Origin of the sequence: Ruminococcus sp. OM04-4AA (assembly GCF_003462585.1) — a bacterium.
GTDB lineage: Bacteria > Bacillota > Clostridia > Lachnospirales > Lachnospiraceae > Mediterraneibacter > Mediterraneibacter faecis.
In genome coordinates, this window is sequence record NZ_QTZH01000026.1 from 1 (window position 1) to 45060 (window position 45060).

A 45060-nucleotide genomic window follows, 5' to 3' on the forward strand; every position below is an offset into this window, starting at 1 on the left:
CTTCAATCTTCTCATAAGAAGTCCGGTTTCCGATCTTGTCATACGTATAATTATGGACTGTCTTTTTACCGCCCTCTGCTTTTTCTGTACAGCGTGTCAGTTCCCAGTTATCATCGTATTCATAAGTACGTGTCGTCTGGATCTCTTTCTCCTGATGCTCACAGTCTGCTTTGTCTGTCTCTTTCTGTGTATCGCCCCAGTTGTACCAGTCTTCCCAGCTTGGCGTCTTTCTTGTTCCAGCTTCCAGTTCGGTCGCTGTCTCGCTGACTACATATCCCTGATCATTGTACTTGTACTCATAAGTACTGATTACTTTGCCGCAGGAACCACAGGTATTCACAATCTTTGTGATATGATCTTCTGCATCGTAAGACACTTCCGTCTTTGTTCCGTTGCTTCTAACGACTTCTGTCACACGGTTTAGTGCATCATGCTTGTATGTCGTCACCTTTCCGTTACGGTCTGTCAGTTTTACCAAATTATCATTTAAGTCATATTCATAGCTGACCTTTGTACCATCCGGGTATACGATTGCCTGCAGATTATCTGCGTCATCATAAACGTAGCTGACATCCTTTTTCGAACCGCTTGTCACTTTGGTGATTCTTCCGAGTGCGTCGTATTCGTAGCTGCTCTTGCCTGTCTGATCCTTCATGGATACCCGTTCCCCGGCACTGTTATATGCGTAGGTTACGTCCTTTTCGGATGTCTCTCCCTTTGCGTCCTGGTATGATTTCTCCAACAGGTCATTCAGTTTGTCGTAATCATACGTGGTTTTCTTGCCGCTTGCCTGTGTATGTCCGGTCAGTCTGCCTTTTTCATCATAGTCGAATTTCTCCGTTCTTCCTGCCGGATCTTTGATGGATGTCAGGTTACCTTCCAGATCGTAAGTATAATTCGTTATCTTATTTGCTGCATTGGTAAAGGTCACCAGATTATCCATGTTGTCGTAACCATAAGTTGTTACACCGCCAAGGGCATCGGTTACTTTGGTCAGATTGTCATTCTTGTCATATTCCAGATGGCTCTTTAATCCAGTCTTATCTGTAACAACCTGAATATTACCATGTGCATCGTAATCAAATCCCGTTGTGAATCCACGCTTATCTGTGATAGAAGTTACCCTGCTGTCCTTATCATACGTGTAGGATTCCTTCTGTCCCAATGCATCCGTCTCTTCTGTTACACGATTATCTTTATCATAGACGGTCTTTGCAACATACCCCATCGGATCTGTTACTGATGTAACATTATAATTCTTGTCATAACCGTAGCTGGTCTTTCTTCCACCCGGCTTTGTGATGTCTGTGATATTTCCAGCCGGATCGTAAGTATAGGCTGTAATCTTGCCAAGCGGATCGGCTGCGGAAGTCATCTGTCCTGCCAGGTCATAACTGTAGGTATTGCTCCGTCCAAGTGGATCTGTCTCCTTCACCAGATTGCCATACTTATCATAAGAAAAGCTGGTTGTTCCATCCAGTGCATTGGTAGAAGACTTCATGTTATGGAGCTTATCGTAAGTATAAGTGGTGGTACTCTTTAAGCTGTCGCTTTCTTTTACCACATTGTCCACTTTATCATATGAGAAATTCTTAGTATAACCCAGCGGACTGGTCATACTCTCCAGACGTCCGGCTTTGTCATAATTGTAAGTATATTCGCCACCATTCGCCTGTGTCATCTTTGTGACATTATCATTCAGATCCACACTGTACTGGGTCGTATTTCCTTTTGGATCTGTTACGGAGATAACATTACCATGCTTGTCATAATCATATTTGGTGACTGCTCCCTTTGGAGAGATCTGTTCTGTCAGATTACTTAAGCTGTCATATTTGTATTCCGTAATAAGTCCCATCGGGTCTTTGGATTTGGTAAGATTACCGATGGCATCATAGCGGTATTCATTGGTCTCTTTTAATGGAGAGGTTTCCCCGATCTTGCGGTCCAGTTCATCATACTGGTACGTTGTCGTATTTCCATTTCCATCTGTCTGGGATACAAGATTATTGTTTTTATCGTAAGCGTATTTGGTGACTGTACCATTTTCATCCGCCGCTTCCGTCACATTATCATTTCCGTCATACTTAAAGGTGCTGGATGCTCCGAGAGGATTTGTCTGGGAGATCACCCGGTCTTTCTTATCGTATGCGTACTGGTAAGTGGCTTCGTCTTCTTCTGTCATGGATAACTGGTTGCCGACTTTATCGTAAGTAAAGCTTGTTCGATGGCCTTCTGCATCCGTTACCGCTATAATGCGGTCCATAACATCATATTCGTAAGAGGTCGTACTTCCGTCTGCCTCTGTCAGTTTCAGGAGCCTGCCATACTGATCGTACTTGTATGTTGCTGTCCGGCCGAGTTCATCGGTCTGTGTCAGTACATTTCCGGCACCATCATATGTATAATCCATACTGTTTCCGCCATTGTCGGAGGAATGGATCAGGTTGCCTGCTCCGTCATATTGATAGGTAATTACGAGTCCCTGTGCATCCGTACATTTTACAAGCTGTCCGATAGCATCGTACTCCATCAGCACCTTGTCCCCTGTCGGCAGTATTATGGATGTGTTATTTCCCTCTTTATCATACACATAGCTGTACGCATTGCCGAGGGCATCCGTCATCTTTGTGCTGTTGCCCTGTGAATCGTATTCGTAAGTGGTCTTTCCTTTCAGGGCGTCCACCGTCTGTTCCAGATTGTCGGTGGAATCATATTTCATTGCTGTAATGTTGCCCTTTGCATCGGTTACCGATGTCATGTTTCCATTACCATCGTAAGTCATGATACTGGTATTTCCATTTTCATCGGTAGAGGATACCAGATTTCCATTTAAGTCATACTTCATGGATACGGTATATCCAAGGGCATCTTTGGATGTAGTCAGATTTCCTGCCTTGTCGTAAGCATAAGTATCTGTTCTTCCCTCTTCATCGGTAGAAGATACCAGATTACCTGCTTTATCATAAGTATATGTGGTAGTTCCACCTTCCGGGTTGGTTTCACTTAAGCGGTTTCCTGTATTATCGTAGGTATAAGTCCAGGTTCTTCCACTGTCATCTGATTTTGATACCAGATTGTCTGCCGCATCATAAGCGTAAGTGGTAACTGCACCTAATTCATCTGTCTCTTTAGCGAGTCTTCCGCAGTTATCATATTCCTTGGAATGGCTGCTTCCATCTCCATAGGTAATCTTGGTTTCGTTTCCTAATGCGTCATATTCATATTTGGTTATATTACCAACTGCATCTTTTGACTGAAGCACCTGTCCAAGAGAATCAAACTTGGATACGGTTGCATTTCCATTTCCATCGGTATATTTTTTCAGATTTCCTGCTTTGTCATATTCATAGAGCTTTGTTCCAAAATCTTTATTACTCTCTTCTATGACACGTCCCATGCTGTCATACTTATAAGTAATTGTATTTCCTTTTGCATCGGTTGCTTTGACCTGCTGATAATTCTTATCATAAGCGTAGCTGATCTGATTTCCTTTCGGATCTGTACCACTGGTCATGTTGTACATCTTATCGTAAGTATAAGTGGTGGTGTTCCCCAGTGCGTCAGTACTTGCTGTAATATTTCCCACACCATCCAGCGTATAAGCAGTCACACCGCCATCGGCTGCTGTCTTGGAAGTCAGATTGCCATTCGCATCGTAACTGTTCGAGGTTACATTTCCAAGTGGATCTGTCATGGTAACTGCACGATTCATCGCGTCATACGTGAATCCCCATGCTGCTCCATTTCCATCCACATATCCGGTCATGTTCGGTCCGTCATACGAATACGTTGTTGTGACACCTCTGCCGTCTGTCTGGGATACCATACGATGTTTGTCATCGTAAGTATAGGTAATGGCTGTTCCATCCGGTTTTGTAGATGTGACCATATTTCCATTACCGTCATAACTGTAAGTAACCGTTGCTCCGTTATATCCGGTTACGCTGGTCAGCTTATTCTGGTCGTTATATGTGTAGGATGCTGTCTTTCCATCCTCTCTTGTCTCCGTTGCTACATTGCCAAATGCATCATACGTATAAGATTTTGTTCCTGCTGCTGTGGTTTCGGAAGCAAGCTGATTTTCTGCATTATAAGTCTTTTCACAGGTTGTTCCATCCGGATATTCAATGGATGTTGTACGGTACTGATCATCATAATGATAAACGGTCTTATTTCCTTCGTTATCCGTTGTTGTAGTAGAATTCTTTCCGTACTTAAAAGTTGCTGTTCCTTTTTCTGCATCGGTCTGCTCTACGACTCTTCCTTCTTTATCGTAAGTATTCTTTACAACCGTATTGCCATTCTCATCTTTCCAGCTTGTCATACGGCTGTCATCATCATATTGGTACTCTTTTGTTGTTCCGTTCGGGTCTGTTACAGATATCAGATTTCCCTGCTCATCATATTTGTAAGTAACTTTTCCACCATCTGGAAGAGACAGTTCTTTGATATGCCCGAATTTATCCTGCTTTACCCCGAATGTTTTTCCGGATGGTGTGGTAATCTTGCTCAGATTATAATCATCGTCATAATCTAATACTGTCTTAAATCCATTCACATCCGTTACATATCGTAAGATTCCGTATTTATCAAATGACCAGATACTCTGATCCGCATCTGTCAGTTCCCATCCGATGTAGTCATGGTCTGTATCTTTATAGCTGACTGCTTTTAAATCGTATACATAACCATCCGGAGCGGTGTAGCTTCCATCTTCATTCTTATCAAAGATCAGATAACTTCCGTCCCCTCTCATATACAGAAGGCTTCCGTCCTCCATCTGAGAAAGTGACTGGTCATAGTTAAAGCTCCATCCACGTCCGAACATGGAATGCTGGTCTGTTCCTTTGGAATTGTAGCTTCTTGTAATGGAGAATTCCCCATTCAGCTCATTCATCGTCACATCGGACTGATCCATGTAGAAGTTACCGGTATTTAAGTTGACCGGCTCAAATCCAAATTCACAGTGCAGCCCTCTTCCCATCAATGCTCCGTCAATCCGCATCTTATCCTGATCCGTAAGAGGTGCCGGACTATATGGGACATTGGTCTGTGGGTTACGGATAAAGATCGTATTATTTGCAACAACCAGTGCATCCATCACCTGATTGTCTTTCATAATGTTCTTAAGCGGAACACCATAATATTTTGCGATCTTTGGAAATGTATCAAACTGTTTGACTTCATAGATCACAAAGCTGTCACTGGTCACTTCTTTTCCTGTTTCCAGCTTTCCATCAATCTCTTTCGATGCTTTTGCTTTGATCTTATAAAGCTTGTCTTTCGTCAGCCCCGAATACAGTGCACTCTGCCAGTTGGAATCTTTGCTGTAATACTTATTCGCCTCCGGGAACTGCTTATTGTATTCTGTACTGTCTGGATAGGAATACAATGGTTTCGCATCTGTTTCGTGATGCTCTTCTTTTTCCTCATCCGGGAGCAGATAATACTCTACGGTAGATTTGCTCTTTGCGATTCCGTCTGCAAATACGGCATCAAATTTCAGTTTTCCATTGGTATTCTTTTCTGTCATCGGGCGAAGCAGGATCGTTGTTTCATCCAGTGACATATCTCGCAGATATGGATCTTCAGCCGGTGACCACTGGATGCTGAGTTTCGGTCCATAAACGGATGCCCTGTTATTCAGTACCTCACACTGCATAGAAGCTCCAAGGTTATTTGCCTCTGCGATTGCTACCAGTGCAAATCCGTTATTCGCATGCGTTCCCTGCACCCAGTCATTTACCAGATCTTTGACGTCATAATTGATATAACTGTTCCTTGTGGTACTTGCATTCTGTACATCCTGGAATGTAGCTGCACTGGTTTTGTTTTCCATGTAATCGATGTGTTCCAGGTTTGATCCACACGGTAAAGACCAAACTGCGATGTGCCACCACTATATGCTGTCCGCTGGCTCACTGCAAAGGTTGCGCTGTCGATTTTTGAATCTTTCGGAATCTGACTAAAATCAGAATTGACTTTGATATAAGTCCGGCAGTTCTGATGTGCAGTACCAAATCCTGCAAGGTTTCCAGACTTAATACCATCATCAAATCCGACATATGGATAATTGTTGTCACCAATCTGACTGGTAGGACTTCCCTCTTCCACACCGATCATGTTAAAGGAACTCTTCTGGATCTCCACTGGTGTCGGATCAATCCTGACCGGATACTGACGTTCTTCTGCTGAAAGCCAATCCCTGTCTGGTTTTACGGTCAGGATTGTTTTTCCCTCTTCTTCCCGAAGTTCCAGAGTGATCAGGAAACTAATCTCCCCGGCAGCGTCTTCCATTGATGGCGTCTCCAGAAGATACTTCGCATCTTTGATTGTCTTCCCTTCCGGATAGATATAGACCTGATTGTCTTTTACTTCTGCCTGATACCCCGGAATCTGCAGCTCGTATTCATAGACTTCCCTGTCTGTTGGCTGCTGAAGCACGATATCTTCTTTAATACTGGAATCCAGTACTGTATACTGAACATCTGCACCTTCGTAAACTTCATTATAAAGGATTGCATTGTCTTTAATAACGGAATGTGTATAATCTCCATCTACCGGAATGATTCCGATTCTGGTCTTTCCATTTTCAATCGTTACACCATTCTCTTCTGACATCTGTTCTGGAAGAAGGATGGCATAATCATTTGCCTTGTTCTGATAAACTTCCGTTTTCTCTTCCTTTTGGTCATCCTTCGATGCACTGCTGGCTTCCTGTGCTTCTTCGGATGCCGGAGTATCTGCTTCTTCTGGTTTTACAAGTGTATTATCAACCAGCTCGGTATCTCCATCCTCATTCTTATAAGTTCCGACATAGCCTCCATAAACGGTTGTATACTGCTTGTCCCCTGTCTTATACGTCCTGGAGATGGCATCATAATCGATCAGTTCTCCTTCCGGTTCTTCCGGAATCGGATAATAATCCTGTGGTTCTTTTAGTTCCACTTCTTTTTCCTGCGGATTTTCTTCTGTTTCTTCCGCTGGAGTTGTCTGTTCTTCCTGCGTCTCTGTATCTTCTGATGGCGTCGTTTCATTTTGTACGTCCGCATCAGACTGTTGACTCTTATCTTGTTCTCCAGATGTGGAATCTGTAATCCCTGCTTCTTCTTCCGTCAAAGCCTCTGGTCTGGAGAAATCTGCATTCTTCTGTACATCCTCAATGGCTTCTTTAGCCTGTACAAAAATAGGTTCTGTTCCCTGCAGCGCCATCAGGACTGCAAGTACTAAGGCTATAGCCGACTTTCGAAATCTCTTCATAGTCTCTTTCTCCCTGTCACTTTTTCTTAACTTTTCTTTTGTTCCCTATTCAGTTGTCGGAATCTCTACCCTCCCTCTTTTCGTTTTTCTTACTATAAGCTAAAAAGTGACAGCTTTTTTGCGTTTGGCGGAATTGACCTTGAATCTGGCAAAAATGACCTTTTTCGGAAACAGCTTGTTTTTCTATTCTCCCAGATCCATATACAGGAAAAGCCGGATCTGAAACTCATGATCCGTAGATATGATCTCCATATCTCCCTGATGCTTTTCCACAACATATCTCACATTTTCGAGTCCGATGCCATGTCCTTCTTTCTTTTTCTTGGTACTCAGATACCGTTCACCTTTCCGAAGTACTTTCTCTTTTGCGCTGTTTTTTACCTGCATCCGCAGTATCCCTTTTTCATAATGAATGATACAATTCAGACTCCGTTCCTTGGATTCCATTGCACCACGAATCGCATTATCCAAAAGATTCCCAATTACAATACTCAGATCAAACAGTTCTGCCCCGATATAGGGTGGCAGATGCACGCTGATCTCCAGTTTCTTCAATTGATGCCTGTATTCTTGTAGGATATAATTCAGCAGATTATCTACGATCTTATTTTCCGTATACGAAATGGGGACTGTATCTTTCCATACGTTTTCTATCTGATCCACATACCGGAGTATTCCCTGAAAGTCTTTCGCCTGTGCCATCGCCCGAATGGTATGCATATGGTGTTTGTAATCGTGCCGCAGTTTGTTCAATCGCTCCTGCGAATTCTGCATCACATCCATACGTTTCGCATACTGCTGTAACTGGATCTCCATATATCCGCGATTCGTTTCTTCCTCATAGCTTTTCTGCACTTCATCATACAGATAAAAAATCAGAATATTGATAAACAGAAGAAACAATACCATACTTTCCCGGATGCGGTGTTCCTCTGGATTCATAATATTGATACAGACAGCAATACTCAAAACGGGCACAGACAGCATCGCAAGCCAGTGGTTGGTTTGCATCTGATAACCACGCTTTAAATTCAGTTTTCGCTCCACCAGACTTTCTACAACAAAGAACAGAAAATTGCCTATTACAATCAGTCCCGGTCCAAGATGACGGTTCTTTACACGGTTGATGCACATGGCAATTGGAATTGCATCGCACAAAATGCCTGTCATGTATACCATCAATATATTCCAGATCCTGTGTTTCGTATCTGCCGGATAGCTTTGTGCGATCAAAACTAACCCCAGAAGATTAAATATCACATTTCCTTTGATCGTACCCAGACACATATTTGCACAGCAGCCAATCACATAACTGAAGACATAACAGAGCCATCTGTGCGGATTTTTTTCTTTTACATACAAAGCTGAATTATAACGATATACTGTGTAAAACCAGAAGATGCGGTTTGTAAGATAGGTAAGCAGATGGATGTTCATCGCAGTTCCCCCTGTCTGAGCAGGAGCTCCCGTACTCGCTTTCGGTTCACTTTACTGATACTCAATTCCGTCTGGTTCTTCATTCTGACCATATCGTATCTGTAACATTCCACATATGCCCGGTTAATCAGAAATGACTTATGAATTTTCAGGAAATAGTCTCCGGTTCTCTTTTCCACATCACTGATCTGCCCCCGGAATTCCTTTTCTCCTTGCTCTGTAACCATATGGATGGTCTTTTCCGTACTGTAAAAATACATAATTTCCCGGTATGCAATCCGGTGCATTCCTTCCGAATTCCGATACTCGAAGATCTGTCTTTCGGAATCTGTACAGGCACACAGTTCATCCATAACATGATATACATCCTCTTCTTTCAAAGGTTTGATCAGAAAATCAAATGGATGGATATGAAAAAGCTGCATTGCATACTCCCGAAAGGTGGAAATATAGGTGATCCGTATCGTTCTGCCATGCTGTTTTTTGCGAATCTCTTCCCCTATCTGTATTCCATTGCTTTTTTCTAACTGAATGTCCAGAAAGATTATATCGAATTGATTTTCTTCCAATGTTTCCAGCAAGGCATTTTCTGAAAGATAGCAATAAATCTCCAGCGGCTCGCCACACATTTCCCCATAGTGCAGCAATTTCTGTCTCAACCATTCACATACAGCCTTATCGTCATCACAGACTCCCAGTTTTAACATGTTTCTCACTCCTCTCACAACATACAAAATGAATTCCCACCTGTATCACTTTATACGTTGTGTTTTGCTGATACTTCTACATATAATAAACACTTGAGATTCGAAAAACTGACGCTGTTTTATTATATTTTTATAGATTTCATAGAATTTTTATGTTTGTCAAAAAAGGATGGCTTTCACCATCCCATAATACACCTTTATTATATTCCATCTAATGTTAATCTATATCCAGATAGTATCCCACCTTCCGGATACTCTGAATCAGCTTGGCTGTTTCTGGATCGGATTTCTCCAGTTTTTTCCGCAGTCTGCGTACAAAGCACCAGATCCGCACCCCAGTCGATGTATTTCTTTACCACATGGCTTCCCGGTATTACAACAATAATTGGTGCTCTGCTATACTGTCTGACTTCCCATATTAACTTTCCCAACACTCCATTATCACTTTTCACCAACTACTGAATTTTCAGATAGGACTCTTCACTAATTGCATGTTCCATCCGGCACGCATCACGATTCGCTGTTTCCGAAAATTCTCCGAGTTTCATACTACCTCCCCTTTCGGAAAGTATTTCTTCTGTATTCCTGCTGTTAAGAAATTCTGCCGTTCTCCATTTCATACACTACATCTGCTACATTCATTGTGGATACTCTGTGGGATACCAGGACAACCGTTTTTTTCTCAGCTGATTCTTTCAATGATTTTAAGATAATACCCTCGTTCAACGAATCCAGATTCGAAGTTGGTTCATCCAGCAGGATCATCTCTGCATCATGCAAAAATGCTCTTGCAATTCCGATTCTCTGTTTCTCACCGCCAGATAACGTATCTCCCAGTTCTCCAACTTCTGTATCATAGCCTTTCGGAAGTGTCATGATAAAGTCATGAATAGAAGCTTTCTTTGCCGCTTCCATAATCTCTTCCCTCGTTGCTCCCGGTTTGGCAATGGCGATATTATTGGCGATACTGTCATGGAACAGGTGTGTTTCCTGCGTCACGTAAGACTCCATATCTCTTAGATGCTTTGTCGGAATCTTTCGGACATCCGCACCATCTACCGACACACTTCCTTCCTGCACATTCCAGAAACGCATCAGCAGTTTCAGAAGTGTGGACTTACCGGAACCACTTGCCCCATGAATGCCGGTGATCTGTCCCGGCTGTAAGGTAAGGGAATAATGATCCAGAATCGTATCTGTCTCTGTTTCACTCACCTTATAGGCAAAAGTTACATTCTCTGCTTTTGCCCCTGTAAAGGTATGATCTGTACTTTCTTCTGTATCCACATCCCCCGGTATTTCTTCCACAAGTGGTGTCTCTTCTAATAAAGAAAGAACACGCTCACCGCTTGCCAGTGTCTGGTTCAGGTTGTTGGAAAGGCTTGACAATGCTACTACCGGGCCGAAAGAACCCATCATTGCGATCGTACAGGTTAAGATTCCTTCAAATCCCATCTCGCCCTTCGCATAGAGCCAGATCGTCAGTGCCAGCATTCCAAAGGATGCAAGCAGGATAACCATGTTCGTAAATGAACGCTGTGAGCCTTCCATTTTGCTTAATGATTCCTGCATTTCGGCAAGGTTCTTGGATTGCCCTGTCATCTGCTTTTTTCTCTTTTCACCCTGTCCGTACTGGATGGTTTCATCTAATCCACGTAAGGATCTAGAACAAAACTGTTCAGTTCTCCGAAGCTTGTTCTAAACTCCATTCCCTTCTGGCTGCCACGTTTTCCATTCCACATTGGGATGGCTACACCGACAATCAGATAAGCTGTCAGTGCAAGCAGTCCTGCTAACCAGTGATATCTTCCGATAAAGATTACCATGATAATCGAGGTCAGTGTTGCGATCGCAATCGGGGAAATGGTATGTGCATAGAACACTTCCAGTAATTCAATATCTGTTGTAATAATAGAGATCAGATTTCCCTTGTCTCTGCCTTCCAGTTTCGCCGGGCAGAGCTTTCTTAAGGAAGCAAACACTTTATGACGAATGATCGCCAACAGTTTAAACGCAATAAAATGGTTACAATACTGTTCCACATAATGCAGGATTCCCCGGAGCACTGCGATCACGATCATGACTGTGATAATCGTCTTTACCGGGGTAAATACTAACCACATCTTCTCTACCGGAACGGTCATTCCGGCTACCCCGGTCAGAAGTCCATGCACGATGACCTGTCCTGCCAGTATTGTCAGGAAGATCGCACACAAGTAACCCAATGTTCCAAGGATAATTGCTGCCAACATGATATGAAGCAGGGGTTTTACTAACCCGATCAGGCTTCCCATGATCTGAATGGCACTTCTGCGTTTTGTTGTATTTGTATGTTCACTCATTATGCCACTCTCCCCTTTCCATAATTTTCCAGAGCCATCTGGCTTTCATACAGATGTCTGTATGCACCATTCTGGCTCATCAGTTCGTCATGTTTTCCACTTTCCTTGATTTCCCCGTCTTTTAAGAAATAAATCTTGTCGGACTTCACGACATTTGCCAGTCTGTGGGAAATCAGAAGCACCGTCTTTGTCTTTGCCAGTTCGTGAATCACATTCATGATCAGTTCTTCACTTTCCACATCAATATTAGATGCCGCTTCATCGAAAATATAAACTGCACTGTCTGTCCGAAGCAATGCTCTAGCAATCACCAGTCTCTGGCACTGCCACCGGACAAGTTGCTTGCTTTTTCCAGCAACTGTGTCTGCAATCCATCCTGCGTCTGTAAGAAGCCTAAGAGATTGACTTTCTGAAGAACTGCTTCCATCTCTTCTTTCGTCGCATCCGGTTTTGCCATCTTCAGGTTTTCTTCTACTGTGCCTTTGAACAGATAACTGTTATGGCGGACCAGAACAACCCTCTGCATCAGATTGGTTTCATTCACTTCATTCAGCGGTACACCACCGATGGTGATCTCTCCGCTGTATCCCCGGTTCTTTGCTGCAAGGATTCCTGCAATCGTACTCTTACCACATCCGGATTCACCAACCAATGATACAAAACTTCCTGCCGGAAGATTTAAGTTGATGCCTTTTAAAATCTCTCGGTCCGCTTCGTAAGAAAAATGAACATCCTTCAACGACACATCCAATGCTCCATCCGGCAGACATTTTTCTCCCGCCTGTGGTTCCGGCAGATCCAAGATCTTAAAGATCTTGTCACTCGCTGCCATTCCATTCATTGCGATATGGAAGAATGAACCAAGCAGTCGAAGCGGCAGGAAAAACTCGCTGGCAAGCAGGACGATACATAACGTTCCTGCCACACTGATATTTCCTTTTAAGAATTCGGACACCGCAACTGCCATACCAATCGCTGCACCACCATACGCCACAATATCCATCACACTTGTGGAATTGAGCTGCATGGTCAGTACCTTCATGGTGATCCTGCGGAAGTTCTGGGATTCCCCATCCATCTCGTCCGCTTTCTGCTGATCTGCCTGATAGATCTTCAGCGTCGTCAGTCCCTGCAGATTCTCAAGGAACGAATCACCCAGCCCGGTATAGATACTCCAATATTTGTTCAAAAGTTTCTTTGCGATCTTCTGTACCACAACGATCGAGATTGGAATCAGTGGCACACAGATCAACAGGATCACACTTGCCTTTACACTCACTCTGCAAAGAATGAGAAATAAGGTCAGTGGTGCGATCAGGCTGTAGAACAACTGCGGAAGGTATTTTCCAAAATACGTTTCCAACTGCTCAACACCCTCTGTCGAAACCTGTACCACCTCAGAAGAAGACACCTGCTCACTGTAGGAAGCTCCCAGTTTCAACATCTTGTCATAAATCTTTTCTCTTAAAATTCTCTTTACATCTACACATGCAAGATACGAAGACCTTGCCCCCATCCGTTCGCATACAAATCGTATGATCACCACCAGAACGAGGATCAGGATTGTCCTCTCAATCACCGGTACTGTCACCGCACGATAGACCACGCGCTCCAACAGGTCAGCAATCGTAAATACTGCCAGTACCTGCGAGAGCAATGCCGCCCACTGCCACAGGATGGTGTAGACAATGTACTTTTTTGCGTGGGATAAAAGTCCCACCAGTCTTGTTTTAATCATTTGCTTTTTACCTACTCACTATTTTTCTTTCACACTACAGACCAGATGCCACACTGCCAGCACCGGATGATAGAAAAGCATCCTCGGTCCGGAAAACCGCATGACCACTCGAATCTTCTCCCTCATCTCTGGCTTATAGCAATGCACCTTACAGTTCGCACAGAATGTTTTTTCTTCCATAAATGGACATTTCTGGCTTCTGAGTCTGGCATAATCTGAAAGTTCCTGACAGGAAGGACACATCTTTCCTGTCGTTTTGTCATGTTCCTTATGATTCTTCCGGCAGTACAGCCGGATCATCTCTTCCACGACATACTGTTCTTTCTGCCGCTTTTTTTCTACTTTGTTCTTTTTATTCATTTCTTTATTAGTGGAATTTTACAATTTTAGATAACACACCTTGCGTTTAGAACAAATGTTTGATAGAATGATTGCAGGCTTTACAGCCTAAGGTGCTACTTCACTTGACGTGAAATGGCGGTTCGCTTTGTGCGGAGAGTATAACATAGCTCCGATTACATAGATTCATCTCTCTTTTTTGAGAGAAATCTTATGAAAGGAGGTATGTGCTTATGCTGACCATTGGTGACTTAATTGCAGTGATCTCACTGTGTGCGACTTTTTACAGTCTGGGTTACGCTCATGGTAAGCGTGATTCCAAGGCACAAAAATAACCGCCCCAACCTGGTAAGTTAAGCGGTTATTTTTATACCAAATAATATATCAGGCGAACCGTCATCGGTAGCACCTTTTCTACTATTATATTAACACCGCTTCTTTTCTATGTCAAACATCTTATTCTATTGTCTGTCAAAAATCTTTTATTCCACTTCCATTTCTCCCGTTTTTACTGTCTTTACCCTTAAGAAGAAATACATAATGTGAAACACCCACACCACTGCCAGACAGATTCTTCCAACCGGCACATCCTTCATGCAGATAAATCCGATCGCCATAACTACGGTCACAGTTCCTACGATCTTGCACTTTGTTCCCATCGTCATGGCTCTTTTCTGGACGAAGCTGTCCAGATGTTTCTTATATAAATTCGTTCCTATGAACCAATCATGCAGTTTCTTTGAACTCTTGGCAAAGCAGAACAGCGTTGCCATGTAAAACGGAACAGTTGGCAGGATAGGAAGTACAATTCCTATCGTACCAAGTCCCAGACAAAGAAATCCAAGCACGATCCAGACTATTTTTAATGGATTTTTCATCTTCTTTCCTTTCATTAATTCATTTGCGTTAATTTTATTATTTTACACATTGTGTAATCGTTAGGGATTTGATAGAATAGACACAGGCTTTACAGCCTAAGGTGCTACTTCACTTGACGTGAAATGGCGGTTCGCTTTGTGCGGAGAGTATATAGCTCCGATTACATAGATCTATCTCTCTTTTTGAGGGAATTCTTACGAAAGGAGGTATGTGCTTATGCTGACCATCAGTGACTTAATCGCAGTGATTTCACTGTGTGCGACTTTTTACAGTCTGGGTTACGCTCATGGGAAGCGTGATTCCAAGGCACAAAAATAACCGCCCCTTAGCCTAGGAAACTGAGAGCGGTTATTTTTACCATCTTTTTTTCATCAGGCGAACCGTCATCGGTAGCACCTTTTCTAATATCATATTAACACCGCTTTCATTCTATGTCAAACATCTATTCAATTATCAAACATCTTATACTAAAATCAGTTACTGTTCACACGATGTGCGACCAGCAACGCATCTCGCCATTTTTAATCGCCTTTGGCAATGGGGCGATATGCATTCAAGTCAAAACACGCATCCTCCGTGTCAATCAGCGGAGTGATTGACACGGGAGTGAACAGTAACTAAAATCACACCGCCAGCACAAACTTCCGTCCGTCTACTCTCGTCACGCCAAGCTCGATGCCATACAGCTCCCGGATGCTCTCTTCCGTAATCACTTCCTCCGGATCACCTTCCACCAGCACTTTTCCATCTTTCATTCCGATGACATTATCTGAATATGCGATTGCCTGGTTGATGTCATGCAGTACCATAATAATGGTAATGCCAAATTCCTGATTGAGTTTTTTTACAAGCTGCAGAATCTCGATCTGATACCGGATATCCAGATAGGTGGTCGGCTCATCAAGGAACAGCGTCTTCGTTCCCTGACAAAGTGCCATTGCGATCCATACCCTCTGGCGCTGTCCTCCGGAAAGTCTTGGTACTTCTCTGTCCCGGTATTCTGTCAGGTTCGTGACTTCCAGTGCCCACTCGATCATGCGCTCATCCTCAGCACTATCCCCCTGCATCATCTTTTTATGAGGGGTTCTTCCGAATGCCACCAGATTCTCAACAGTGATATCGTCCGATGCACTGTTATACTGCTGGACGATGGCTACCTTTCGGGCAAATTCTTTTAAGTTCAGGTTCTGGATATTCTTTCCCTTGAGGAAGATATTTCCTTTCCCCGGATATAAGTTCTTCGTCATCAGGGAGAACAGGGTGGATTTTCCACATCCGTTCGCTCCCATGATGGTTGTGATCTTGCCTTCCTCGATCTTTAAGGATACACCTTTTAACACTTTATTTTTGCCATAGGCAAAGTGCAGGTCTCTGACTTCCATCGCAGGCTTGTCTGCCCACTTATCCGCTTTTTTCGCTTTCTTTGCTGCTTCATTCTCTGTAGAAGTCAAATCCATATTCTTTTCTTTACTTTGCATACTTCTTAGACCTCCTTAACAGAATGATGAAGAATGGTCCTCCGACCACACTCATAATGATGGATGCAGATACTTCATACGGAGCAGCAATGGTTCTTCCGATGGTATCGGCAAGTAAAAATGTAAACGCTCCGAACAAAGCACTAAATGGTACTAATGCCTTATGGTCACTTCCTACCAGGATTCTTCCGATATGCGGTACGATCAGTCCTAAGAAACTGATTACTCCGGCCACTGCTGTGGAAATACTTGCAAGCAGTACAGCGATCAGGGAAATCACAATACGCATGGCATTGACATTGATTCCAAGGCTCCTGGCTGTCTTATCTTCCAGCGCCAGCAGATTACACATCTTTGTCATGACCAGTGCCAGCACCAGTCCGATCACAACATATGGTACTAAGGTCTTCACGTCATCCCATGTCTTCATGGTGATATTTCCATTGACGATGGCTGCCACACCGGACATATTCCCACCGTTCATGGAGTTTAATGCACTGGAAAGTCCCGTAAACATCGCATCCACCGCCACACCGACAAGGATGATTCTCAGAGGACTTAATCCCCCTTTCCATGACAGGCTGTAAACTAAGACAAATGCAATCACACCGCCAAGAAATGCAAATAATGGAGTGAAGAAAAATAAAGTCGGTGCAAATGCGGTAATCAATACTGCCGCAAAACTTGCTCCACTGGAAATACCAATGATTCCCGGATCAGCAAGAGGGTTCTTAAGTACCGCCTGAAATAACACACCCGATACCGCTATCGCTGCTCCTGCTAACATAGAGATAACGATTCGTGGGAACCGCAGGTCATAGATCGTTGCCACATCTTCATTGTATTCTACAAACAATCCTTTCAGCAGTTCCGGGAAGCTGACCTTCAGGCTTCCGATGTTCACTGCGGCAAAGAATAATGCCACAAGCAGCAAGATCATCACGATAAAAGAAATGGCTGCTTTTGCTGTTTTTCGATGTTTCCTTGCTTTATCCTGTGCGGAGAGGTTCTGGACTTCGGCTTTAGAAGTCTCAGAAGTATTCTGTAATTCTGTCTCTTTCATCTGTCCTCTCCTTTCTACTTGCTCTGCTGTTCGTTGTATTTCTCAGTTGCGTCAGAATCCTTGGCTTTCTTCTGTGCATTATCACTGGCTTCTTTTGCTTTCTGTGTATCTTCATCACTCTCCGGGTACAGGATCGGCTGTAACTCTTCCAGTGCCTGTGGATATTTAAACGTTGCACTCATGCCAAAGTATTCATACGTCAAGTCATAAACTCTGCCATTCTTCACTGCATCAAAATGCTGCCAGATATCATTCTCAGCAAAGTCCTTGTTGAACATCTCCACGACCTGATCCGGCAGTGCATGGGCTGCACGCAGGATGATATCCGGCTCTTTGGTCTTCATATCTTCCGTGTTGACGGTCAGAAATTCCTGATTGGTGTCAGAATATACATTCTCTCCGCCTGCCAGTTCCACCAGACTTCCCACATAGGAGTTCGGTGTGGCAATGATATAACTTCCCGGAAGTCCCATCAGGATCATCACCTTCGGATGGTCCTTGCCTTCGTTTTTCTTCTTATAATCATCATAAAACTCGGTAAATTCCTTCACCAGCTTATCTGCCTGATCCTGCCGGTCGAAGATCTCACCCAGCTCCTGAATGGAACGGTACATACCCGGTACACTTCTGAGGTTTAAGAATGCCCAGTCAGAACCGATGGCTTCATACTTCGGCTGCAGGTCACTCTGTAAGGATACCGGGCTTAAGATCCAGTCCGGTTTTAAGGATGAAAGAATCTCGGTATCCGGACTCATGGCTGTTCCGACCGTCTCTACATCCTTGTATCTGTCCGGGATGGTGGATACGGTACTGCTGCATACACCCACCAGATCCAGTTCCAGCTTGTCACAGATATCTGCGGTTGCCGGAGAGGTCGCAATGATCCTCGGCTCTCCGTCCAGCTCCTGCACTTTCTTCTTCGCTGTTTCCACCGCAGCCTTTTCCTTCGGATCGGTGATCTTCAATAACGACTCTGCGGATTCCGAAGAAGTATCCGCACTGCTCTCGGTCTTTGTCCCGGAGTCACTGCTTTCCTTTCCCTGACTCTGATCGACACATCCTGCAAGGGAAAAGAGCATGGTCATCGCAAGCAGGACTGCGGATGCTTTCTTTAATCTTCTATTCATCATCGTCCTGTCCACCTCCCCAGCGTCTCCAGTTCTTACGGAAATAGAATACCACAGCAGCCACAACACCGATCAGGATCAGACCGACCACCAGAACCGCAATTGCGATCTGAAATACCTTGTTTCCTGAAGTCGATGTGGAAGTACTGTCACTGTCTGCTGCATCTGCATCCTTTGCGGTAGAAAGACTTAATCCTTCTGCACTGTCCAGTGTACTGCTGTCCGTACTCGGAGTTTCCGATTCACTGCTTGGCTTTGCTGCTTCTGATATACTGCTCTGTAATTTCTTACCGGATGATGCACTGCCTGTGGAACTGTCGGATGAAGTACTTCCTGAACTCTGGAGAGAAGAATTTCCAGAGCTTATGCTGCCTGAAGAACCAGATACTGCCGACCCTCCATCGGAAGAACTCTCTGCTGCTGTTCCGTTACTTGCTGCACTTCCAGTTACCATCGTTGCATTCATATCAGTGTTGTTACCTTCCTTGTAATCACTTGGGTAGAGATAGAATACAACATTTCTTCCCATTGGTTCTACATACATCGTTCCGCGCACGATACAATTTTCACTTGGCACCTGAATTACGACATCGGCTGTCGTTCCGTTACTGTCAGAACCTGTACCTGTCTGTGCATACCCGGTACTTGACCAGCCGGAGTCACCGACACTCTGTACCTGAAAATCATGTCCACTGGTATAATCCATCAGACTCATACGGATCGTCAGATAATAATTCCCGTCATCTGCCACCTCTAAAATACCAGTCGGATACACGCATCCTTCTACCATTCCCTGTCCTGTGGCGTAAGAGCCTGCCCCGCCGGAATCTTCCACTACTCCGGTCACCGGATGTGCATAGCACCGGTTGATGGTACAGGTATAGACACTACCTGTTGCTGCCTGTGCCTCCACTGCCGGAAAACCAGCCAGCAGGGCAAGGCTAAGTGCCGAAGCCATCACCACAGACTTGATTCTGTTCTTTATCTTTGCTAATTTCATCTTATTTTCTCCTGTTATACTAGAGAAGTCCCTGCCACTTATGTAGCAGAGACTTCCATTTCCTTTCTGCGTAACTGTTAAGATTCCGTCTGCCCGGCTCTGAACAGTTACCTGTCTGCTTACGAACTGCCTGTCAGATCAGGAAGCCATTCTTAAGCTTTTTATCGCTATAACGTTTACTTTGTAACTTTTCTTCTCTTGTACTCCATCAGTCCGGCAAGAAGTGCTACTCCACCGAGCAGAAGGAGTGTTGCCCAAAGAGTATTGTTTGCTACGACATCATCTGTCTTAACGCTGGATGCGCCCTTAAGGCTGGAACCTGTACCCTTTCCAAGGCTGGATGTTCCACTCTTCAGACTTGAAGAACCACTTCCAAGTGAGGAAGAACCAAGTTTGCTGCTTCCAAGAGAATTGTTTCCGAGGGTATTATTTCCAAGTGAACCATTTCCAATCGAAGAGCAATTATTGTTATTTCCGTTGGAATTATTGTTGTTATTGTTGTTGTCGTTCTTATTAAAGTCCGGATTGTCGGATGTGGTCGCTTTCAGTGAGCTCCAATCCAGTTTCAGGAATACCGGCTGAGTTCCTGTACCGGAACTGATTGCATCCATGATTGGAACGAATACCTGTAATGGCACATATCCATCATTCAGGGCTTCCGGAATCAGTTCGAATGTAACGACATCTGGATAGTTTGTTCCATAAGAATCAGATACTAATGTTCCATCTGCATTCTTCTGGTAAGATTCGATTGTCACATCTGCCAGTGTTCCCTGCGGATTACCGTACTTGTCAACAGTATAACCTGTTGTGAAGTATTTCAGCTGACTTAAATATCCAAGTTTCTGTCCTACCGTCAATCCGTTGAAGTTCAGAGTGATATAGTATTTACCGTTCTTCACTGTCAGTTTGATGGTATGGTTAATCGCCTCATTTGACATAGAATATGTATTCTTGTCTACTTTGACCATTGTACCGTAAACGGAGTAAACACCATCTGCAAGATTCTTGATATCCAGTTTTCCATCATTTTTCTTTGCTAACTGCTGGATTGCTTCTGTCAGTTTCGTCACCTGTTCATCTACAAGTTTCTGTGATGCTGAATCATTATCCATGACATTCTGTGCACGATTAATTGCACTCTGCAATGTTGCAAGAGAGCTTTCTGTGTAAACGTCTGTCTGACTTACAAATGTTTTTGCTTCTGCAATCTTACTTTCCAGTTTGCTCTTATCTACAACTTCTTTTTCTACCAGTCCATTTAAAGCAGTTGTCAGGGATTTCTCTGCTGCTGCAACTTCTGACTCTGTTGCTTTTGGATTTGCTACAACATTCTCAGCCAGTGTAATTGCTGTATTCAGGACTGTCAGACTGTTGCTTTCGTAAACATCTGTTTTTGCTGCTTCCGCTTTTGCTTTTGCAATCAAGTCATTCAGATTCGTCTTATCTACAGCTCTCAAACCATCCAGTGCTGTCTGGAGTGCTGTTACCTGTGCCTGAACTTCTGCCTTGGTAGCATCTTCTTTTGCTGCCACTGCCTGTGCATTTGTGATCGCTGTTTTTAATGCTTCAAGTGTTGCAGAAGTATAAACAACATCTGTTCGGTTTGCTTCTGCTGTTGCTTTTTCAATCAATGCATTCAGTTCTGTCTTGTCTACAACCTGAGTTTCTACTGCGTCTACGGCTGCCTGTAAAGCTTTCACCTGAAGATCAATTTCTTTCTGAGTAGAATTCATGTCGTTATACACATCCTGCGCTGTCATATAAGCTGCATTTAAAGCATTCCAGTATTCATCAGCAACATCGCCCTTAGACATAGCCTTCACCTGATCCAGAAGTGCTTCGATTACACTGTTATCTCTCTCAACGCCTGTCTCCTGTTTGATATTAGCCCAGTCGATAGAAACTCTGGCAACTTTTGTACCCTGACCTTCACCAATGCTTTCCATAACTGGAACATAAACCTCTACATAGAACAGGTTATCGTTCAGTTTAATCGGGATTGATAATTTCTTCGGATACCAGTTTCCTTCGGTATTCTTGTCATAATATTCAGAGTTCTTATTATTAAATAAATCATAAACGTCCGTGTACTCTTCCAGAGTTGTCGCATCAGAAGCCTCATATTTTACCGGATAATTATATTTGTTGTATTCAACCGTATCCATATCGACTTTTTTCAGTTTGTACAGATAGCCTGTCATTCCGGCAAACTGCATGGACTGGAAGTTCATCTCCAGTGTTACTTCACCTTTACCCGTAACTCTTACAATTCCGGTCTGAACCATGGAAGCATTTCCCATAGAATTTTCATCGGATGTTGCGTTGAGCAGTTTGATCGGTACGGAATATGTACCTTCAAAAATCTGCGGATATTTTTCAAAAAGATTACTCTGCTTGTTCTTAACAACAAGTGCTTCATAAGAAGAGGTCAGCAGTTTTGTCTGCTTTTCTACTTCTGCTTTGGTTGCATTGACGTCAGCGGATACTTTCTGAGCAGATTTGATTGCTGCCTGGAAACTGTTCCAACTGTTGTCTGTATAAGTGCCGTCATTTGTCTTGGTCAGTGCATCTTCGATATAGCCATTTAATTCTGACTTATCTACTACATCATCCAGACGAACAAGTGTTTTCACTGCTTTATCCAGTTTTTCAACCTGTTCTTTCATTTCATCTGCTGTCGCATCAGATTTTGCTAATACTTCTTCAGCTTCCTTGATTGCAGACTTCAGATTCTCATAGCTGTCTTTTGTATAATTTGCTTCTGCGTAATTATTTTTCGCATCGGAAACTGCCTGATCCAGTTCTTCTCTTGCTTTTACTTCTTCTTTCATTACAAGACCTGCGGTTGCTGTATCCAAGGCTGTCTCTGCTGCCGTGATTTCTGACTGGAATGCCACCTTATCTGCCAGAACACTTTCTGCTGTAGCAATCGCATCAGTTAATCCAGCAAAAGATTCGCTTGTATAGTTTTTCTCTTTTAACGCTTTCGCATCATTCAGTTTTGATTCCAAATCAGATTTTTTAATTTCCTGTTTTACTGCAGATTTTAAATCAAGATTTAACAGGAGTTCTGTTTCTCCGCTTTCTGTTGTTACTTTTACTTTGTGGTTTTCTACATTTGCAGGAAGCGCAACTACAAGTCTGCCTGCGTCTGTATCTGCATTCGCATATCCGGCACCCTTGCGATACTGCATACCGGTAATTCCGTCCACGTACAGATAAACAGTTACATTGCCGTCTTTATCTGTATATAACGAGCAGATTTTAATCCTGCATTCAAATCACTTGCTGTTCCATCCTGATTGGTAAGTGTTGCCTGTACTTCGTAAACACCTTTTTCCATGGAAACGGCTGTTGACATCGGTACAAGTGCATCTACTGCTGACTGAAGGTCTGCGGATGCCTGATCTGCATTTGCTTCTGTTACCTTTCCTTCCTGAGCAGCGATCACTGCCTGAAGGTCTGCCCAGCTTTCTGCTGTATATTCTGCTTCATTTAATGCCTTGGCATTTTTCAGAACTTTATTGTATTTGTCAAGTCCAGTTGCCTCTTTTAATCCGCTGATTGCATCAGAAATTTCTTTATCTAATGCTACGATTTCCGAATCGTTTGCAGAAGTTGTTCCGTCGATTACCTTCTGAGCTTTTGCTACTGCGTCAGATAATACTTTGTAAGATTCCTCTGTATAATTGTCGGCTGTATATTTAGATGCTTTATCAACTGCTACAACTAAAACAGATTTATCGTGGGTTGGCTCGTTAATTTCCGCTACAGGTGTTAAACCAGATAAAGTCATAAATGCCGTTCTGCATCCTTCACCAGATCCAGGAACTTTATTCTGAAGTTCATCCATGATAGGGACAAAGAAGTTCAGATATACCCCATCATCTCTGTCCGCTGATTCCGGGAACTCAAATCCAACTGTCTTTGGATAATACAGATCATACTGTTCTGCATAAGAATCCATATCTGTGCTACCCGAATCATTCAGATAATAACTGTAATAATCAAGTGGTGTATATTCACTTAATACTGGAAGTCCATTTTCTTCTGTCTGTTCATTATTTGCCCAGAATATTCCATTGCTATATCCATAACGACCAGCGATTGTAATTCCCTGCGTATCAAAATAGATATGTTTCTTTCCATTTTCAACTACTAAGCGTGCAGAATCATTAACAACCGCCGAATTACTCATAGATAATCTATCCGGCTGAGCCTGTTGCCACATAGTAACATTAACATTATAAACTCCGTCTTTTATTTCAGAAATGTCTGTCTTATCTGATTTTTCTGAAATTGCCAATGTATTATATACGCAAGTAGTTCCTGTTATAACTAACTCATCACCATCCATCCGGATACTACCATCTTCATTTTTATAAGAAGAATTTCCAAAGTTTTCAATCGGATTAAATATCTGGAATACCGGAGCACCATACCATTGAACTTCAATTTTACTTGTGTCCCAGTCCTCTGGTATCTTAACTCTAAGTTCTACCGCTCTTGTCGGTTTAACAGTTGTTCCATTTACATTTATTCCCAAATTATAAATCAAAGCCTTTGATGAACTTCCTGCTAAAAGTGAAAAATATTTATTATATTCACTATCTTCATCTGTATTCTCTTCCAGTAACTCTGCTTTAAATTCCGGATTATCACTACCTACATTGTAGCTGTCTGTTATTACGGTTACACCACCGTCGGTTAAACGTAAATCTTTCTTGGCATTGCTTTTTATTCTTGCCTCTCCATAATAGGTTTTTCCATCGGTTGTTTGAACTTTAATTTGTTTACCGAATACAGCCTCCTGTAAGTTAGAAAATGTAAGAGAAATTTTTCCATCACTTAAAATATTGTCTGAATAAACAGAAATTGTTTTATCTCCTACTTGTTCAGCCGAATATGCATATTTATACTGTAAAAAGTTTGTATTCTCTGTAGTAGAAGTTGATTTATCTCCTAAATCATTTATCCCATTAAGTACCTGAACTGATGCAATGTTATCCGCATTTTTAAGTTCTGTTGAAACTTCCATTTTCTGATTATCGACACTAATGTCATTCGTTCCAGCGAAATAATCATTTACTTCATTCCCTTCTACAGGAAACGCATAAAAATTTACCGGTTCTCCTGCTGTTGTTGAAACTTTTGAAATTTCAAGACCTGCATTTTTATAACTAGAATCGCTCAATTCATTTACCGTTTCTGCTTGACTTAAATCAAATGTAAATTTTCCTGAGTCTATTCCCGAAGCATACGTATATTTTTTTCCTACCCTTTTATATCCATAGCTGCGAAAACTCTTTACATAAATTGATTTTTCCAAACTATCAACATCAAATGAATACCATGAAACTCCTGTATCTGCTGTCTGTACATCCACATTCTGGATATATTTTTCATTCCACTCTTCACTTATGTATCTGTCTATAGCTGTTCTGACATCTTCTGCTGTATCTTTTTCAAAAATATACGATTCTGGTAAATTATACGTTCCAAAAAGAGCATTCCTCGGTTCTGTTTCATCAGATATAACCCCTGGTTTTGAAAATTGTAATACATCTATTTTATTGTAGTTTTCTATCTGGAGCGTTACATGATAAGTATCATCGCTATTTTTACTAACAATCGCAACATTATCTATAAACTCTGGAATTCCTCCGAGTCCTCCATAATCTCGAATTGATTCTCCAGTCACATCATAAAACGTCAATGGTACAAGATAAGATTTATTCGCTTCTATGCCAGATGTATTCGTTTCTGTCTTTGATACATCTTCTTCTGTTTTTGCAAACGCATCTAGTCCAGACGCCCCGAGCACCATACTTGCACTTAGAGTAAACGCTAATAATTTTTTTATTATTTTCATATTGTCTCCATTCTCAAAAAGGCTGCTGCACCAATTGTACAGCAGCCTCTCCTAAATAATTATGTCAATTATTCAATTCCTGTAAGTTTCAGATATCCAGTTGCACTCATCGGCATAATTCCTACGTATGTTGTGAACTTTCCAGTAATCACGCAACCCTCATAAAACATTGAAGCATCTAAATCTGTGAATGTAAAATAATAATCTACTACGTCACCTGAGCTGTCTTTAACAGGCTCTTTAGCTGTTCCATTGATTTCCATTTTTCCCAAATGACCTGTAAGTCCTAAATATTTAATTTCATGTGTATGAACAACCAGTGTTGCTTTTCCATTAGCATTTATAGTAATGTCAGCCCACATGTCATTAACTGCTGCATCACCCATTGATGGATTGGTGCACTCTGCATCTTTGTAAAGATTCAGATTAGCAGTATATGTTCCTGCCGCTAATGCTGTAGAGTCATTTTCAGCCGCAAATGCTGTAACTCCCATTGCCAGTACCATTGTTGCTGCTAACAGTGTAGCAACTAATTTCTTGATCTTTCTCATAACTGTAATCCTCCTTTTCGTTTTTTGGCATTAGCTTTTTGCTAATAAATTTTTAGTTATGATGTTTAGAGTTCTACGAGAATATTTCCGGTTACTCGTATCTAACTTCTTGTCTGAAAGATACCATAATTTGCCATCCAATGTCAACACCATTTTTTACAAGTTTGTTGCCTGAATTGCAACAAATAAGCCGTTATTTTCTTTGATTTTGTTGCTATTCAGACAACAATAGACGTAAAAGTGCGTTATTGATAGTGTTTTATCAACAACGGCACTTTATTGAAATTTTTTCTTATTTTGTTACATGATATGCGTAAATGAGAATTTTTCTCACTTCTTATTTATACCCAGAAATATAACAGTGCAGTGCTTTCCGGCATGTGCATTGGTCCTACACTGCAGATAACGGTAACTGGTACAATTCCCATCGTGCCAATCCCCGTCCATCGGTGGATTCTGCACGCTTCCATCGGGATTTTCACTATATTATTCTCTATTCTTGCTTCTTCAAGAACTTCATTATGCTCATACTTCAATGTTTTCAGTTTTCCAGCCATCATTTCACCACTCACTCTGGAGTGTGCAGCCATCTCTTTCAACTTTAATTCCAGATAGCTTTCTCCATTCTCCTGAACGATTTCGGCTATTTCTTCAAATCCTCTCATCGCCATAGAGTCTCTTCCCTGCCCCTGCTTTTTATTCATCCGGTAAAGCCGGAACACTACCGGATGCCTTTTACATTTCTGCAGATTGTGCTGTATCTCCTGATCCAGTTCATTCTCTTTTTTCTTATATACTGATTTTTTCTCTGCATAGGCATTGATCATCAGTTCCAGCATGTGGATGTCGATATTCTCCACCATAACATCCAGTGATTCCTCGATTTCTTCCGGTTTTGCACCGATTTCTTCCAGATATTTTTCAAGATTCTCATACAGGTTGGAATATCGTTCCAGCCATTCTTCTCCTGCAGGAGTAAATTCCAGTGATTCTGTCAGAATTCCTCTTTCTATGCAGCTCTTAAAATAGCGGTTCACCGTTGAACGGTTCACGCTATAATATTCTGCGATACTTCCCTGAGCTCCACGTTTCTTTTCTACTTTTGACAGGCGTTGTAAATATTGCAGTTGCAGCATTGTAGGTCTGTTCTGTCTCTTTAGATGTTCACCTTTTTCCATTTTCTTGTTCCTCTCTTCGTCACCATACATGAATATTCAATTCCCGATAATCGATTGGCAATGGCTTCTGATCAAAGCGTGTAATCGCAATGATTGCCACTGCTTCTGTAATCGGGATTCCTGTATTGGCAGTATAAGTACAGATGTCTGTCGGTAACTGATAAACACCTTTTTCTTCTTTCGCCTGTATCCATTCATCCTCTCTTCTGTACCATACATAGCCGATGGATTCGTCCTTTTTTGTCCTGAGCAGGAAGCAGTTCTGGGACTTTTTCACTCTTAATATAACAGAATGTTCCAGTTTCCCGTACTCTGGTGCAAGGAATCTTGGATTGCGTCGTTCCGGTTCATACAGTCCGAATGCCATCGGGAACTCACCATCCTCATAAAAGGTATACAAGTCCATATCGTCATAAACTCTGTCGTATACGTCACCGTACTGCAGAAAGTTTTCAATTCCTTTTAACCCTTCCGGACTGATATAATGTTCCACTCTACAGGCATCTTCCTGCGCCCTCTGCTGATCCATTCCACTTACCATCTGGAAGAACTGTGTCAGTTTCTCATGGCGTGCAAGGCACTCCATACCTTCCAGTTTTCCCTTATCGCTCAGTTCCAGATGTCCGTTTTCCGGCTCGCACAAAAATCCTTTTTTCACCAGACTCCGCACCAGGCCTGCCGCTTCATATCCGGTTATATTCACTTCTCTGGCATACTCTTTCGATGTGATCTGTCTGCCTTGCCTCCACATCCGGTAGACATATTCCAGAAGATCTTCTTCCAGTTCGCCTCTGGCTTTTGTTACATCAATATTTCTGTTTTCAATCTTTCTTTCCATGTTACCTTTCCTACCTGTCTTTTTTAATATTCATCCGCTACACGATATCCGGTATTTTCTGCAAAAGCCTTCCATCCAGTAAGCATATCGTTTTTTTCTTGGAGCCTTTCTTTTTCTCTGCGACAAACCCCAGATTACAGGTGAAATGTATTTCACCCAACCACTGCTGTTCGTACTCTATGTGAAATGCTGCGGCAGGTATTTTGATGCTGTGATCATTTACTTCTGCCTTCTTCCAGATTCCATACATGTTCTGATACCAGATTGTCCTGTCATCCTCATTTTCCGGATGCTCCGTTAGTTCCAACCAAATCTCCCAAGGCTCTATGTGCAGCCAGCCATCCCTTTCAAACCGCATATCTTCGATAGCTGCTTTTCTCTCTTTTCCAATTTCTGTGGTGTAAAAGGAATACCACATCTGATACTTTCCCGGTTTCACTTCTTCCACAGCGTGTGGCAGTCTACACTTTTCGGAATGGAACTTCTTCCACCGTCATTGATAAATTTCCATAAATTTTCGATTTTGTCCGGATCGGATACCTCACACGCCATGAGTCTGCCATCCCTGTCTGCTGTCTTTTCATTGACTCCACTCATTTGCAAGAACTGATTCCAGCCTTCGGCTGCCCGTTGCAGTTGTCTCGCATACTCCGTTCCGCTTTCTGTCAGTGCCGGAATCTTCGCATCACTGTCCGTTTCCAGAAAGCCTTCCTCTTGCAGTTTCTTAATGTTCGTTTTCCAGTGATACTCGGTCAGGTCATAGTCTAATACGATGATTTTTTTGATCTGCTTATCATCCTCCTGCCGTTTCCGCATCTGGAAAATCGTCCGCAGAATATCTTTTTGCAGGTATTCTTTTGCCACTTTCTTTGTTTCCATTGCTTTTTCCTCTGTTTCTCGTTTTCCGATTACGTTTTGGTTAGTTGGTTCAAACTATGTAATTTTAATTATATTGTCCTTTTTTCAGGTTTGTCAATGCATTTTCCCCTACAACATTATAATTCCATATAAAAATATCACTTAGTGCGACAGCCCCACTTTTCTGTAAATAGCCTCTGCTTTAATAAAAATCTTAAAAAACTCCGAGATTCTTTCATTTTAGATTCCCTGATTTCTAAAATTTTTGCCAGCTTTTTCAAATTCATACACGCAAACGTAAGCCCGGCTTTCATTTCCATCCGTGCTTTTCCTATGTATTGAGTGTAACGGAAACCATGTTGTTCTTTTGCTGTTCCGAAAAGTCGCTCAATCGTTTCCTTTCGTTGTTGATATATTTCTTTGTTACCTATTGTATGGCGAATATCTTCTGCTTTCTCCATGTATTCTTCCCATACATGTCTGGTAATGACTTTTACATGATCTTTACTTTCTGTGCATTGATGCAAGTATGGGCAACTACTACAGAACAATCCGCAACTCTTATATTCACGATATCCATCTCGATTTGTTGTACTGTATTTTAAAACCTGGTTTCCAGGACAGACGTAACAATCATAATACTCATCGTAGGCATACTCATATTTTTTGAAAAACCTTCTTTCGTCATTGGTCGTTTGTACGGAAAAAGAGGTTGGATTCCATCCTCCAAGAGAAGATGGGCGATGGCAGGCGTTTTATAGCCGGCATCCATTATCATCATATCCGGTTTGAAATCTTTTATTTTCTCATACAATAGCGGAAATGTACGGCTATCATGTTCGTTTCCGGGATGAACAGTATATCCTAAAATCCAACCATGTTTATCACAAGCTGTTTCTACTGCATATGCAAAAACATGTTTATGTTCTCCTTTACGAAACCAGCCACTTTCCGGATCGCTGGTGCTGCACTTTTGTGTTTTTGCTCCTTCCGGAATCTGAGATTCTGTTTCATCTGCAAAACTTTCTCCTCCGCTTGCAGTTGGTGGTGGAGAATCATTTTTATCATTATCTTTCAAAGGTTTCTTCCCATGTGCCGCCCGGTCTTTCTGAATTTCTTCTTTTAATTCCTGCTCGTACCATAATGCCTGTTCATGTGCCACCCGTTTTCTCATCTTTTTACTATTTGCACATGCTTTCACATGTGTAGAATCCACAAAAATATGTTCTGTATCCACCAATTTGAATTTCATGCATTCTTCTAAAATCTTTGAAAAAATCTGTTCAAAAAGATCTGTATCTTTAAAACGACGTGTATAGTTCTTTCCAAACGTAGAAAAATGTGGTACGGGATCCAACATATCCAATCCAAGAAACCATCGATATGCAACATTTACTTCAATTTCTTTGATTGTTTGCCGCATACTTTTTATGCCATAAAGGTACTGAATAAAAGGAATTTTAATCAGCATAACTGGATCCATACTTGGACGTCCGTTATCAGGAGAATATTTTTCTTCAACAAGTTCATAAATGAAGTTCCAGTTAATCGCTTTGTCTATCAAGCGAAGCATATGGTTTTGAGGAACCATATCATCCATACAAAACATCTGTATTTGTTCTCTTTTTTTATCTGCATTTTTCGTCATCATAAGCACTACCTCCTGATACCCTAATTATATCATGAAGTGCTTGAAAAACCTTGGAAAATAAAGTTGATAACCGAACCATTTTTCTTGGTAAATCTATGGAAAAACGTTAGAAATGTGGAAAACTTGATAAAAGAAAAACCCGGACTTCTGTCCGGGACTTTGTCTACAGTCTGAAGCGGACCTTTCCGGTCCGCTTGAAACTTTTTATTTCCGTTACTGTTCACTATTTTTCGTAACAATCCACTGCAAACAATGGCTCTCCTGCTTTCACCTCACCCTCGGCAAGCAGTCTCACTTTCTGGTTTTCTTTCAGATCTGTGCAAAGAACCGGCGAGCAAAGAGACGGTGCATGCTCTGTCAGATATGAGACATCTATTTTCATCAACAGATCTCCTTTTTTCACACTCTGACCATTTTCAACAAACACTTCAAATCCCTGTCCATTCAGTGCAACCGTATCGATTCCGATATGCAAAAGCATCTCAAGACCTGAGTCCGTCTGGAATCCAAGCGCATGTTTTGTTTCAAATACAAATGCAACCACACCATCTTCCGGCGCCATGATTTCTGCCTCTGTCGGGGTCACACCTGCACCGTCTCCCATCATCTTTCCTGCAAATCCTTCGTCCGGTATCTCTGCTACTTCCACCGCTTTCCCGGTAATCGGACTTGATATGATGATTGTCTCTGTCACTTTTCCTTCGTCTTTGACTGTTTTCTCTGTCACAGCGTTCTCCTCGGAAGAAGGTCTCTCAATCACCTCTTCTGTCTCTTCCAAGCTATCATCCGCTGTTTCCAGATAATCTTCCAGATTCGCCTTGATCACAGTCACCTGTGGTCCATAAATGATCTGCACTCCCTGACCTTTTTTTACGATTCCTCTGGAACCACTCTGTTTTAAAATATCCTCATTTACTTTTCCTGCATCTTCGACTGTAATACGAAGTCTTGTCGCACAGCAATCCACATCACTGATATTAGCCTTTCCACCAAGTCCCTTTGTGATAAGTGCACTCACCGGATCCATATGTGCCTCATTTGATGTCGTCTGATTCCCTTCTTTTCTTGCATTTACATCTGCTTTTGTGTACAGTTTTGTCTCTGCATCGTCATCTTCACGTCCCGGTGTCTTAAAGTTGAACTTCTTGATCATAAACGTGAAAATCGCATAGTATAAAATAAAGTAAATAATTCCAACCGGAATGACTCTCATCCAGCTTGTCTTTTCATTTCCCTGTAAAATTCCAAACAGGAAGAAATCAAGGAATCCTCCTGAAAATGTAAGTCCTACCGCGATATTCAGCATATGCGCCACCATATACGCAGAACCTGCCAGGATGACCTGAACAACGAACAACGCCGGCGCCACGAATAAAAATGAAAATTCCAACGGCTCTGTGATACCCGTCAGCATACATGCCAATGCTGCTGAGAGCAGTAATCCGCCTGCTGCTTTTCTTTTTTCCGGTTTTGCACAGCGGTACATCGCAAGCGCAGCGCCCGGAAGTCCAAAGATCATAAATATAAATTCACCTGAGAAATATCTGGTTGCATCTGCACTGAAGTGTGCGATATTCGCCGAATCCGCCAATTGGGCAAAGAAGATATTCTGACCTCCCTGCACAACCTGTCCAGCCACTTCCATACTTCCGCCGACACCTGTCTGCCAAAACGGCATATAAAACACATGATGCAGTCCAAACGGAATCAAGGCACGCTTAATAATACCAAAAATCAAAGTTCCCGCATATCCGCTTCCTGTAACCAGCCCTCCAAGCGCATAGATGCCATTCTGAACCGGTGGCCACACAAAATACATACCAATTCCAACAAACATATATACAATTGTAGAGATAATCGGAACAAATCTGGAACCTCCAAAAAATGACAATGCATTCGGAAGTGCGATTTTGTGGAAACGGTTATGGAGCGCCGCAACACCAAGTCCGACAATGATACCCCCAAATACACCCATCTGAAGAGACTGTATTCCACATACAGATGCGATTGTTCCTTCCAGCACATCTTTGGCAATCTGCCCATCCGCTGTAATTTCCCCTGTTACTACCAGCATACCATTGATTGCCACATTCATAACAAAATATGCAATTAATGCAGATAATGCCGCAACCTCTTTTTCTTTTTTTGCCATTCCAATTGCAACACCAACCGCAAAAATCAATGGCAGATTATCAAACACCGCACTTCCGACCTTATTCATGATCGTAAGCAGTGCATGGAGCACTGTCTCGTCTCCTAATATTTTCTGAAGTCCGTATGTGGCAATTGTTGTCTCATTTGTAAACGAACTTCCGATTCCAAGCAGCAGACCCGCCACCGGAAGAATTGCAATCGGAAGCATAAAAGATCTTCCGATTCTCTGTAAAATACCAAAAATCTTGTCTTTCACCTTTCTTTTCCCCTTTCTTGTTGACTCGTTTGGCTCTTATGAAGATACTTTGGAGTTTTACATGTATTTATGCAACAAAAAAGCATTAACCTACAAAAACATCCAAAATAACGTTCATGTAAGGTTAATGCCTGCCGTACAGTTACACACCCAATATACCTACATTATAAGTTCTTCATCGGGAAATGTCAATTTATTTTTTCTCACTGCTCCCACTCTGCCCTATAAAAGTTAGCTCGCTTTCTAAAAATTTAATATTTCAAATCCAACACAAAAGGTATATTTCGATTTATACTAGCATACAGGAGGGATTTTATTATGGAAAAGAAACACTTATTTTCACTCAGAAGCTTACCAATCGGAAAGATTTTACTTCTCTTTTTGCTAATTTATATTGCGCTGCTTGCCATTCCATATATTCAACACAAGAATGTCTCTGTATCTTATCAGAAAAAGTTCGCAAAACAGTCATTTTACAGTGATACTGCCGGTACGGAACGGGTTGCATATATCAATGACAACACAGATGCCTTATTGTACCGATTACATATGCTTGACGAGGCAAAAGACGAAATCATCCTCTCTACTTTTGATTTTAATGCGGACAAATCAGGGCAGGATATGATGGCATCTCTGCTGCACGCTGCTGACCGTGGCGTCTCGGTTCGCATTTACAATCCTATAAATCTTTTAAAACCTTGGAACTTACAGGCAAGGATGCATGACAAATACGTCATTGTCGACCAGAAAATGTATCTGCTCGGCGGAAGAAATACGACAAATTTATTTCTCGGCGACTACTCCAGGTCCAAAAATATTGATCGTGAATTATTTGTCTATGAGACGGCAGAAAACGACTCTTCCTCCATTCGCCAGCTCACTGACTATTTTGAATCTGTCTGGGCTCTTTCTGACAGCAAAGAATATACATGCAAAAAAATGACCAAAAAGATTCAAAGCTGTAAAGCAAAACTAGAAAATCGGTACACTTCTCTAAAAGAAAAATATCCGGACGCTTACAGTACATGGGACTATGAAGCACTCACACTGCAGACAAATAAAGTATCTTTGCTCTCCAATCCAATCAAGTCCGAAAACAAAGAGCCGTGGATGTGGTATTCTCTTCATCAGCTCATGATGCAAGGCGAACAGGTGCGTATCTACACTCCTTATATTATTTGCGGAAAAGAAATGTATCAGGATCTGACAGAACTTCACGAAAAGAACATTCCGGTGGAGATCATCACAAATGATGTGGCAAGCGGCGCAAATCCTTGGGGATGCACAGATTATCTGAACCAGAAAAAAAACATCTGGGAAACCGGCGCCCGCGTCTATGAATTTATGGGAGCTCATTCCTGTCACACAAAAGCTGTTTTGATTGATGACCGCATGAGCATTGTCGGCTCTTATAATATGGATATGCGAAGCACCTATCAGGACACCGAACTGATGCTTGCAGTGGACTGCCCGGAGTTAAATTCCATCATCCAAACTGAAATGGAACGCGACAAAACATACAGCAAAACAATGGGAAATGACGGAGAATATGATTACGGTGAAAACTATCACTCCAAAGATTTGAGTTTTGGAAAAAAGATCTTCTATGCCATACTGCGTGTGATAACCATTCCACTTCGAAGATTCTTGTAACACACAATGGTTTGTTTTGTTAATGTTGTATAATTTTATTTGTTAAAACATAGACAAATGCCTCCTGTTTTTGTCTATATTACCGTTTTTTTACAAGTAGTCTCTATATACTTGACCATTTTTATCCAGTATTATATAGTAAATACAACCCGAACAGGATTGGGCGAAATGACTCAGGAGGTATGTATTTTATGCTGTTTACAAAAGAATGTGATTATGCGATCCGAATTATGAGAGCGCTCTCAGACGGAGAACTTGTCAGTGTCTCCAATATCTGTGCAGCAGAGCAGCTTCCTTCTGCAATGACATACAAAATTACCAGAAAACTGGAAAAACAGGGTCTTTTAAAAAGTTGCCGCGGCACAAATGGCGGATATTGTCTGAACCGGACATTATCTGAGATTTCTCTCTATGACATCTGTGCCGCCGTAGACCCTGACATTCTGCTTTTAGAGTGTATGAAAGACGGCTATCACTGTTCTATGAACAATCAGCAAAAACCATGTCTGGTACATCGGGAATTCTGCCGCCTGCAATCCATGCTTTTGCAGGAGATGCGTCAGAAATCTTTATCTGAATTATTTTTCGGATAATTTGTATACTCGAAAAATGTGCCAGGCATATTTTTCAGGCCTAATCTTTACTATTTTAGTCAAGTTTAAAAGGAGGATTTTATCATGAATCAATGTTATGGATGTACAACTTGCAAAAGCGCCGATAAACCTTTAGAAGGATTTATCCGTTCGCTCCCAGTGGAAACTTCTCATCACCGTGTGGAGGGTCAGAGTACCAAATGTGGCTTTGGTCTTCAAGGTGTCTGTTGCCGTCTCTGCTCTAACGGGCCTTGCCGTATCACTCCGGAGGCTCCAAGAGGTATCTGCGGCGCCAACGCAGACACGATCGTCACCCGAAACTTTTTAAGAGCAGTCGCTTCCGGCAGCGGATGTTATATACATATTGTTGAAAATACCGCATTGAATTTGAAAAAAACAGCTCAGATCCGCGGTGAATTAAAAGGATTGAAATCTTTGGATCATCTTGCTGAATTATTCGGTATCACAGATGAGGATATCTATGTGAAAGCTGAGAAAGTCGCCGACTCCGTTCTTGCTGATTTATATAAGCCTGAATATGTATCCGCTGAATTGATTGAAAAAATCGCATATGCTCCGCGCATCAAGCGCTGGAAAGAACTCGGTATCATGCCAGGCGGTGCAAAAGCAGAAGTTTTCAAAGGTGTGGTTAAATGTTCCACAAACTTAAACTCTGACCCTGTCGATATGCTCACTGACTGTCTAAAACTTGGAATTTCAACAGGCGTATACGGACTGACACTGACCAACCTTCTCAATGACGTACTTCTTGGTCAGCCAGAACTTCGTCTTGCTCCGGTCGGACTTCGTGTCATTGATCCGGATTACATCAATATCATGATCACCGGACATCAGCATACGATTTTTGTCGATCTGCAGGAAAAACTCATCTCCGAAGAGGCAAAAAAGAAAGCTTTGGCAGCCGGCGCAAAAGGGTTCAAGTTGGTTGGATGTACCTGTGTGGGACAGGATCTACAACTCCGTGGCGCTCATTATACAGAAGTATTCGACGGACATGCCGGTAATAACTACACAAGCGAAGCAATTCTCGCAACCGGAGCAATTGATGCAGTTTTGTCCGAATTCAACTGTACACTTCCGGGTATCGAGCCAATCTGTGACGAGCTGAAGATCAAACAGATTTGTCTGGATGATGTAGCGAAAAAAGCAAATGCAGAACTGATGCCATTTGAATTTGAACACCGCGCAGAACAAAGTGATCTCATCATCGATAAAATTGTGGAAGCTTACAAAGAAAGACGAGGATGCGTTCCGCTCAATCTGATGGAAGAGCATGGAAATGACCATACGTTAACCGGTGTAAGCGAAGGCTCCTTAAAATCCTTCCTCGGTGGGAAATGGACTCCTCTCATTGAACTGCTCGCAGCAGGTGAGATTAAGGGAATTGCCGGTGTCGTAGGCTGCTCAAACTTAACAGCCGGCGGACACGATGTCTTAAGCGTGGAACTTACAAAAGAATTGATTTCGCGCGATATTCTTGTTCTGACAGCCGGATGTTCTTCAGGAGGAATCGAAAACTGTGGCCTGATGACACCGGAGGCTGCCGAATTAGCCGGACCTCGCCTGCGTGCAGTCTGTCAGAAACTGAATATTCCGCCTGTTTTGAATTTTGGTCCTTGCCTTGCAATCGGACGTCTTGAAATTGTTGCGACAGAGATTGCCGCAGAACTTGGTGTTGACCTTCCTCAGCTCCCGCTCGTTCTGTCTGCCGCTCAATGGCTGGAAGAGCAGGCACTGGCTGACGGATGTTTCGGATTGGCTCTCGGTCTTCCGCTTCACCTTGGACTTCCTCCATTTGTAACCGGAAGCAAGACTGCCGTGAAGGTTCTGACAGAGGATATGAAAGAACTGACCGGCGGACAGGTGATTATCAACGATGACGCAAAAGCCTCTGCCGATATTTTGGAACAGATCATTTTAGAAAAACGTCAGGGCTTACAGATATAGGAGGTGCTGCTATGAGAAGAATTATGATCAATGCCTCTCTCTGTGACGGCTGTAAAAACTGCACCGTCGCCTGTATGCAGGCACACAGGGATACCCCTGGAACCGTCTATGACTTAGACCTTACGGATATTCACAATGAATCTCGCAATCACATTGAAAAAATGCCGGACGGCAGTTACCGCCCGATTTTCTGCAGACACTGTGATCTACCGGAGTGTGTCATGTCCTGCATGAGCGGCGCCCTCTCCAAAGATCCGGAAACGGGAATTGTCTCTTACGACGAAAAAAAATGCGGCTCTTGCTTTATGTGTGTCATGAACTGTCCTTACGGCGTTTTAAAAGCAGACACCGCAACCCATACAAAAGTCGTCAAATGTGATTTTTGTATGAAGGACGATGCAAAGCCAAACTGCGTGAAATCCTGTCCAAAGAAAGCAATCTATGTTGAGGAGGTGTCTTTATGATTCATGTAATTATCGGAGTCGGCGCTGCCGGTATCACCGCCGCAAAAACAATCCGTGAAAATGACCCGGATGCTGCTATCACAATGATTTCAACGGATGAGCATGTACATTCCCGCTGTATGCTCCACCGCTATCTGAGTCATGAGCGTAATGAGGATACGTTGTCCTTTGTAGAGCCGGACTTTTTTGAGACTTATCGGATTCAATGGAGAAACGGTGTCTCTGTCCGCACCATCGACACCGCAGAACAGGTCGTTGTTCTCAATGATAACACCTGCTGTTCCTATGACCGTCTGCTGATTGCAACCGGAGCAAACAGCTTTATTCCTCCGGTCGGACAGTTTCGGGAAGCTAATAATGTCTTTGGCCTTCGTCACCTGTCTGATGCGCAGGCAATCCGGTCTCTTGCTGATCAGGCGAACCGTATCCTTGTAGTTGGTTCCGGATTGGTCGGCATGGACGCTGCATACGCATTTTTAGAGCGGGGGAAAGATGTAACCGTTGTAGAGATGGCAGACCGCATTCTTCCGATCCAGCTGAATGAGACCGCCGGCAATGCGTACAGAACTTTATTCGAATCACATGGCTGCAAATTTCTTCTCGGCAAAAAAGCATCAGAGACACATATGAACGAAGCCGGCGCAATTGATTTTGTTCTCCTTGATGATGGAACGAAAATTGACTGCGACCTGGTGATCGTTGCAGCCGGTGTCCGCCCTGCCGTGGAATGTGCCCTTGATACTCCAATTCATGTAGACCGCTTTATTCAGGTTTCTGATACCATGGAAACAAACTGCCCGAATATTTATGCGGCAGGAGATGTAACCGGTCTTTCCGGAATCTGGCCAAATGCAATGAAGCAGGGACAGATTGCTGCGCTCAATATGTGCGGAATACAGGCGGAATACACAGACCGCTACGCCATGAAAAACACAATGAACTTCTACGGGCTCGTCACACTCTCCCTCGGTCGCGGTGTTGCCGAGGAAGGCGATATCGTGCTTGAGGAGGAAGATGCTCACAATTACAGACGTGCCATCATCAGAGATGGAAAGCTTGACAGCATCTTACTACAGGGAAAAATTGACTATTCCGGTATTTATCAGTATTTAATCAAAAATCAGATTGATTTATCCGGAAAAGAACAAGATATTTTCCATCTTTCCTTTGCCGATTTTTATGGAGTCAAAGAAAATGGAGCGTATTGCTATCAGATATAACGTATAATGAAAGCGGCTGTGAGTTTGCCTCATAGCCGCTTTACATATTATGATTCTATTTTTCGTCTTTTTCTCATCACATACAACAATACTGCTACTCCCACAATTCCTGCGACTGGAACAGCAATGGCTGTAGTGTCTCCCGTTTTTACACTCTCCTTTTTGTGAGATGTATCAGAAGTTCCCTGTTGTTCGGAATCTCCCGAAGTGCCCGGATTCGGATCCTTTTTATCTTCTTCTCCGCTCTCTTTATCCTTGTATGTAAATTCAAATTTGTTCAGCTTTTCTAAGATTTCAGATACCTCATTCGGTGTTGCATTTGGATTGTCCAATACATTTTTCGCCTGTTCTCTAAGTCCTGTAAACTCTTTCCATGACTCATCCGTCGCCTGACCTTGTGTCATATCTTTAATCTTATCATACTTTTCTTGAAGTGCAGTCTTATCCGCACGCAGTCCGCTGATTCGCTGTTTCAAAATGGCCGTCTTTTCATTTACCTCATCCTGTGTATATGTGCCATTTAACAATACCTCTGCTTCTATGATACCCTGCTGCAGTGCCTCAAAACTTTCTTTTGTGTATCCCTCCGAAGAAATTGCTTTCGCTGTCTTAATGACCTCTTTCAGTTCCGATATATCTACCGTCACTTTCTGGAGATTTTCCCTTGCCGCTTCTACTTCCGCTGCTTTATCGTTCATCTCAGATGTACAGGTCTCTTCATCTAGTTTTTTCAAAAGTTCTGTTGCACTTTTTACAACTTCTTGAAGCGCAGTCCAGCTTTCTGTTGTATACTCTTTTTCATTCAGACCCTCACAAAGCTTCAATTCTTCTTCAAGCTTGCATCTATCCACCATTTCTTTCTTTTCTTTCCGAATCGTCAGTGCGCCAACCTCAACCCAGCCTCTTTTATCCTGTGCCTGTGTGCTTTTTCCCACTCGCTCAAACTGAATCGTATACGAGTCTTCTGCAAATTCCTCCTGCATCAGCTCTGTTCCTTCCACTCGGTTTTGCGCATATGTATCAATCTCTTCCTGATAAATTTGTTTTCCGGATTGATCCTGAAGCGTCACCCGAATGACTCCGTGGTCATCTCCTTTTACAGTCGGAACCTGTATGAAATGTCCGGTATATTCATACGTCAACGGTCCCGCATTGTCATCTGCTGTCGCCTTGAATTTACCTGCATGAATCCATTTATCAGAGCCTTGCAGCTCTCCTGAAGGAACCTGTATCTCTTCAAATCCTCCCTGTTCCAAATTATCTAATGCTTTTTGCAGTTTCTGCGCTGTCTGATCGACTGTAGGCTGCTTTGCACTCTCATCAGCCAAAACTTCTTTTGCTTCTGCAAGCACTTTCTTTAACTGGTACAAAGACTCATTTGTATACTCGCCTTTCAGCGCTTCTTCTGCCCGTGCAATCAATGTCTCCAGCGCCGATTTATCTGTCTCCCCAAAGCCAAGACGGTCATATCTATTTGATAAAAATTCGGTTCTGGAATCCATCAAATCCTGTGATGCTTTCAACATTTCTTTTCCATCTGAAATGCTTTCTTCAAATGCATCTTTTAGTTCCTGCGGTGCATTTACATAATAGTCTGATGTACGGTCTGCTTCCTCTGCCAATCCAATCATGCTCTCCAATTCTGCTGCGTCACCAGCTTTATCTGCCGGAACACCTGCACAAAGTGGTGTCACCTCATACAGAGATGGTTCGCCTAAGAATCCTGCTTTCAGTATCACTTTTACAGAATCCGTATTGATCTCCGGAAATTCCGCTAAGTAATATGCATGATACCCTTCGCTGTTTCCATCTACATCTCCCACCTTATCATTGATATCCCCCATCTTTGTACCTTCGTACACTGTCTGGTAGGTTCCATCCACAAGCGCTTGAATTTCAAATGCACCAATCGCATTATTTCTTGACACAAAGAGGTCAAATTTCATCTGGCTGAGTAGCTCTGCTTTTGCAAATGTCAATGTGAGCTCCATCGGTTTGGAAGTATCTACACCTTTTGATGCCCATCTTGTCGCCGGATTTCCGTCAATCATCTTCTCTTTTGCATAAGTATCTCCCCAATGGTTTTCATGGGATACTACCAAATCTTTAACGGAAATACCTTCTGTCATATATTTCTTTGTATATACCTGACTGACTCTCTGCTCTTTATAGAACAATGCTGCTCTGACAACAGTGTCCTCCTGATCACTCAACTGAAGTGGTTTCTCGTAGTTTTCTGATGTCTTTCTCGGAATACTTCCATCTGTTGTATAGCGGATCTCATAATTTTTAGCATTCTCACTCTTACTCAAAGTAAGCGCCCGGTCCTCCCCAATGATTCCGGAATCTTTACTAAATGAAATCACCCGGTTCTCCATCTGTTTTTCTAATTGTGCCGCGGTATCAGTAAGCTGACTTTCTGCCTTCTGATAGTATTCCATATCCCCTGTGTTTTCCAGCAATGTATTGCGCAATTCTCTCAACTGATTGTAAATAGTATCAATCTCATTGTAGGCAAGCCCATCCTGATCAGTCAGATAATATACGTTCTCTGCTTCTTGCAGATATGTGCGGTATAATTGATCCATCTGTTTTGCTTTTGTCAGAATACTTCCCAGTTCTTTTGAAGAACGGTCAATCGCCGACTGCAGTTCTTCTTTAATCTTGATCAGATCCGGATGGAGTTGTTTTAAAAATGCTGTTGCCTTCTCTTTCAATTCCTCCACATTCGTCTCAGACATATAATCAATCCAGACAACACTTCTTTTGATACAGGTGCTACCGGTACAAAAGTCAATCCCTCTTTTGCATCTTTCAACGCTTTCAATGCATCTTTAAATTCTGATGGGTGTACCGGTGTTGTCTTGTTCTTTTCAATCAGCTGTTCCACTGCTTCTTTTGCCGCAACAAAATTATTCCAAGACTCTTCTGTATAGATAGATTTATCTGTTGCATTGATAAAGTCATTTTCTGCCTGCACTGCGAGCATACATTCTTCCATTGCAGACGGATTGTATACAAGCGCTGATTTTGCCGCCTCTAAATCTGCAAGTAATTTTTCTACATCTGCTACTGATGTATTATCCGCATTTTCCATTGCTGTTTCATCGCACTTACTGCGTTGCTGTATACACGCCATGTTCTTGCTGTGTAGTTCTCAGAATCTTTCAGCGCCTTGTCCAATGCTGCCTGCAATTTTGACATATCGCCTTTCAACTCTTTGTCTGCCACTGCATTTTTAATTGCAAGTACTGCGCTGTCAACGCTTCCTTTGCTTGCATGTTCGCTGTCATATACTTTCTGACCTGCTGCAATTGCCGCATCATATGCCTGCTTACTGTCTGTTGTCCAAGAAGAAGTATCTTCTTTGTTGTCTAACAGCTTTTTCAGTTCTGCTTTGTCCACATTCACAGTATCTGTTTTTGCAAATACTAATTCTGTGATAGATGGTGTCACATTTTTCCACTCTAATTTCACATCTAAGAGAACGGTATCTTTTTCTAATACGAACTCATTTACTGTCTGTGCAAGCGTTCCAAGTGTAATCCATTTGTCCGGATTTTTCAATGTGCGGGCTTTTACAGTCGCATTGGAAATTGCGTCTGCTCCCTGAATGATCTTAATCACATTGACATTGTTATTGTCAGAAACTGTATAGTTCAATGTTCCTGTTTCTTTTGCCGGAACAAATGCTGTAGACAAATCAGCATCTACCATGTATGCATATTTTCCGTTTCTTGTATCCAGACAGTCACTTTCAAATGTCGGGTCGTTCACTGTCGGCATATACTCACCGCCATTGATCTTAAATTCCTGGAATCTCACCCATTTATCTGAACCTACTTTTGTTCTTGTAATCTCAAACTTGATAAAACGAGCTTTCTGGTTGATATTTTCTTCCAATTTTGCATTGTAAGAAGTCTCATGTAACGGAAGTACATCATTGATATTATCTTCGTTTGAAGCTTCGCCTTCATTTTCTTTATCCTGATTACCGATTGTCATCACATCTGTCCACTTTTGACCATCTGTTGATACTGAAATCTTTGCGTGATGTGGGAAATCAATCTCACTGTCTCTACATACTACTTTCAATGTCTTCAGGTCAATTGTCTGTCCCAGATCATAGACAAATTTTGCGCCCTGATTTTGGCTTCCCTGATAGATAACCTGTGTCGTGCGGTCTCCGTCAAACAGGTTTGTTGCCGGATTGCTTGCCGCCTCACCGATTGCAAACGTTGTCTGATCAGCTACAAGTGATTTTTCATAAATCTCAAATGTCTTCAATGACAACTTCTGAATATCGAATGTTTTCTTCGCATCTGTCTTGTTGATGAGACGTACATAACGTGCATCTACATCAAATTCTCTGAAAGCAATCCAGCTCTCCTGATTTTCCTGATTTTCCAGACGAACATACTGTGCCTTGATGTTTTTGTCCGAAAGATCTACCTGAATATGTCTTGTATTTTTAAACGGCTCTACACCCGGAATATCCTTCCAGTCTGTTCCATTTACTGAATACTGCAATTTTACCTAACGTGATTGGCTGTGATAATTTCACTCCGACATAGTCACCTTTGATTGTAGTATTTGCCGGATTTCCATTCTGTCTTACATTATACCAGATTGATGTCTGTGTATTTTCGTCAATCAAGTTACTTTCTTCTCCTTGATATGGAGCCCATCCGTCCTGTGTACGGATGACTTCTTTCGTAAACTCAACTCCTGTCTCCGGTGTTGTGGATACTTTGAATTCTCTCATAGATGGCCATTTATTGCCTGAGCCTTTTTGTGTACATTCATAACGTACTGCCACAACATTCTCAATCTCGATACCGGATACATCTACACGCTCATCCAAAACATGTTTTTGGATATTTTTTCGACATACTTTTGGATATTTTCATAGTTAATTTCCTGTTTCCTTTAATTTTGACTCATCTGTAGTTTGTGCGTCAATGCAGACTGCATGGATGGCAAGCCGCTTGCTGTATCCGTTCCCTGTACAGGTAGAAAGTGTCAGTATCTTGTTACTGGTCTGCGGCTTTACTCCTGTATCAACATCGGAATCTTTTATCATCTGGTCGATAAATTTCTGATACTCTTCGCCCGGCTGGTATCCTACTTTGTATACATCACCGCCATTGACTGCATCCTCATAAGAGAAGATTCGATAACGGTAGGCGGTTGTCTCAGAATATACAGTGAAGTATTGATTCTCTTTCCAGAAACCGTCATCCTTATATTTTTTCAGGCTCCCGAACATGCTTCCGTCATTCATATTATGACCGTAGATAATGTTGTAATAATCCGAAAAATCAGATTTGTTAAGGCCTTCCAAAAAGATACATCCTGCGATGTGACTGTTGCCATGCAGGTCGGTTCTCAGATATTTCTGATTGTCTCCTGAATACAGAATTGGATAATTGATGCCAAGTTCATCCTGATTATCAAACCGTATCCATCCGATGACATCTGGATTCTCAGCTTTCAACTTGTCAAACTCTACTTTTACATCTGTAGCCCACCAGTCTTTTTTCTTCTGCTTTCCATCATCTGGTTCGGACTCATCATTTACATACTCTTCGGCAAGTTTGTCATAATCTCTGGCAGATTTCCATCGGTCGATGTATGGGGGCAGGATATGCATAAGTGCTACCCCGATCAAAACCACTGCCAATATGATCCATATCAGCCATCGGTATGAGCTTTTTTTCTTCATGTTGTCTCTCCCATTTTTCCTGTTAGTTCTCTCGAACCACTATCGTCATTATGGAATGTGTGGTCAGAATTGTCAATCTTTTTCTTCTGGCGTACTGTCTGTTGCCTGTCCGTCTGCCCCTATCTGTCTATCTGCTCCTGTTTCTCCATCTGCTTCTGCCTGTCCGTCTACGAGGTCGTAGCTCATATCGAGTAAATCCAGAACTTTTGAATCGCTGACAGAACCGTCCAGCGGAACTGCCAGCCAGTGCTTCTGATCCATGTGCTTTGCCGGAGCAAGATGGTACATTTCGATGTAGTTGCCTATCATGTCCGGCTCTGCCTGAACTTCCATGAAAGTTGTTCTTTCGGCTGATTGGTAAAAGATGACATAAGGTGCGGCAGTTCTTGGGTTTTTGAAGATGGTGACGGGGTATCCGGATTTGGTGATGGTGTCTGGATGGACGGGGTATTGCTTTTGGATGTATGTGAATATTTCTTGTTGGTTCATGGGGATTCCTTCTTTTTTCTAATGAATGGATGACCTCTTGCCATCCATTATCATTTATTATAACTTTTCTGATTCGCTTATTACAATAGCTTTTTTAACAAGTCTCTGTTTTTGAAGCAAAAGAAAACTACCAGTTTTTTCCTCTGATAGCTTTCCATTCCTTCTCTATACCATTTATATTTATTATTATTCTGAATATTTATTATTATTCTGA

The 45060-nt window shown here is 42.3% G+C and carries 31 protein-coding genes and 3 pseudogenes; 5 read left to right on the forward strand and 29 right to left on the reverse strand.

Going from position 1 to position 45060, the window contains the following annotated elements; all coding sequences use genetic code 11:
- The 23 genes and pseudogenes from DXB52_RS08940 to DXB52_RS09045 form a co-directional block, all read right to left on the reverse strand.
- Window positions 1-5842: DUF6531 domain-containing protein (locus DXB52_RS08940; protein ID WP_472520058.1), on the reverse strand; the 5842-nt coding region annotated here is incomplete at its 3' end.
- Complete coding sequence (locus tag DXB52_RS17045) at window positions 5746-7263, reverse strand: DNRLRE domain-containing protein (RefSeq protein WP_472520059.1); 1518 nt, start codon at window positions 7261-7263, stop codon at window positions 5746-5748. The genes DXB52_RS17045 and DXB52_RS08940, both read right to left, overlap by 97 nt.
- A gap of 183 nt (window positions 7264-7446) precedes the next feature.
- Window positions 7447-8700, reverse strand: coding sequence for a sensor histidine kinase (locus DXB52_RS08945; protein ID WP_118107001.1), 1254 nt, complete (start codon window positions 8698-8700; stop codon window positions 7447-7449).
- Window positions 8697-9407 (reverse strand): LytR/AlgR family response regulator transcription factor, encoded by a 711-nt coding sequence (locus tag DXB52_RS08950; RefSeq protein ID WP_118107003.1) that lies wholly within the window; start codon window positions 9405-9407, stop codon window positions 8697-8699. The genes DXB52_RS08945 and DXB52_RS08950 overlap by 4 nt, the downstream gene beginning before the upstream one ends.
- Before the next feature lie 200 nt (window positions 9408-9607).
- Window positions 9608-9838, reverse strand: coding sequence for a hypothetical protein (locus DXB52_RS17050; RefSeq protein ID WP_270371221.1), 231 nt, complete (start codon window positions 9836-9838; stop codon window positions 9608-9610).
- A 24-nt stretch (window positions 9839-9862) separates the two neighbouring features.
- Window positions 9863-9955: an iron dependent repressor, metal binding and dimerization domain protein gene (locus DXB52_RS17055; protein ID WP_276571239.1), complete on the reverse strand. Its 93-nt coding sequence runs from the start codon at window positions 9953-9955 to the stop codon at window positions 9863-9865.
- Window positions 9956-9998: 43 nt separating this feature from the next.
- Window positions 9999-11749, reverse strand: a pseudogene (locus tag DXB52_RS08960) (amino acid ABC transporter ATP-binding/permease protein).
- A pseudogene (locus DXB52_RS08965) lies at window positions 11749-13487 on the reverse strand (ABC transporter ATP-binding protein/permease). Before DXB52_RS08965 ends, DXB52_RS08960 begins: the two co-directional pseudogenes overlap by 1 nt.
- An 18-nt stretch (window positions 13488-13505) precedes the next feature.
- Complete coding sequence (locus DXB52_RS08970; RefSeq protein ID WP_118107007.1) at window positions 13506-13847, reverse strand: nitrous oxide-stimulated promoter family protein; 342 nt, start codon at window positions 13845-13847, stop codon at window positions 13506-13508.
- Between the two features lie 461 nt (window positions 13848-14308).
- Window positions 14309-14719, reverse strand: coding sequence for a YbaN family protein (locus DXB52_RS08975; protein WP_117579073.1), 411 nt, complete (start codon window positions 14717-14719; stop codon window positions 14309-14311).
- Between the two features lie 609 nt (window positions 14720-15328).
- On the reverse strand, window positions 15329-16183 hold the full coding sequence (locus DXB52_RS08980; RefSeq protein ID WP_330677935.1) for an ABC transporter ATP-binding protein: 855 nt from the start codon (window positions 16181-16183) through the stop codon (window positions 15329-15331).
- Window positions 16173-17123, reverse strand: a complete 951-nt coding sequence (locus DXB52_RS08985; protein WP_379700958.1) for a FecCD family ABC transporter permease — start codon at window positions 17121-17123, stop codon at window positions 16173-16175. The genes DXB52_RS08980 and DXB52_RS08985 overlap by 11 nt, the downstream gene beginning before the upstream one ends.
- 137 nt (window positions 17124-17260) lie before the next feature.
- The gene (gene isdE, locus DXB52_RS08990) at window positions 17261-18376 is read right to left on the reverse strand and encodes a heme ABC transporter substrate-binding protein IsdE (protein ID WP_118107009.1); all 1116 of its coding nucleotides are present in this window, start codon (window positions 18374-18376) and stop codon (window positions 17261-17263) included.
- Entirely contained in the window at window positions 18366-19373 is a 1008-nt protein-coding gene (locus tag DXB52_RS08995; RefSeq protein WP_118107011.1) for a heme-binding Shp domain-containing protein, read from the reverse strand. The genes isdE and DXB52_RS08995 overlap by 11 nt, the downstream gene beginning before the upstream one ends.
- Window positions 19374-19549: 176 nt before the next feature.
- A complete protein-coding gene (locus DXB52_RS09000) occupies window positions 19550-22588 on the reverse strand; it encodes an NEAT domain-containing protein (RefSeq protein ID WP_147343361.1) in 3039 nt (1012 codons plus the stop codon).
- 14 nt (window positions 22589-22602) lie between these two features.
- The gene (locus DXB52_RS09005) at window positions 22603-25248 is read right to left on the reverse strand and encodes an NEAT domain-containing protein (RefSeq protein ID WP_118107015.1); all 2646 of its coding nucleotides are present in this window, start codon (window positions 25246-25248) and stop codon (window positions 22603-22605) included.
- A 68-nt stretch (window positions 25249-25316) separates the two neighbouring features.
- Window positions 25317-25799, reverse strand: coding sequence for a transporter family protein (locus DXB52_RS09010; protein WP_118085024.1), 483 nt, complete (start codon window positions 25797-25799; stop codon window positions 25317-25319).
- Window positions 25800-26140: 341 nt separating this feature from the next.
- Window positions 26141-26977 (reverse strand): hypothetical protein, encoded by an 837-nt coding sequence (locus tag DXB52_RS09015; RefSeq protein ID WP_118107037.1) that lies wholly within the window; start codon window positions 26975-26977, stop codon window positions 26141-26143.
- Between the two features lie 19 nt (window positions 26978-26996).
- Window positions 26997-27815 carry a metal-dependent transcriptional regulator gene (locus DXB52_RS09020; protein ID WP_118107017.1) on the reverse strand — a complete coding sequence of 273 codons (819 nt, stop codon included), beginning with the start codon at window positions 27813-27815 and terminating at the stop codon, window positions 26997-26999.
- A gap of 37 nt (window positions 27816-27852) precedes the next feature.
- Entirely contained in the window at window positions 27853-28254 is a 402-nt protein-coding gene (locus tag DXB52_RS09025; RefSeq protein WP_147343362.1) for a hypothetical protein, read from the reverse strand.
- Window positions 28251-28694 (reverse strand): helix-turn-helix domain-containing protein, encoded by a 444-nt coding sequence (locus DXB52_RS09030; RefSeq protein WP_118107021.1) that lies wholly within the window; start codon window positions 28692-28694, stop codon window positions 28251-28253. Before DXB52_RS09030 ends, DXB52_RS09025 begins: the two co-directional genes overlap by 4 nt.
- A 137-nt stretch (window positions 28695-28831) precedes the next feature.
- Window positions 28832-30324: pseudogene (locus DXB52_RS09035) on the reverse strand (IS1182 family transposase).
- A gap of 223 nt (window positions 30325-30547) precedes the next feature.
- Window positions 30548-32734: a PTS sugar transporter subunit IIABC gene (locus DXB52_RS09045; protein WP_118107025.1), complete on the reverse strand. Its 2187-nt coding sequence runs from the start codon at window positions 32732-32734 to the stop codon at window positions 30548-30550.
- 318 nt (window positions 32735-33052) lie between these two features.
- On the opposite strand from DXB52_RS09045, the gene DXB52_RS09050 reads away from it, so the two are divergent.
- The 5 genes from DXB52_RS09050 (at window position 33053) to DXB52_RS09070 (ending at window position 38632) form a co-directional block, all read left to right on the forward strand.
- Window positions 33053-34387 carry a phospholipase D family protein gene (locus tag DXB52_RS09050; protein WP_118107027.1) on the forward strand — a complete coding sequence of 445 codons (1335 nt, stop codon included), beginning with the start codon at window positions 33053-33055 and terminating at the stop codon, window positions 34385-34387.
- Between the two features lie 191 nt (window positions 34388-34578).
- Window positions 34579-34980: an RrF2 family transcriptional regulator gene (locus DXB52_RS09055; RefSeq protein ID WP_022251000.1), complete on the forward strand. Its 402-nt coding sequence runs from the start codon at window positions 34579-34581 to the stop codon at window positions 34978-34980.
- Between the two features lie 84 nt (window positions 34981-35064).
- Window positions 35065-36948 carry an anaerobic carbon-monoxide dehydrogenase catalytic subunit gene (gene cooS, locus DXB52_RS09060; RefSeq protein WP_004613474.1) on the forward strand — a complete coding sequence of 628 codons (1884 nt, stop codon included), beginning with the start codon at window positions 35065-35067 and terminating at the stop codon, window positions 36946-36948.
- An 11-nt stretch (window positions 36949-36959) separates the two neighbouring features.
- The gene (locus DXB52_RS09065; protein ID WP_022250998.1) at window positions 36960-37412 is read left to right on the forward strand and encodes a 4Fe-4S dicluster domain-containing protein; all 453 of its coding nucleotides are present in this window, start codon (window positions 36960-36962) and stop codon (window positions 37410-37412) included.
- Window positions 37409-38632 (forward strand): NAD(P)/FAD-dependent oxidoreductase, encoded by a 1224-nt coding sequence (locus DXB52_RS09070; RefSeq protein WP_004613472.1) that lies wholly within the window; start codon window positions 37409-37411, stop codon window positions 38630-38632. The genes DXB52_RS09065 and DXB52_RS09070 overlap by 4 nt, the downstream gene beginning before the upstream one ends.
- Before the next feature lie 47 nt (window positions 38633-38679).
- Here DXB52_RS09070 and DXB52_RS09075 read toward each other — a convergent pair whose 3' ends face one another.
- The 6 genes from DXB52_RS09075 to DXB52_RS17060 form a co-directional block, all read right to left on the reverse strand.
- Window positions 38680-41373 carry an FN3 associated domain-containing protein gene (locus DXB52_RS09075; protein WP_270371240.1) on the reverse strand — a complete coding sequence of 898 codons (2694 nt, stop codon included), beginning with the start codon at window positions 41371-41373 and terminating at the stop codon, window positions 38680-38682.
- The gene (locus tag DXB52_RS09080) at window positions 41346-41729 is read right to left on the reverse strand and encodes a hypothetical protein (RefSeq protein WP_118107029.1); all 384 of its coding nucleotides are present in this window, start codon (window positions 41727-41729) and stop codon (window positions 41346-41348) included. Before DXB52_RS09080 ends, DXB52_RS09075 begins: the two co-directional genes overlap by 28 nt.
- Complete coding sequence (locus DXB52_RS09085; protein WP_118107031.1) at window positions 41702-43162, reverse strand: discoidin domain-containing protein; 1461 nt, start codon at window positions 43160-43162, stop codon at window positions 41702-41704. The genes DXB52_RS09080 and DXB52_RS09085 overlap by 28 nt, the downstream gene beginning before the upstream one ends.
- Window positions 43104-43496 carry a hypothetical protein gene (locus DXB52_RS09090; protein WP_118107033.1) on the reverse strand — a complete coding sequence of 131 codons (393 nt, stop codon included), beginning with the start codon at window positions 43494-43496 and terminating at the stop codon, window positions 43104-43106. Before DXB52_RS09090 ends, DXB52_RS09085 begins: the two co-directional genes overlap by 59 nt.
- A gap of 48 nt (window positions 43497-43544) precedes the next feature.
- Window positions 43545-44357: a class B sortase gene (gene srtB / locus DXB52_RS09095; RefSeq protein WP_117874607.1), complete on the reverse strand. Its 813-nt coding sequence runs from the start codon at window positions 44355-44357 to the stop codon at window positions 43545-43547.
- A 72-nt stretch (window positions 44358-44429) separates the two neighbouring features.
- Window positions 44430-44690 carry an MmcQ/YjbR family DNA-binding protein gene (locus tag DXB52_RS17060; protein WP_237976361.1) on the reverse strand — a complete coding sequence of 87 codons (261 nt, stop codon included), beginning with the start codon at window positions 44688-44690 and terminating at the stop codon, window positions 44430-44432.
- Window positions 44691-45060 lie beyond the last annotated feature (370 nt).

Excerpts from the sequence above, each read along its gene's own strand:
- DXB52_RS09030 (WP_118107021.1), bottom strand. The coding sequence starts at position 28,694 with ATGGAAACAAAGAAAGTGGCAAAAGAATACCTGCAAAAAGATATTCTG.
- DXB52_RS17060 (WP_237976361.1), bottom strand. The coding sequence starts at position 44,690 with ATGGAAGTTCAGGCAGAGCCGGACATGATAGGCAACTACATCGAAATG.
- DXB52_RS08950 (WP_118107003.1), bottom strand. The coding sequence starts at position 9,407 with ATGTTAAAACTGGGAGTCTGTGATGACGATAAGGCTGTATGTGAATGG.
- DXB52_RS08985 (WP_379700958.1), bottom strand. The coding sequence starts at position 17,123 with ATGATCTTGCTGCTTGTGGCATTATTCTTTGCCGCAGTGAACATCGGA.
- DXB52_RS17055 (WP_276571239.1), bottom strand. The coding sequence starts at position 9,955 with ATGAAACTCGGAGAATTTTCGGAAACAGCGAATCGTGATGCGTGCCGG.
- DXB52_RS08975 (WP_117579073.1), bottom strand. The coding sequence starts at position 14,719 with ATGAAAGGAAAGAAGATGAAAAATCCATTAAAAATAGTCTGGATCGTG.
- isdE (WP_118107009.1), bottom strand. The coding sequence starts at position 18,376 with ATGATGAATAGAAGATTAAAGAAAGCATCCGCAGTCCTGCTTGCGATG.
- DXB52_RS08995 (WP_118107011.1), bottom strand. The coding sequence starts at position 19,373 with ATGAAATTAGCAAAGATAAAGAACAGAATCAAGTCTGTGGTGATGGCT.
- DXB52_RS09005 (WP_118107015.1), bottom strand. The coding sequence starts at position 25,248 with ATGAAAATAATAAAAAAATTATTAGCGTTTACTCTAAGTGCAAGTATG.
- DXB52_RS08970 (WP_118107007.1), bottom strand. The coding sequence starts at position 13,847 with ATGAATAAAAAGAACAAAGTAGAAAAAAAGCGGCAGAAAGAACAGTAT.
- srtB (WP_117874607.1), bottom strand. The coding sequence starts at position 44,357 with ATGAAGAAAAAAAGCTCATACCGATGGCTGATATGGATCATATTGGCA.
- DXB52_RS09020 (WP_118107017.1), bottom strand. The coding sequence starts at position 27,815 with ATGGAAAGAAAGATTGAAAACAGAAATATTGATGTAACAAAAGCCAGA.
- DXB52_RS09010 (WP_118085024.1), bottom strand. The coding sequence starts at position 25,799 with ATGAGAAAGATCAAGAAATTAGTTGCTACACTGTTAGCAGCAACAATG.
- DXB52_RS09080 (WP_118107029.1), bottom strand. The coding sequence starts at position 41,729 with ATGGAAAATGCGGATAATACATCAGTAGCAGATGTAGAAAAATTACTT.
- DXB52_RS09065 (WP_022250998.1), top strand. The coding sequence starts at position 36,960 with ATGAGAAGAATTATGATCAATGCCTCTCTCTGTGACGGCTGTAAAAAC.
- DXB52_RS09050 (WP_118107027.1), top strand. The coding sequence starts at position 33,053 with ATGGAAAAGAAACACTTATTTTCACTCAGAAGCTTACCAATCGGAAAG.
- DXB52_RS09070 (WP_004613472.1), top strand. The coding sequence starts at position 37,409 with ATGATTCATGTAATTATCGGAGTCGGCGCTGCCGGTATCACCGCCGCA.
- DXB52_RS08945 (WP_118107001.1), bottom strand. The coding sequence starts at position 8,700 with ATGAACATCCATCTGCTTACCTATCTTACAAACCGCATCTTCTGGTTT.
- DXB52_RS09055 (WP_022251000.1), top strand. The coding sequence starts at position 34,579 with ATGCTGTTTACAAAAGAATGTGATTATGCGATCCGAATTATGAGAGCG.
- DXB52_RS09075 (WP_270371240.1), bottom strand. The coding sequence starts at position 41,373 with ATGTCTGAGACGAATGTGGAGGAATTGAAAGAGAAGGCAACAGCATTT.
- DXB52_RS17045 (WP_472520059.1), bottom strand. The coding sequence starts at position 7,263 with ATGAAGAGATTTCGAAAGTCGGCTATAGCCTTAGTACTTGCAGTCCTG.
- cooS (WP_004613474.1), top strand. The coding sequence starts at position 35,065 with ATGAATCAATGTTATGGATGTACAACTTGCAAAAGCGCCGATAAACCT.
- DXB52_RS09015 (WP_118107037.1), bottom strand. The coding sequence starts at position 26,977 with ATGGAAAAAGGTGAACATCTAAAGAGACAGAACAGACCTACAATGCTG.
- DXB52_RS08980 (WP_330677935.1), bottom strand. The coding sequence starts at position 16,183 with ATGCAAAGTAAAGAAAAGAATATGGATTTGACTTCTACAGAGAATGAA.